The sequence below is a fragment of the Streptomyces sp. NPDC088387 genome (assembly GCF_044753385.1).
In the GTDB taxonomy this organism is placed as follows: domain Bacteria; phylum Actinomycetota; class Actinomycetes; order Streptomycetales; family Streptomycetaceae; genus Streptomyces.
Map to the genome: position 1 here is coordinate 1 of NZ_JBIVNC010000026.1, position 57,671 is coordinate 57,671.

The 57,671-nt window shown below is 70.9% G+C and carries 42 protein-coding genes (1 of these 42 running past the window's edge); 18 read left to right on the forward strand and 24 right to left on the reverse strand.

The window, feature by feature from the left end; genetic code table 11:
* Positions 1-45: 45 nt before the first annotated feature.
* The gene (locus tag ACIQAC_RS39530) at positions 46-1,068 is read left to right on the forward strand and encodes an aldo/keto reductase (RefSeq protein WP_402200475.1); all 1,023 of its coding nucleotides are present in this window, start codon (positions 46-48) and stop codon (positions 1,066-1,068) included.
* A 43-nt stretch (positions 1,069-1,111) separates the two neighbouring features.
* On the opposite strand, the gene ACIQAC_RS39535 is transcribed toward ACIQAC_RS39530, so the two are convergent.
* The 5 genes from ACIQAC_RS39535 to ACIQAC_RS39555 all read right to left on the reverse strand — a co-directional run bounded on the left by ACIQAC_RS39535 (position 1,112) and on the right by ACIQAC_RS39555 (position 8,719).
* On the reverse strand, positions 1,112-2,926 hold the full coding sequence (locus ACIQAC_RS39535; protein ID WP_402200380.1) for a right-handed parallel beta-helix repeat-containing protein: 1,815 nt from the start codon (positions 2,924-2,926) through the stop codon (positions 1,112-1,114).
* Positions 2,923-5,364, reverse strand: a complete 2,442-nt coding sequence (locus tag ACIQAC_RS39540; protein ID WP_402200383.1) for a glycosyl hydrolase family 95 catalytic domain-containing protein — start codon at positions 5,362-5,364, stop codon at positions 2,923-2,925. The genes ACIQAC_RS39535 and ACIQAC_RS39540 overlap by 4 nt, the downstream gene beginning before the upstream one ends.
* 34 nt (positions 5,365-5,398) lie before the next feature.
* Positions 5,399-6,751 (reverse strand): ABC transporter substrate-binding protein, encoded by a 1,353-nt coding sequence (locus tag ACIQAC_RS39545; protein ID WP_402200386.1) that lies wholly within the window; start codon positions 6,749-6,751, stop codon positions 5,399-5,401.
* Between the two features lie 92 nt (positions 6,752-6,843).
* Positions 6,844-7,776, reverse strand: a complete 933-nt coding sequence (locus ACIQAC_RS39550) for a carbohydrate ABC transporter permease (protein ID WP_402200387.1) — start codon at positions 7,774-7,776, stop codon at positions 6,844-6,846.
* Positions 7,777-7,786: 10 nt separating this feature from the next.
* Positions 7,787-8,719: a carbohydrate ABC transporter permease gene (locus ACIQAC_RS39555; RefSeq protein WP_402200390.1), complete on the reverse strand. Its 933-nt coding sequence runs from the start codon at positions 8,717-8,719 to the stop codon at positions 7,787-7,789.
* 173 nt (positions 8,720-8,892) lie between these two features.
* Here ACIQAC_RS39555 and ACIQAC_RS39560 point away from each other — a divergent pair, with 173 nt between their 5' ends.
* The 8 genes from ACIQAC_RS39560 (at position 8,893) to ACIQAC_RS39595 (ending at position 26,161) form a co-directional block, all read left to right on the forward strand.
* Positions 8,893-10,125, forward strand: a complete 1,233-nt coding sequence (locus ACIQAC_RS39560) for an ROK family transcriptional regulator (protein ID WP_402200391.1) — start codon at positions 8,893-8,895, stop codon at positions 10,123-10,125.
* Between the two features lie 187 nt (positions 10,126-10,312).
* Positions 10,313-12,334 (forward strand): NAD-binding lipoprotein, encoded by a 2,022-nt coding sequence (locus ACIQAC_RS39565; RefSeq protein WP_402200394.1) that lies wholly within the window; start codon positions 10,313-10,315, stop codon positions 12,332-12,334.
* Positions 12,335-12,679: 345 nt separating this feature from the next.
* Positions 12,680-13,546 (forward strand): DUF4132 domain-containing protein, encoded by an 867-nt coding sequence (locus tag ACIQAC_RS39570; RefSeq protein WP_402200397.1) that lies wholly within the window; start codon positions 12,680-12,682, stop codon positions 13,544-13,546.
* Positions 13,543-18,528, forward strand: coding sequence for a DNA-binding protein (locus ACIQAC_RS39575; RefSeq protein ID WP_402200399.1), 4,986 nt, complete (start codon positions 13,543-13,545; stop codon positions 18,526-18,528). Before ACIQAC_RS39570 ends, ACIQAC_RS39575 begins: the two co-directional genes overlap by 4 nt.
* Before the next feature lie 263 nt (positions 18,529-18,791).
* Complete coding sequence (locus ACIQAC_RS39580) at positions 18,792-19,952, forward strand: AAA family ATPase (protein WP_402200401.1); 1,161 nt, start codon at positions 18,792-18,794, stop codon at positions 19,950-19,952.
* Positions 19,953-19,990: 38 nt separating this feature from the next.
* Positions 19,991-23,584 (forward strand): DUF5682 family protein, encoded by a 3,594-nt coding sequence (locus tag ACIQAC_RS39585; RefSeq protein ID WP_402200477.1) that lies wholly within the window; start codon positions 19,991-19,993, stop codon positions 23,582-23,584.
* A complete protein-coding gene (locus ACIQAC_RS39590) occupies positions 23,581-25,590 on the forward strand; it encodes a hypothetical protein (protein ID WP_402200403.1) in 2,010 nt (669 codons plus the stop codon). Before ACIQAC_RS39585 ends, ACIQAC_RS39590 begins: the two co-directional genes overlap by 4 nt.
* Before the next feature lie 43 nt (positions 25,591-25,633).
* Complete coding sequence (locus ACIQAC_RS39595) at positions 25,634-26,161, forward strand: hypothetical protein (RefSeq protein WP_402200404.1); 528 nt, start codon at positions 25,634-25,636, stop codon at positions 26,159-26,161.
* Positions 26,162-26,312: 151 nt separating this feature from the next.
* On the opposite strand, the gene ACIQAC_RS39600 is transcribed toward ACIQAC_RS39595, so the two are convergent.
* Positions 26,313-26,849 carry a TetR-like C-terminal domain-containing protein gene (locus ACIQAC_RS39600; protein ID WP_402200406.1) on the reverse strand — a complete coding sequence of 179 codons (537 nt, stop codon included), beginning with the start codon at positions 26,847-26,849 and terminating at the stop codon, positions 26,313-26,315.
* Positions 26,850-27,053: 204 nt separating this feature from the next.
* Between ACIQAC_RS39600 and ACIQAC_RS39605 the strand changes: the two genes are divergently transcribed.
* A complete protein-coding gene (locus ACIQAC_RS39605) occupies positions 27,054-28,334 on the forward strand; it encodes an MFS transporter (protein WP_402200407.1) in 1,281 nt (426 codons plus the stop codon).
* Positions 28,335-28,398: 64 nt separating this feature from the next.
* Positions 28,399-29,196: an alpha/beta fold hydrolase gene (locus ACIQAC_RS39610; protein WP_402200409.1), complete on the forward strand. Its 798-nt coding sequence runs from the start codon at positions 28,399-28,401 to the stop codon at positions 29,194-29,196.
* Between the two features lie 104 nt (positions 29,197-29,300).
* Here the strand turns inward: ACIQAC_RS39610 and ACIQAC_RS39615 are convergent, their stop codons facing one another.
* Positions 29,301-30,164 carry an NAD(P)H-binding protein gene (locus ACIQAC_RS39615; protein WP_402200411.1) on the reverse strand — a complete coding sequence of 288 codons (864 nt, stop codon included), beginning with the start codon at positions 30,162-30,164 and terminating at the stop codon, positions 29,301-29,303.
* Positions 30,165-30,236: 72 nt separating this feature from the next.
* On the opposite strand from ACIQAC_RS39615, the gene ACIQAC_RS39620 reads away from it, so the two are divergent.
* Positions 30,237-30,680, forward strand: a complete 444-nt coding sequence (locus ACIQAC_RS39620; RefSeq protein ID WP_402200413.1) for a winged helix-turn-helix transcriptional regulator — start codon at positions 30,237-30,239, stop codon at positions 30,678-30,680.
* A 57-nt stretch (positions 30,681-30,737) separates the two neighbouring features.
* On the opposite strand, the gene ACIQAC_RS39625 is transcribed toward ACIQAC_RS39620, so the two are convergent.
* From ACIQAC_RS39625 to ACIQAC_RS39650, 6 genes are all read right to left on the reverse strand, one after another.
* Positions 30,738-31,652, reverse strand: coding sequence for a carbohydrate ABC transporter permease (locus tag ACIQAC_RS39625; protein ID WP_402200415.1), 915 nt, complete (start codon positions 31,650-31,652; stop codon positions 30,738-30,740).
* Positions 31,649-32,581, reverse strand: coding sequence for a carbohydrate ABC transporter permease (locus ACIQAC_RS39630; protein WP_402200416.1), 933 nt, complete (start codon positions 32,579-32,581; stop codon positions 31,649-31,651). The genes ACIQAC_RS39625 and ACIQAC_RS39630 overlap by 4 nt, the downstream gene beginning before the upstream one ends.
* Positions 32,578-33,966 (reverse strand): ABC transporter substrate-binding protein, encoded by a 1,389-nt coding sequence (locus ACIQAC_RS39635; RefSeq protein ID WP_402200418.1) that lies wholly within the window; start codon positions 33,964-33,966, stop codon positions 32,578-32,580. The genes ACIQAC_RS39630 and ACIQAC_RS39635 overlap by 4 nt, the downstream gene beginning before the upstream one ends.
* A gap of 120 nt (positions 33,967-34,086) precedes the next feature.
* Positions 34,087-35,184 (reverse strand): enolase C-terminal domain-like protein, encoded by a 1,098-nt coding sequence (locus tag ACIQAC_RS39640; protein ID WP_402200420.1) that lies wholly within the window; start codon positions 35,182-35,184, stop codon positions 34,087-34,089.
* 81 nt (positions 35,185-35,265) lie between these two features.
* On the reverse strand, positions 35,266-38,556 hold the full coding sequence (locus ACIQAC_RS39645; RefSeq protein ID WP_402200421.1) for a discoidin domain-containing protein: 3,291 nt from the start codon (positions 38,554-38,556) through the stop codon (positions 35,266-35,268).
* Between the two features lie 270 nt (positions 38,557-38,826).
* Positions 38,827-39,657, reverse strand: a complete 831-nt coding sequence (locus ACIQAC_RS39650) for a FadR/GntR family transcriptional regulator (RefSeq protein ID WP_402200422.1) — start codon at positions 39,655-39,657, stop codon at positions 38,827-38,829.
* 252 nt (positions 39,658-39,909) lie between these two features.
* Between ACIQAC_RS39650 and ACIQAC_RS39655 the strand changes: the two genes are divergently transcribed.
* Positions 39,910-40,233: an L-rhamnose mutarotase gene (locus ACIQAC_RS39655; RefSeq protein WP_402200424.1), complete on the forward strand. Its 324-nt coding sequence runs from the start codon at positions 39,910-39,912 to the stop codon at positions 40,231-40,233.
* A 71-nt stretch (positions 40,234-40,304) separates the two neighbouring features.
* On the opposite strand, the gene ACIQAC_RS39660 is transcribed toward ACIQAC_RS39655, so the two are convergent.
* The 3 genes from ACIQAC_RS39660 to ACIQAC_RS39670 form a co-directional block, all read right to left on the reverse strand.
* A complete protein-coding gene (locus ACIQAC_RS39660; RefSeq protein WP_402200425.1) occupies positions 40,305-40,721 on the reverse strand; it encodes a universal stress protein in 417 nt (138 codons plus the stop codon).
* 1 nt (position 40,722) lies between these two features.
* On the reverse strand, positions 40,723-42,234 hold the full coding sequence (locus ACIQAC_RS39665; protein ID WP_402200427.1) for an APC family permease: 1,512 nt from the start codon (positions 42,232-42,234) through the stop codon (positions 40,723-40,725).
* Between the two features lie 206 nt (positions 42,235-42,440).
* The gene (locus tag ACIQAC_RS39670) at positions 42,441-43,661 is read right to left on the reverse strand and encodes a saccharopine dehydrogenase family protein (protein WP_402200428.1); all 1,221 of its coding nucleotides are present in this window, start codon (positions 43,659-43,661) and stop codon (positions 42,441-42,443) included.
* A 311-nt stretch (positions 43,662-43,972) separates the two neighbouring features.
* On the opposite strand from ACIQAC_RS39670, the gene ACIQAC_RS39675 reads away from it, so the two are divergent.
* From ACIQAC_RS39675 to ACIQAC_RS39685, 3 genes are all read left to right on the forward strand, one after another.
* Positions 43,973-45,607 carry an alpha/beta hydrolase gene (locus ACIQAC_RS39675; RefSeq protein WP_402200430.1) on the forward strand — a complete coding sequence of 545 codons (1,635 nt, stop codon included), beginning with the start codon at positions 43,973-43,975 and terminating at the stop codon, positions 45,605-45,607.
* Positions 45,608-45,794: 187 nt separating this feature from the next.
* Positions 45,795-47,852, forward strand: a complete 2,058-nt coding sequence (locus ACIQAC_RS39680) for a TerD family protein (RefSeq protein ID WP_402200431.1) — start codon at positions 45,795-45,797, stop codon at positions 47,850-47,852.
* 204 nt (positions 47,853-48,056) lie between these two features.
* A complete protein-coding gene (locus ACIQAC_RS39685; RefSeq protein ID WP_402200433.1) occupies positions 48,057-49,166 on the forward strand; it encodes an acyltransferase family protein in 1,110 nt (369 codons plus the stop codon).
* Positions 49,167-49,203: 37 nt separating this feature from the next.
* Here ACIQAC_RS39685 and ACIQAC_RS39690 read toward each other — a convergent pair whose 3' ends face one another.
* From ACIQAC_RS39690 to ACIQAC_RS39720, 7 genes are all read right to left on the reverse strand, one after another.
* On the reverse strand, positions 49,204-50,241 hold the full coding sequence (locus tag ACIQAC_RS39690; RefSeq protein ID WP_402200435.1) for an alpha/beta hydrolase: 1,038 nt from the start codon (positions 50,239-50,241) through the stop codon (positions 49,204-49,206).
* Positions 50,242-50,345: 104 nt separating this feature from the next.
* Positions 50,346-51,113, reverse strand: coding sequence for an ABC transporter permease subunit (locus ACIQAC_RS39695; protein ID WP_402200436.1), 768 nt, complete (start codon positions 51,111-51,113; stop codon positions 50,346-50,348).
* On the reverse strand, positions 51,110-52,027 hold the full coding sequence (locus ACIQAC_RS39700) for an ABC transporter ATP-binding protein (protein WP_402200438.1): 918 nt from the start codon (positions 52,025-52,027) through the stop codon (positions 51,110-51,112). Before ACIQAC_RS39700 ends, ACIQAC_RS39695 begins: the two co-directional genes overlap by 4 nt.
* A gap of 150 nt (positions 52,028-52,177) precedes the next feature.
* Complete coding sequence (locus tag ACIQAC_RS39705; RefSeq protein ID WP_402200440.1) at positions 52,178-52,846, reverse strand: response regulator; 669 nt, start codon at positions 52,844-52,846, stop codon at positions 52,178-52,180.
* Positions 52,843-54,024 carry a sensor histidine kinase gene (locus ACIQAC_RS39710; RefSeq protein WP_402200442.1) on the reverse strand — a complete coding sequence of 394 codons (1,182 nt, stop codon included), beginning with the start codon at positions 54,022-54,024 and terminating at the stop codon, positions 52,843-52,845. Before ACIQAC_RS39710 ends, ACIQAC_RS39705 begins: the two co-directional genes overlap by 4 nt.
* 81 nt (positions 54,025-54,105) lie before the next feature.
* The gene (locus ACIQAC_RS39715) at positions 54,106-54,684 is read right to left on the reverse strand and encodes a dienelactone hydrolase family protein (RefSeq protein ID WP_402200443.1); all 579 of its coding nucleotides are present in this window, start codon (positions 54,682-54,684) and stop codon (positions 54,106-54,108) included.
* A 129-nt stretch (positions 54,685-54,813) separates the two neighbouring features.
* On the reverse strand, positions 54,814-55,470 hold the full coding sequence (locus tag ACIQAC_RS39720) for a TetR/AcrR family transcriptional regulator (RefSeq protein ID WP_402200445.1): 657 nt from the start codon (positions 55,468-55,470) through the stop codon (positions 54,814-54,816).
* A gap of 181 nt (positions 55,471-55,651) precedes the next feature.
* Between ACIQAC_RS39720 and ACIQAC_RS39725 the strand changes: the two genes are divergently transcribed.
* On the forward strand, positions 55,652-56,908 hold the full coding sequence (locus ACIQAC_RS39725) for a prolyl oligopeptidase family serine peptidase (RefSeq protein ID WP_402200446.1): 1,257 nt from the start codon (positions 55,652-55,654) through the stop codon (positions 56,906-56,908).
* A 76-nt stretch (positions 56,909-56,984) separates the two neighbouring features.
* On the opposite strand, the gene ACIQAC_RS39730 is transcribed toward ACIQAC_RS39725, so the two are convergent.
* Positions 56,985-57,338 (reverse strand): ArsR/SmtB family transcription factor, encoded by a 354-nt coding sequence (locus ACIQAC_RS39730; protein ID WP_402200448.1) that lies wholly within the window; start codon positions 57,336-57,338, stop codon positions 56,985-56,987.
* A gap of 54 nt (positions 57,339-57,392) precedes the next feature.
* On the opposite strand from ACIQAC_RS39730, the gene ACIQAC_RS39735 reads away from it, so the two are divergent.
* Positions 57,393-57,671 carry the beginning of an SDR family NAD(P)-dependent oxidoreductase gene (locus ACIQAC_RS39735; RefSeq protein WP_402200449.1) on the forward strand. The gene runs 522 nt beyond the window's last position, so the window shows 279 of its 801 coding nt (coding positions 1-279); the start codon lies at positions 57,393-57,395; its stop codon lies beyond the right edge, outside the window.

A 57,671-nucleotide genomic window follows, 5' to 3' on the forward strand; every position in this document is an offset into this window, starting at 1 on the left:
TCATCCGACAGCGTCAACTCGGCCATCGGCCGCCCCGTACGTGCCATGCGGCAAGCCTACACATATGAACAGAATTCCCGACTCAGAACACTAGGACAGGGCCTCGAAGTCTCGGCACTCGGGCTCGGCTGTATGGGTATGAGTTTCTTCTACGGTCAGCCACAGGACACAGCCGAGATGGCGAAGCTGCTGCGGGCGGCCGTCGACCGCGGCGTGACGTTCTTCGACACCGCCGAGGTCTACGGACCGTTCACCAATGAGGAGCTGGTCGGTCAGGCGCTGGCACCGGTCCGCGACCAGGTGGTGATCGCCACCAAGTTCGGAATCCGGCACGGCGAGCACGGACCGACCCCGATGTCCGGGGTCGACAGCAGGCCCGAGCAGATCCGCCGGGTGACCGAGGCCTCGCTCAAGCGTCTTCGCACCGAAAGCATCGACCTGCTCTACCAACACCGCGTCGACCCCGACGTGCCCATTGAGGACGTGGCCGGCACGGTCAGGGAGCTGATCGCCGAGGGCAAGGTGAAGCACTTCGGCCTGTCCGAGGCCGGTGCCGCGACAATTCGTCGCGCCCACGCCGTGCAGCCGGTAACGGCACTTCAGAGTGAGTACTCGCTCTGGATGCGCGAGCACGAAACCGAGGTCATTCCGACCTTGGAGAAACTGGGTATCGGTCTTGTGCCCTTCAGCCCGCTCGGCAAGGGATTTCTGACTGGAAAGATCGATTCCAGTACATCGCTGGCCGACAACGACCTCCGCCGCCTGCTTCCGCGCTTCAGCCCCGAGGCACGGGTGGCCAACCAGGCACTGGTCGACCTGCTGAAGCAGATCGCCGACGACAAAGGAGCCACGCCAGCCCAGATCGCCCTCGCCTGGGTACTGGCACAGAAGCCGTGGTTCGTGCCGATCCCCGGCACCACCAAGCCGCACCGCCTGGAAGAGAACCTGGGCGCACTCGACGTAGAACTGACCACCGCCGACCTGCGCCGGATCGAAGAGGCCGCGGCCGGCATCCGCATCCTGGGCGATCGTCTCCCCGAGCAGTTGCAGTCACGCTTCGACCGCTGAAAGCCCGTTCCGACCCGGCCGACGTCCGGGCTGATCCCCACTCCTAGGAAGTGACCCGGACCGGGCTGCCGAGCCCCGTGCCGACCAGCGCGCCCGGGCAGTGGTCGAGCCGGACGGAGAGGACGCCGGTGTCCGTGGTGTTGTCGACGACGACGAGGTCGTCGACGCTCGTCGCGTCGACGATCCAGTTGCCGGGCTCCCCGCCCCCGGTCGCGCCGTCGCCCCCGGTCGCCCCGTCGCCGTCGTGCGGCCACGGGGCGCAGCGCAGGGCCTGGTTGTCGACCACGCGGATGTTGCGGTGCACGGACGGGCCGGCCGCGGGAAACTGTGCGGGGCTGATCAGGACCGCGGGGCCGCCCAGTTGCTCGAAGCGATTGCGGCGGATGGTGCAGTTCGTGACCGGACCCGACTCCCAGTAGCTGCCGGCCTCCGACGTGATCAGGATCCCGGCCATACCGAGTCCGGTGAACACACAGTCCTCGATGAGGATCGGCCTGCGTGTCGAGACGAGCGCTCCGCGGGTCGGCAGGTTCCGGAAGGTCGAGCGCCGTACGGTGACGGCCGGCGTGCGGGTGATGTTCTCCACGGCCAGTTCGCCGGGAGCCGCCGAGGCGACGGCGTCGGGCAACGGTCCGCACCGGATACGCATACGGGTGAGGTCGTGCTCGTGGTCCCGCCCGCTCGGTCCCTCGACGCCCAGCACCGCCACGTCGGTCGCCACCACGGAACCGTCCTCGACGCGCATGATCTCGCACCGCTCACCGACCGCGAACTGCGGGAAACCGGCGGTCTCGGGATGGGGGTAACTCAGCTCCAGTGCGTCCCCGTCGACGCGGTCGACCCGCAGATAGAGGCCGTGCACGTTGATCGCGTCGTCGTGCGCGCCGTCGAACGTGCAGTCCTCGACGAGGACCTGCCCGCGCAGCCCGGACGCCTGCACGAAGTCCGCGAACGCGGCCGTGGTCCGGCCCGTGCCCTCGCGTGTGGCGAAGACGCAGTTCTGCACCACGAGGTCGCCCCCGCTCTGAGCCAGCAGTCCGAAACCGTGCAGGTAGCCGAAGCGCACCTCACGGAACCGGGCGTACTCGCTCTCCAGGACGAAGGCGCCCGGATGGTCGCGGTCGGTGTTCCGGAGCTGGTAGACCAGCCCCTCGTCGGCGGGGAGCGGCGCGTCCGCGCCGTAGTCGATGCGCAGGCCGTCAGCGGTCGGCGTGATGCGTTCGACGTTGTCGAAGAGCGGGCATTCGGTGCGCCAGGTGCGGTTGAGGCGGGGGTCGAGCACCTGGCAGTACTCCAGGGCCCCTTCACCGGTCCACGCCGGGCGACCGGACCCGGGGTCGGTCTCACCCCGCCAGGCGACGGTACGTCCGTGCGGGCGCACATCGGTCCCCGGCGGTACCGAGAGCACGCGGAACGGCCTGCCCCCGTCGGTTCCGGCCTCCCGTACCGTCAGCTCGACGACCGTCGGCTGGACCATGTCCACCGTGAAGTCGTGCAGTTCGGCCCGTCCGCAGTCGATGACCGCGATCGTCGTCTGGCGGCCGTGGTACTCGAAGAGGGCTCCTCCCCCGTCGATCTCGACGTCGTCGAACCCCTCCAGCAGGATGCCGATGGCCTTCTCGCGGTAGCGGGGGTCGGCGCCGACGGTGTTCGAGACGTACAACTCACGGCGTACGGCCGACGACGACCACAGCGCATACGTTCCGGGCGCGAAGCGAAGGGTGACAGGGCCACCCTTCGCGTGTGCCGCGGCTATCGCCTGCTGAATTGCGGGTGTCGAGTCGTGTTGGCCACTGGGGTCCGCGCCGTGGGCGATCACCTCGACGACGTGCCGGGGTGTTGTGATGGATGCGGTCATCGGCGGGTTGTTCTCCTCACGAGTTGCCGACCGTCGAGAGTGACTGGTCCATGAATCAGGTCCACGGTGACGCCGACGCCGTGCGCGACGACGGTGACCGGACCCTGCGCCTGCTCGCCCTGCGGAGTGAGTGTCGCCGTGACGAGCGCCGGGCGGCCGTGTTCGTCGGCGTCCCACGTGATGTCGACCCGTATGCCGGGCCGGGCCACAAATCCGCGGACCGCTCCGCGCGCCCAGGCCGCGGGGACGGCCGGCAGCAGCTCCACACAGCCGGCGTGACTCTGGAGGAGCGCTTCGGCGACCCCCGCGACATAGCCGAGATTGCCGTCGATCTGGAACGGCGGATGAGCGGCGAACAGGTTGGGGTACAGGCCCGCGCGCTGGCCGACCCGCTCGGGTGGCGCGGGGCGCAGCATCAACCGGACGAGTTCGGCCACGCGCTCCGGTTGCCCGAGGCGGGCGCGCAGTGCGATGCGCCAGGCGAGCGACCAGCCGGTCGACTCGTCCCCGCGGGCGTCGATCGACGCACTGGCCCCCGGGTGGAGGTCCGCCGGGAGGCCCGGCCCTGGGTAGAGGGCCCAGAGGTGGCTGAGGTGGCGGTGGTGGGGCTCGGCCGGGGTGGGGTCGGCGCGCCACTCGGCGATCAGGCCGTCCCGGCCGATCCGAGGTCCGGGGATGGACGGACGGGCCCGGCGTACGCGCCGGAGGAGTTCATCGTCCTGCTCGTCGTCGGACGCGAACTCCACCATCGTGTCGAACAGGGCCGCGACGAGCGCGAGGTCCATGGTGGACGACTCACCCACCGCGCTCGCCCCACCGTCGGGGGTGTGGAAGTGGTTCTCCGGTGATGTGGACGGGCTGGTGCCGAGCGTGCCGTCGCCCACGGGAGCGAGCCGGTGCAGCGCGAACTCGGCCGCGCCGCGCAGCAACGGCCGTACACGGGCGAGTAGTTCGTGGTGGCCGAACCGCGCCAGTTCGGCCAGTTCGAGGCAGAGCCACACCCCGGCCATCGGCCAGAACGACCAGGCCGGATCGGCGGTACCCGTGCCGACCGGTGGTGTGTACGCCCAGGCGTCGGTGTTGTGGTGCGCGACCCAGCCGGGTGAGGCGTACAGGTCGCGTGCGGTGGCCGCACCTGTCCCGGCGAGAGCCTCGACGAGTTCGAGCAGCGGGACCGCGCATTCGGCGAGGTCGGTGACGCCGGCGGCCCAGTGGTTCATCTCGGTGTTGATGTTCAGCGTGTAGCCCGAGCTCCAGGGAGCGCGCAGTTCGGTGTTCCACAGGCCCTGCAAGGTGGCGGGCAGGCCGCCGGGTCGTGAACCGGCGAGCAGCAGGTAACGGCCGTAGTGGAAGAGCAGTGCGGGGAGCCCGGGGTCGTCGACGAGTACGTCGCCCTGTGCGGCTGCCGCGACACGGTGCCAGGTGGCCGCCGGGCGTCCCCCGTCGCGCGTCCCGGTGGCGCCGGGCGCGCCCTCGATCCGCAGGTCGACGCGATCGTAGCGAGGGGTGTGGTCGGCGTGATGGCGTTCGCGGAGCGCGGGGATGCCCCGGCTCAGTGCGGTGTCGGCCGTCTCCGCCGCCGTGTCCAGTGTCCGCTCCGGGAGGAACGGTCGCGCTATCCCGCCGAAGGTCGTGGCGGTCGCGAGGACGAGGTCGAGCCGGGTCGCCGACCGTACGACCAGTCCTTTGGCACCGCCCGACGCCGGAGCGGTCGCGTTGTGGGTGAGCCTCATGTGGACGGCCCCGCGCATCGCCGCGTCCGGCGACTCGGACCACACCACGGGATGCTCCGGCTCGTGCGGCGGTGGTACGTCGGACGGCATCCGGAAGCGGAGTTCGGCCCGGTCCTCCCCCATGTCACGCCGTAGGACGGCGAGTTGGGTCGTCAGGTCGACGGTGATGTCCAAGGGCGCGTCGGCCTCGACCGAGACGACGAGCACGGAGTCGGGGGCCGAGACGAAGACCCGTCGGCTGACATTGACGCCACCGAGGCGGAACCGGGTCTCGGCCTCCGCGTGCCGCAGGTCCAGGACACGCCGGTAGGTGTCGTCCCCGGGTGGGCGCACGCCGGACGTACCGGACGTGTCACCCTCGGCCGGAGCCAGGCTGAGCAGAAGGTCCGCGAAGGGCAGATAGGACTGTGCCCATCCGGCCTGCACCCGCTGCACCTCCCGGGTGGCGGCCGCGTACTCGCCACGAGCCAGGTGGCGGCGGGCCCGCCGTACGGCGTCCGGTGCCTCGGCCGGCGGCCGGGGGGCGCTTGCGGGGCCGCCCGACCACGCTGTTCCGTCGTTGAGCGAGATCAGCTCCCGCGCGGTGCCGCCGTGCACGAGGCCGCCCAGGCGTCCGTTGCCCAGGGGTGCCGCCTCCAGCCAGCTCCGCGCGGGTGCGTCGAAGAGCACCCGGTGAAGGTCGCCGTCGGTACGGGTCACCTCCATCGTGTGTCTCCCCTGTGTTCTCGCTCGACGGACCTCACTTCTGGCCGATGGTCTGCTCGCTCTTCTTCTCCAGTTGCGCGAACACGTCGTCGCCGACTTGGTGCTCCCAGTACTGCTGGAAGACGGGGACGGTCGCGGTCTGGAGTCCGGCGCCGTTGGAGTAGTTGGCTCCGGCGCTCAGTCCGTGCTCCAGGTAGCTGCTGAACGCGGAGATGTCCATGCCCTTCGCGGCGACCTGCTTCGCCGTCGAGTCGAACACGGCCGGAATCCCGGAGAAGAAGGCCGGGTTGGCCTTGGCGGCCGCCTTCTGGCAGGAGTCCGACGTCATGTAGGTCAGCCACTTGTACGCGACGTCCTGGTGCTTGGAGCCCTGCCACATGAACTGGAGGTCACCGCCGCCCTGGACGAGGCGGTTGCCGGTGGCGCTGTCCTTGACCAGGGGTGCGACGCCGACGTTCACCTTGGAGTTGCCGGCGAACGTGGCCACGTCCCACGACCCCTGGATCATCATCGCGATCCGGCCGCTGGTGAGCTGGTCCTCGACACTCGTGTTGGTACCGAACTCACCGATCTTCGGGGCGTATCCGTCGTCGGAGAGGGAGCGCAGGTACTTCATCGTCCTGCTGAAACGGGGATCCGAGTACGGGATCTTGGTGGGGTACGGGAACTTGTCGCCGGCCTGCCAGCCGAGTGCGCCGGCGAAGGAGCTGAACGTCTGTGAGCCGTTGGGGTCCTGCGGAGCCATGAGCTGCATGCCGTAGGTCCTGATGTTCTTGGCGTCGAAGCCGGGCTTGTCCCCGTGGACGCCCTTCTCGTCGACGGTGAGTGCCCTGACGACCTTGCCGAAGGTGCCGCCGTCGGTGGGGTTCCAGGTCAGGTCCTGCATCTGGGCCTCGGTGACACCGGCCTTGGCGAGCAGGTCCTTGTTGTAGTAGATGCCGGTGGCGTTCCAGTCCACGGTCAGGCCGTAGGTCTTACCGTCGGCGCCCGTGACGGGGTCGATGCCCTTGGCGAAGCTGTTGGAGTACTTGTTCTTCTCCAGCAGCGGACCCAGTTCGGCGATCTGGTGCTGGGCGATGTAGGTGGGGTAGTACTGGCCGGAGGCCTGGAACACGTCCGGCGCGTTGCCGGCGGTGAAGTTGGCCGTCAGCTTGGTGAAGTAGTCCGGCACGTTGTAGCGGGAGATCTTCACGGTGTAGCCGGGGTTGGCCTGCTCGAAGCCCGGAACGCAGGCGCCCATGGCGGTGACCATGTTCGGGTCCCAGTTCCAGTAGTTGATGATGGTCTTGCCGTCGGCGGACTTCGCGTCGTCGGACGAACAGCCCGTGAGGGCCGTGGTGGCGGCGAGGGCCACCACGGTCATGGTGATCAGCGGCTTTCTCTGCATTCCGTTACTCCTCGTTGAGTGGGATCCGCGCACGGGCGTGGCCCAAGGACTGCTGTGAGGCACTGCCAGGAAGGACTGCGACGCCGGCGGCTCTACCGGAAGCCGGTGAAGCCGATCGAGTTGACGATGCGTCGGCCGAAGACGACGAACACCAGGAGCATCGGCAGCGCCGCGACGAGCGTCGCCGCCATGAGCCCGCCCCAGTCGGGGGTGACGGTGGGGGCGTTCTGCCGGAACGAGGCGAGTCCCACGGTGAGGGGCTCGGTGCTCTTGTCGTTGGTGACGAGCAGCGGCCAGAAGTACTCGTTCCAGGTGTTGATGAACGTCAGGATCGTGAGTGTCGCGATCGGTGCCGTGGTCATCGGAATGGTCACGGTGAACAGGGCCCTGATCGGCCCCGCCCCGTCGATCCGTGCAGCGTCGTCGATCTCGTTGGGGAGGCCGAGCATGAACTGCCGGAGGAAGAAGATGTTGAACGCCGAGAAGAGGGCGCCCGGCAGGATCAGACCGGCGTAGGTGTTCAGCAGGCCGAGGTCCTTGATGAGGACGAAGTTCGGCAGCATGCTCATGATGCCCGGGACCATCAGCGCGACCAGGAACAGCGAGAACACCAGGTTGCGGCCCCGCCAGTGCAGCCGTGCGAAGGCGTAGGCCGCGGTCGTCGAGAAGAAGATGACGAACGCCGTCATGAGTGCGGCGTAGACCGTGGAGTTGCGCAGGTAGAGCAGAAGGTCACCGGAGTCCAGGGCGCTCACCGTGCCCGTGGCGTTGCCGTGCACGAGGCCGAGGACGCGTCCGAAGCCGTCGAGGGTGAGACCGACCGGCGACAGTGACTGCGGGTCCTGCGAGAGGGCGTCGTTGGACGACAGCGCGGTGCGCAGGATCCAGTAGAACGGGAAGATGGTGACGGCGAGTACGGCCGCTATGTAGAGCCACGCGAGGATACGGCCGACCGGGACGCGGGCCCGTCGGGTGGCGGCGTCAGTTGTGCCCGATGCCCGCTGAATCGAGGTGAGTGGTGACACGGCGCTGTCCTCAATTCGTGTCGGACTCGTTGGCGCGGGTCAGGCGCAGCTGGACGAAGGTGACGGCGATGAGCATCACGAACAGGGCGAGTGACATCGCGGAGGCGTAGCCGAAGTTGTACTGGCTGAACGCCGAGTCGTAGATGTACATCTGGAGCACGTTGCTGGCGTTGGCGGGACCGCCCTGTGTCGCCACCTGCACGATGTCGAAGACCTGCATGGAGCTGATGACGGTCAGGATGACGACCATCGCCAGGATCGGCCGCAGCAGGGGCACCGTGATGTGCCGGAACATCCGTATCTCGGAGGCGCCGTCCAGGCGGGCGGCCTCGTAGACCTCGGCGGGGATCGTCTGTAGTCCCGCGAAGATCAGAACCGCGTTGTACCCCATCGACTTCCATACGCTGATCAGCGCGACGGAGGGGATCGCGAGCCCGCTCGAACCGAGGAACTCGACGCGGTGTCCGGTCAGGGACTTGATGGCGACGTTCACGATGCCCAGTTGTGGGTCGAGCATCCAGGACCAGATGACGGCGGCGACGACCCCCGAGATGAGAAAGGGGAGGATGACCAGCCCGCGGACGACCGTCGAACTCGTCAGCCGGTGGAGCACCACCGCCGTCACGAGCGAGAGCAGGATGCCGATGGCCACGCTCAGGGCGACGAAGTACACGGTCACCCGGAGCGAGTGCCAGAACGTCGTGTCGTCCAGCATCTGCCGGAAGTTCGCGAGCCCGGTCCACTGGGCGGGCGAGAGGATGTGATACGTCGTGAAGCTGAAGTAGATCCCCCTCAGCGTGGGGTACACGGCGAAGAACAGGAACCCGATGAACGCCGGCGCGATGAGGATCCAGGCCGCGGTCGCGTGACCACGGTGGGCCGGGTGCCGTCGCCGTGACTTCGACACCCGGGCCGGGAGACGTGGGGGAGCGTGTACGGACACCGCCCCTCCCTTCGGTATTTTCAACAGAGCTATTATTTAATCGGACAGTAGGGGGTCCATTCAGGCCAGTCAAGATCTTGGCTGGTAAGGGAATGTGCGTAACACGAGCCACCGCGGCGCACGGGCCGAGCGGTACGGTGATCGTCCAGCGCGGAGCGAGGGGAAAAGCGCAGATGAGTGGTACCGGGGTGAACCTTGGCACGCTCGCCGAGTTCAACGTGGCCGTTGTGCTCGACGCGATCCGTCGCCGCCCCGCGGGTGTGGCCCGTACCGAGATCTCCGCGCTAACGGCGCTCAGCGGGATGACCGTGTCCAACGTCTGCCGACGGCTCATCGACGCGGGGCTCATCACCGAGCAGGCCGCACCGGCCCGCGGGCGCGGCAAGCCTCCGAAGATCCTCACGCTCAATCCGGACGGCGGGTTCGCGGTCGGGGTGCACATCGATCCGGCCGTGGTCACCTATGTGCTGATCGATCTCGCGGGGCGGGTGCGCGAGCGGATCCGCTCGGCGACGCCGACCGTGCAGGACCCCGCGAAGGTGGTCCAGGAGATGAAGACGATGCTCGACGCCCTCCTGCTCACCGCGGGCGTCGACCGCACGAAGGTCCTCGGTATCGGTGTGGCGTCACCGGGCCCCATCGATCCGGACACGGGCGTGGTGCTCAATCCCCCGATGCTGCCGGGCTGGCACCAGGTGGAACTGCGCACGGCACTCCACCTCGCCACCGGCCTGCCGGTCCTCATCGAGAAGGACGCCACCGCGGCCGTCGTCTCGGAACTGTGGTTCAGCGAGGCGGGCAGACTCCGCACCTTCGCCTTCCTGTACTACGGCACGGGCTTCGCGACCGGAATCGCCGTCGACGGCACGGCCGTGCGCGGAGTCAGCTCCAACGCGGGCGACACCGCCCACATCCCGGTCGACCCCGACGGCCCCACCTGCTACTGCGGCAGACGCGGCTGCATCGGTCTGGTCGCGGCGCCCCGGACCCTCGTCGCGCAGGCCGTACAGCAAGGGGTCCTGACGGAGAGTCAGGCGGGCGACACCACGGATGTGCTGCAAGTGGGCGCCGCCTTCGGCCTGTTGGCGGATGCGGCCGACGCCGGCGACGCGCGGGCGGCGGAGATCCTCACCGCCGCCGCACGGCTGATCGCGCAGGCTCTCGTCATCGTCATCGACCTCCTCGACATCGAGGAAATCGTGTTCGGCGGCCCCTTCTGGTCCCGGCTCGCCCCGTTCGCCCTCACCACACTGCCCGAGACGGTGCGCTCCGACCGTGGGCTCGTGGTGCCCCACGGCATTCGCTTCAGCGAGTCGGCGATACCCGGCGACGTGACCGCTGTGGGTGCCGCCGCCCTTGTCCTGGACGACGCCTTCTCGCCGCGGCCGGAAGCGCTGCGTATCTGAACGGAGGGCGCCGACTGGGGAGTTCGCGCCATCCGATTTCCAACACCACGTTTCCATAAAGGGGTGTTTAGCGCCGCCACCGCTGCCCGATGGGATGAATACGCCGGTGGAACGGCGTGTCGCCCAACTCCCGTTCTGCACTCTTCGACTCGTGGTGCTGCCGTACGGGAGAGATCAGGGGGCGGATGTGGAACGGCGACAGGGGACGCCTGGTTTACGCGACCGCGCGCGTTACCTCTTCGACAGAACGCTGGCGCACAGCTCAAGAGCCCTGCTCGGCTGGGTCGCCGTGTGCTGTCTCGCGGTGGTGGTACCGCTGAGCGCGTTGCTGGTGTGGACCGATCCGGACGCCCCGCACTCGATGTCGGGCCGGATCAGGGCGGTGTGGCGCACCAGCGCGGAGACCCTGCGGCTGGGCGGTGCGACGGGCGCGCCCATGAAGATGCTGCTGTCCGTGGTGCTGGGACTGATCGCCCTGCTGTGTGTGTCGACGGTCGTGGGGGTCATCACCACCGGGCTGGGCGAGCGGCTGGCGGAGCTCCAGCGGGGCCGCTCCAGGGTCCTGGAACGCGACCACGCGGTGGTACTCGGATGGTCCGACCAAGTCTTCACCGTGGTCGGCGAGTTGATCGCGAGCCGGGCCGGACGGGCCGGGGGCGTGGTGGCCGTGCTCGCCCGCCGGGACCCGGCCGACATGCACGCGGCCCTCGTCACCACACTCGGGCACACCGGTGGTGTGCGGATCGTGTGCCGTTCGGGGGCACCGTCGGATCCCGAGGCGCTCGCGCTGGTCTCTCCCCGCGAGGCGTCCTCGGTGCTGGTCCTGCCCACCGACGAGGCGGACACGGACGCCGCCGTGGTGCGGGTGCTCCTGGCCCTGCGCACGTTGCTCGGCACGCGGAGCGGACCGCCGGTGGTGGCCGCCGTGCGCGACGCCCGCCATCTCCCCGCCGCGCGGCTGGCCGCCGGTCCGCACGGCACCGTCCTGGAGAGCGACCGGGCCACGGCACGGCTGCTCGTCCAGTCCGCCCGACGGCCCGGTCTGGCCACCGCGTTGCGTGACCTGCTGGACTTCTCCGGAGCCGAGTTCCACGTGCTCGACGTACCGGACGTCACGGGCCGGACCTTCGAGGAGGTGGCCCTGTCCTTCGAGGAGTCCTGTGCGGTGGGCATCCAGCGGTCGGACGGCCGGCTGCTGCTCACCCCGGCACCCGGGACCGCCGTAGCACCCGGGGACCTGCTGGTGACCGTCGCCCACGACAACCGGCCCGTCGCGCCCGCCGACTGCCGTACACACGTGGACGACGAGACCGTCGTGTCCGGCGGCGTGCGGCCCGAAGGACCTTCCCGGATCCTCCTGTTGGGGTGGAACCGCCGGGCACCGCTCGTGGTGGACGTCCTGCGCCGGACCGCACGGCCGGGATCCACGCTGGACGTCGTCACCGGCCCGGACGCCCGCGCCGCGGTGACCCAGGTGCCCCGCACCGACGACTCCGGGCACCTGTCCGTCGTACACCACGTCGGTGATCCGGCCGACCTCTCCACCCTCCGCTCCCTCGATGTCGTCGGCTACGACAGGGTCGTCGTCCTGGGCGCCGATCAGCAGACCGGCGTCGAACGGCCCGACGACGCGACCCTGTTGACCCTGCTGAACCTGAGGTCGCTGGAGGACGAGTCCGGGAGTACACCCCCTGTGGTGGCGGAGCTGAGCGACCACCGCAGCCGTGCGCTGGCCCTGCTGAGTCCGGCCTGGGACACGGTCGTGCACGGGGAGCTGACCGCGCTGCTGATGACGCAGATCTCCCAGAACCCGGCGCTGGCCGCCGTGTTCGAGGAGATCTTCGCCACCCGCGGCGGAGCGCTGACGCTGCGGCCGGCCGCCGACTACGTGCTTCCCGGCCACGAGACGTCCTTCGCCACCGTCGTGGCGGCGGGACTGCGGCACCAGGAGTGCGCGATCGGCTACCGCGCACACGATCCCCGGGCGCAGCGTCTCGGCGACGGCATCCGCCTGTGCCCCCGCAAGTCGGAACGACGGGTGTGGAAGGCCGAGGACGAGATTCTCGTACTGACGGCCGGGCATGGCATCACGACCCATGTGGAGTCACCCTCGCTCCCCGGCGCCCGGCACGAGCACACGCAGCACACGCATCCGTCGGATTCCGGGGCCGAGGAAGGCGGCTCGTCGACGGGCCTTCCGCAGGTCTGACACGACGGGAGCCGAGCACGCGCGGACCGGCCCGCCCACGCCGGCCTGCTCGTCGTACGGCCGTGGGACGGTCGTTGGACGGCCATGGGAAGGTCGTTGGACGGCCAGTGGCCGGAACCAGTCCCCCGACGCAGCGCCCCGCCGGCCTCGGCGCCCGGCGGGGAAGCGTGGGCCGGAATACCCGGGGGACCGCTCCCACCGCTCGATTCCGGCGGTCCGTCCACAGCTTCCCCGGCCGATTGTCAGTGATCGCCGCTAACGTTCCGCTTGTCGTCGCACCGATGCCGGGAGTTCCCGGCTGAACTGTGCTTTCTTCTGGCTGTCTTGATGCGTGAGGCGGGGATCGTGGGTTGGCTGTCGGCGGGTGACGGGTATGAGGTCGCCCTGGTGGAGGGGCGGGTGGCGGCGCGTGCCACCTCGGGACGGGCGGCGGGACGGCAGTTGAAGTCCCTGCCGCGCGCGCTCAAGGACCACCCGGAGGTGGACCGGCTGCGGCGGTTCGCGGAATGGCTGGATCGGCATGCCGCGGGGTGTGTCGCGCAGGTGGACGCCTGGATGGTGTCGTCGCTGCCCGTGCCCACAGAGCTGCTGGCCCGCGTGTGGCCGGACGAGGCCTGGCAGTCGGCGCTGCGCGACCTTGCCGTGGTCGGCGACGACCCGGACGAGGTCGGCTTCCTGCGGGGCACCACGGAGGACGGCGAACTGCGGGTGGTGAACCTCGACGGCGAGACGGTACGGCTGTCCCCGCGCACGGTGACCCTGCCGCACCCGGTGCTGCTGCCGGACCTCGACGACATCCGTGAGTTCGCGGCGGAGCTGGGCATCATGCAGCGCGTCGAGCAGATCCACCGGGCGACGTGGACGCGCCCCGCCGACCTCGACCCGAAGGCCTCCGAGATACGCGAGTTCGCCGGCGGCTCCTTCCGCTCGCGTTTCGCCCTCGCCGCGCGCGCCAGTTCGCTGGGCTACCGCGTCTCGGGCGGCTACGCGACGGCCCGGGTGCGCGACGGCGGACGCACCGTCGAGGCCTCCGTGTGGATCGGGGAGCCGTACTGGGAGGACTCGGTGGAGACCGGTGCCCTCTCCTGGCAGGACCAGGACGGCCGGGCCCTGCCGCTGCGCGAGGTGGGCCCGGTGGCCTGGTCGGAGGGGATGCGGATGGCCGCGGCGCTCTACGCCGGGCGTGACATCGAGGAGGGCAAGAACGCATGAGCGGGGGGAATCAGGTGGGGGCGCGGGAGGGCACGCAGGTGTCGTACGAGGACATGCTCGCGGCGGGCGCGGTACTGCCGGCGGACACACGGGACGCGGGCGAGCGGGCGGTTCCGCTGACGGCGCGCGGCTACCGCCACCCGGGGCTCGACGACCGTGTGGTGGTGCGGCTGGTGGCCGGCGAGCTGGGCGCGGCGGAAGACCTCGCCGCCGGATTCCTCGGCCTTGAGCCGGACGGCGAACCGGCCGTGGTGGGGCTGGGGATGCGCCAGTCGCTGGGCTTCCCGGAGTGGGTGCTGGTGCACCACCCCGAGGACGGGCATCACGCGCTCGGTGTGGTGCCGGACCTGGAGCGGGCGGCCCGGCAGGCGAAGTCCCGGCCCAAGACGGCCATGGACGCCTATGTGGAGCTCGGCGCGCGGCTGGCGGCCTCCGTCCCGCACTTCCTGCCGACCTTCTACGAGCAGGCGGGCCGGGTCTTCCTCGCCGAGGAGAACGCCACGTACGCGGCCCAGTTGTTCACCCGGGCCCGTAAGGCCGAGGCGGAGCACGGGCTGGTCATCGAGGAGGACCGGCTCGACGCGGTGTTCCTGGAGTTCGCGCTGGCCGGCGCGCTACCGGTGAAGGTGCTGTCCGCGTACGGCAGGGAACTGGCCGCGCGGGTGCCGGCCGAGGAGGCGCTGCGGCGCTTCACCCGGCTGTGTCTGCGCCGCACGGCGGGCGGTCTGCCGCCGTCCGCGCAGATGGCGGGCGATCTGCGCAAGCTGGCCCGGGCCGCGGGCCGGGACGCCGACCTCGCCGAGCAGGAGTACCTGTCCGAGCTGCTCGCTCTGCCGGCCACCCTGCGGGCCGCGGCCGGCTGGTGGAAGGGCCACCGGACCGCGCTGGTGGCGCTGGCCGCCCGGCAGCCGCGGGTGCGCGGCACCCTGCTGGACATGATCCCGGCGAGCTACGACGACGAGATGCCCGCGCTGTGGCTCCAGGTGCTGAACGACTCCGGTGCCACGGCCGGTCTGTGGGACGCGTCGCTGCCGGAGGAGGAGCGGCCGCGCGACGGTACGGCGGGCTGGCTGGACCGCTTCCTGACCTTCCGTGAGCGGGCCCGGTCCTGGCGTGGCTCGACCCGGATGCCCGAGCTGTACCCGCTCGTGGAGCGGGCCGTGGACCGCCTGCGGGACGAACTCCGGGCGTCCGGCGGCGCGTTGCGGATCACGCACGACATCGACCTGATCGACCTGCTGCTGTCCCTGGACGTCCCGGTGGCCGCCCCGGAGCGGGACGACGCCCTGCCGCTGACGCAGTGGGCACAGGGCGAGGGACACCGGGACCTGCTGTTCCTCGGCGCCGACGCCCGGTTCCACAACGCCTTCCTGAAGGGCGCCGACCATTTCAGCGCCCATGACCAGGCGCTGGACGCCATCCGTCTGCTGGCCGTGTCCCCCGGCGGCCGTCCGCTGCTGGCCCGGTGGGTCGCCGCGGTGGTCAGGCGTTTCACCGTGGTCGGTCTGCCGCAGTTGCCGGACGCGCTGGCCCGGCTGAAGTGGCTGCCCGCCGAGGCGCTGGCGCTCGCCGAGGACGAGGTGCGCGAGGCCGTCGCCACCGACCTCGCCCCCGTGCTGGTACGCACGCTGCGGGCCGGTCTCTTCGACGAACTGGGCTGGCCCGCCTGGGAGGAGGCGGCGGCCGACCTCGTGCCGAAGGCACAGGTGGAGGATCTGGTCGTCGCCGACGCCTGGCCCCATCTGGTGGTCGCCGGCGCGGCCCAGGCCCGGGTGATCGGCGCCGAGGGCACCCTGCTCACCCATGATCTGCGCATCCCCGCCAACGACCACCACGGCGACCCCGGCTTCCACCACGTGGACGGCGAACTCCTCGTCTACTGGAACAGCCGCAACGGCCTGCGCGGCTACTGGCACGGCCGGGCCGACCGCGTCGAGGCGCTGGAGAGCGAACACGGCACCCGTGGCACCGAGATGGACTGGTACAAGGGCGACCTCCCGATCACCCTGCCGCTGCCGGGCGGGGGCCGGACCACCGGCCGTGGAGTCGTGCACCCCGGCGACACCACCGTGCCCGAGGAGCGGGCGCTCCTCTTCGACGGCTCCTCCTACTGGGTGTGGAACGCGGACTCCGAGGACCGCGAGGCGCATGGCTGGTACGAGTACGACCCGGCGACCGGTGACCGCGGCCGTATGAGCCGGCCCGCGTTCCTCGCCGACACGCTGCGGGACGCCCCGGAGGGCAGTACCTTCGCGGGCGGCCGGCTGCGCCCCTCCCCCACGTCCGGTGCCGCTCCCGCCTCCGCGCCCGTGGACGGGCTCGTGGGCCTGCGCAGGCTGACGCTCCCGGACGGTTCCACTCGTGTCGAGGATCTCGCGGGGCACACCCTCACGCTCCCGGCCGACGCCGGACTTCCGTACACGCTGGTGATGTTCCCCGGCGCAGAGCGGCCCACCGCGGTCGTGCGCAACAACTGGCAGCTCGACCTAGTGGACGCGGACGGCGTGGTCACCGCCTGGGGCAAGACCGACCGCACGGCGGGCGTCTTCGGCGAGGGCACCCTGCTGCTGCCGCCGGTGCAGTACTGGGAGTGCCTGACCCCGCGCGACCCGGAAGGCTCCGCGGGGCTGCGGAGTATCGACCGCGACACCGCCGCGGCCCTGCTGGCGGCCGCCGGCGACAAGGACGCCGAGGCGCTGCCGGCCGCGATACGCGCGCTGCTGCCCGTCACCCACCCCGCCCTGCTCAAGGGCATCGCCGGGGTCGTGCGCTACGCGGCGGGCCAGCAGAGTGTCCTGGACGCGGCGGCGACGCGGCTGACCCAGGCCATGGACGGCGGACTGGTGGACGAGGGCCCGGCCGGTCCGGCGGACAGTCTGCTGCGCGACGCGATGAGCGGTCTCGGTGCGTCGAGCGGCTACTGGTGGAGCCGCGACGACCGGGCCGACACCGTCTTCCGCGCCCTGCGGGTGCTGACCCGTGCCGCCGAGGCCACCGACACGGCAGCGGACCTGCCCGCCGGACGACTTCACCTCGACGGCCCCGAACTGCCCTCCGGCCAACCGGCGTTGACCACGGTCATCGCCCACGCGTCGGCCCTCGCCTACCGGGCCGCCGCCGGCACCACCACCGACGAGCACCGCGAGGCACTACGGCAACTCCTCGCCGGGTTGGACCGGTTGGGCCTGGGCGGGTCCACCGGGGCCGACCACTGGCGCGCGGTGAGCCTGCACGTGGACGCCCACCTGCTGCGCGTCGGGACGGGTGACTGGCGGGAGGGCTCCTGGAGCGGGCTGCTGCCGCTGGCGGACGGCGCCTTCCTCGCGGTGACCGGACACACGTCCTTGGGCGACGACGGCTGCGACTTCGCTGGTCTCTTCCACGATCCCACGGGTCGGTTCGCGGCGCCGGAGCCCTACAAGATGCTGGCGTGCGACCCGATCGGCCAGGGCGGCCGAGGTGAACGGGGTGGCCAGAGCGGCCGAGGCAGCCGCGGCGGCCAGGACGGGCAGGGCGAACGGCCGGTCCCGCTGGGGGACTTCCTCGCGGCGCTCGCCGAGCACGGTCCCGCGCCGTGGTTCCCGCAGGCCGCCGAGGAGTTCGCGCGCCTGACCGGCACCACCGAGACCATGGCCCGGCTCGTCGTCGCCGGGCTGCCCGGAGTCGACGCCTACGAGCGGATGTTCCTCACCACCGAGGCCCGTAACGCCATCGGGGTGAAGGCCGCCCCCGCGGCGGTCGCCAAGGACGAACTGCGGGGCATCGACGCCGCCGTGCGCGCCGCCGTCGTGGCCGCGCTGCTGCCCGCCGATCCGGCGCAGCTGTGGACCGAGGGCCCGGACGTGGCCGCGGGTGCCGCCGTCTGGAACGCGCGGCTCGGCAGGCGTCCCGCACTGCCCGAGGAACTGCTCGGCGACGCCGTCCGCGCCCTCAAGCGCTCGGCGTGGAGCGTACGGGAAGCCCTGCCCGCGCTGCTGGACCCGACGGGTGCTCCGCAGCTCAGCCGGGATCTGCGCTGGGAGGTCAACGGCGACCGGGTACGGCCCGTCGGCGACGACACGGCCGGGTTCACCACCGACACCCTGGTCGGCACGGTGGCGCTCGCGGCCTGGCTCGCCCACCGGCTGCCCGCGGGCGACCCGATCCGCGCCGCGCTGCCGCCCGCGCTCACCGCGGTGCGGTCACGGCTGGCTGCGCCGGGCCTCATGCTCGACCTCGGCCGCTACATCAGCCTCCCCGCGTTCCGGAAGGCGGCGGGTGCGCCGACCGAGACCGGCCCGGGCTTCGAGCGCTACGGCGCCGTGGTCCTCGCCACCCATGACGACCAGCCCGCCCCGGGCATCCGCGTCGACCTCCTCGACGAGACCGGCCAGGACCCGCATCTGCCCGCCACGCGGGTCGACGACCACCCGTACGCGGCCGAGGTCGCCCTGCGGTTGGTGCGCGACCCCCGTTTCGCGGCCCTGCTCGCCGACCCCGGTGAGCCGATCGTGGGCGAGCGGGGCAAGGACGGCACCTGGTGGCCGCAGGACCCGGGCCGCTCCGTACCCGACCTGGTCACCGCGGCGGCCAAGGAGTACGGCCTCGGCGAGGACGCGGCGACGCTGTATCTGATGCTGCTCGCCATGCCCGACCCGACCGACCGCTCCACCGCCAGGTGGACGGGGTGGAAGCCGGCCCGTCTCAAGGCGGCCCGTGCCGAACTGGCCGCCACCGACCTCGTCGTCGGCGCCACCCGGACCAGGGCGGGCCGCTCCTTGTTCCTGCCCGGCGGCTGGGCCGAACAGCCGGCGCCACGGGTCCCGTTGGAGCGCTGGAAGCTGCCGCTGTTCGACGTGGTCCACGGCGAACACGCGTCGTTCGGCCTGATCGTGCCGACGGAACCGGTCGCCGACCTCTACCGCAGGGCCTGGCAGCGGGTCCTCGACGGGGACGCGCCGCGGTTCGAGGAGCTGAAGGTACGGCGGGGCCGCCGCCGCTGAGGGGACGGTCTCGGAGGGGGCATCGGACAACACCGGTGCCCCCGCCCCGGCCCCCACTCCCTGACCCCGGCTTCCGGCTCTCCCCGATACCGACCTCCGGCTCCCGGCTTCCGATGCCGACTCCTGGCACCTGGCACCTGGCACCTGGCACCCGGCACCCGGCACCCGGCACCCGGCGCCACCCTCACCACTCCCCCGCGTCGGTGATCAAACCGATCCTCGACGCCGACCAGACCGACCCAGCAAGGACATCAAGGACATCCATGCCCGAGACCAACACGGCGACGGCCCTTCCGCCCCGGCAGTCGCTGCCCGCCGAAGAGCACCACGCCACCGAACTCGCCTTCCTCGCCGCCCATGACGAGGGCCCGCGTCCCCCCGGCTGGCTGCTGACACCCCGAGCCGTCATCACCTTCATCTGCGGCAGCGCGGGCGACGCCCTGAAGCTGTCCAAGCCCCACGAGACCCTGCCCCGCGAACTCGTCATCACCCCCAAGTTCATCGGCGAACGCGCCCTGGTGGAAAGGTGTGTGGTGACCCTCGCGGGCGAACGTGGCCTGCTGCTGGTGGGTGAGCCGGGTACGGCCAAGTCGATGCTCTCGGAGCTGCTGTCGGCGGCGGTCTGCGGCACCAGCGCACTGACCGTGCAGGGCACCGCGGGCACCACCGAGGATGCCCTGCGCTACGGCTGGAACTACGCACTCCTGCTCGCCCAGGGACCCACTCCCCAGGCCCTGGTGGACTCCCCCGTCCTCAGTGCGATGCGCTCCGGAAAGGTGGCGCGGGTCGAGGAGATCACCCGCTGTCTGCCCGAGGTGCAGGACGCGCTCGTGTCGATCCTCTCCGACCGCCGGATGAGTGTGCCGGAGCTGTCCGGCACGGACGACGCGCAGGTCGCCGCGGCCCCCGGGTTCACCGTCATCGCCACCGCCAACCTGCGCGACCGCGGTGTGTCGGAGATGTCCGCCGCGCTCAAGCGCCGCTTCAACTTCGAGACGGTGCACCCGATCTCGGACGTCGAGGCCGAGACCGCGCTCGTCAGGCGGCAGGCGGTCACGGCCGTCGAGCGGGCGGGCGCGGCCTTCGACGTGGACGACGCGGTGCTCGACGTCCTGGTGACCGTCTTCCGGGATCTGCGGGCCGGGCGTTCGGCGGAGGGCTGGGACGTGGAGCGCCCCGGCACGGTGATGTCCACCGCGGAGGCGGTGCAGGTCGCCGTCTCCCTCGGAGTGGCCGCCGCGTATCTGCCCGCCGGGGACAGCCTCGACCTGGTCCCCGGTCATCTCCTGGGTGTGGTCCGCAAGGACGACCCCAGCGACCACGCTCGCCTGCTGGGTTACTGGGACGGGCCGGTGCGCCGCCGCGCCGAGGACGGTTCGGCGACCTGGCGCCGCCTGTGGGATCTGCGGGAGAACCTTCGGTGACGCTCGCTCAGGACCCGTATGTGACGCAGGACCCGGGTGTGCCGGTCTCGGAGGACCCGCGGGTGGCGCTCGACGCCCTCGCCGACTCCACGGTGCCGTATCTGCTGGGTGTACGGCACCACAGCCCCGCGCTGGCCGCGGCCGTACCGGCCCTGCTGGACGCGGCGGGCGCCGAGGTGGTGTGCGTGGAGCTGCCCGCCGACTTCCAGCCGTGGCTGGCCCATCTCGGCGCGCCCGGCACCATCGCGCCGGTCGCGCTGGCGGGCGCCGGACAGGGCGGGCGGCTCGGCTTCTACCCGTTCGCCGACTTCTCGCCCGAACTCGCCGCCGTCCGCTGGGCGCGGGAGCGGGGTGTGGAGGTCCTCTGCTGCGATCTGCCGATGGGCGACACGCGCTGGGGCACCGAGGACGCCGATACGGCCGGTGAACCTCGCGAGGCGGCCACCGGGGTCGTCGGCCGGCCCGCTCCCACGTCCTTCGCGCAGGCGCTCACCGCCGCCGGGACCGGCCGTGACGGGGACGACCTGTGGGACCGCAGTGTGGAGGTGCGGGCCCCGGGGTGCGCCCCCGAGGCGCTGCGCCGGGCCGCGCTGGGCGTCGGCTGGGCGCTGCGTCAGGACGCCGCGTCGTCCGGCGGTGTGTCCGCCGTGGACCTGGCGCGTGAGGCACACATGCGGGGCACGATCGCCGTCGCGGCGGCCGGTGGACGCCGGGTGGCGGCGGTGATCGGCGCCTTCCACGCCCCGGCGCTGGCCGACGGAGCGGCGCGGTACGGGATGCCGGGCGACTCCACGACCGTAGAGCCGGCGGCGGGGAGTACGGAATCGGCGGGAGCGGCACTGGCGACGGACCCCTCTCCGATCGTCACCTCCCTCGTCCCGTACGCGTTCGATCTGCTCGACTCCCGGTCCGGCTATCCGGCGGGTATCCGCGATCCGCGCTGGCAGCAGGCGGTGTTCGGCGCCGGGGGTGACCCGGATCTGCTGCACGACGCGGCGGCCAGGGCGATCACGGGGGTGTGCCGGGAGCTGCGGGAGGCCGGGCACACGGCGGGGACGGGCGAGGCGCGTGAGACGCTGCGCGTGGCCTGCGACCTGGCCCGGTTGCGCGGGCTCCCGGCACCTGGCCGAAGCGAGGTCCTCGAAGCCCTGACGGCCGTGATGGGTCAGGGCGAACCGCTCGGCCGGGGCCGGGCCCTGGCACGCGCCCTGGAAGTGGTCCTCGTGGGCACCGAGCGCGGCCGGGTCGCGCCGGGCACACCGCGTTCCGGCCTCGGCCCGTCCGTCGAGGCCGAACTCGCCGCGCTGCGGCTGCCGGGCCCGGACGATCCCGCGCCGCGCGAGCTTCGTCTCGACCCGCTGCGTTCGGCCCTCGACCACCGCCGCGAGATCCTCCTGCGCCGGCTGGAGGTGTGCGGGGTGGGATACGGCGAGCCGGTGGCGGTGGCCGGTACGGGTGACGCCGCCGCGCTCTCCTCGCGGTGGCGGCTCGCGTGGGTGCCCTCCGTGCCGGTCCGGCTGGACCTGGCCGGGGTGCGCGGTGTGACCCCCGCGCTGGCGGCGGAGGGCACGCTGCGGGAGACCTTCCGCAGGGAGGCGGCGGACGGCGGCCCCACCTGCGCCCTCGTCCTGACCGGGCTTCGGGACGCCGCGCGCTGCGATCTGCCCACGCTGGTCGCCCAGCGGCTGGCCGAGGCCGCCGAGGTACTGCCCGCGTCCGCGACGGTCCCCGAGATCCTCACCGGACTCGATCTGCTGGAGGCGCTGCTCCGGGGGCATCTGCCCGGCACAACACCCGCGGGCAGACAGACGGCGGGTGCGCTCGCCGCCGACCTGCTGGAGTCGGCGGTACGTTCGCTGCCCGGGCTGGCCGGCAGCGACGACCCGGAGGAGGCCGCCGCGCTGGTCGCCCTGGCCTCACGCGCCGGTGAACTCCGCCTGGGGCTGCGGATGGACGAGGCCCTGACCGGTCTCGCGGACACCGCCTCCCCGCTCATGCAGGGTGCCGCCCTCGCGTGCCGCGTGCTGTTCGACCTGGAGGGCGCCGAGACGCTCGGGGCGAGGGCCGCCGGGTGGATCGACACGGCCACCGGGCCCGACGCACGGCGTGCGCTGGCGCGCCGGCTCACCGGGCTGCTGACCGGGGCCGCGCCGCTGCTCCAGTCGGCGCCGACCGCGCTCGACCCGCTGCTCGACCGGATCGACTCGCTCGACGACCGGGGTTTCCTGGACCGGCTGCCCGCGCTGCGCGGTGGCTTCGACACACTCACCCCGGCAGGCCGCGACCGGCTGCTGCACACGGTGACGGAACGGCTGGGCGACCGTCTCGACCTCGCGCTGGGCGCTTCCCCGCAGATGCTGGCCCTGTGGACGGCGGCGGACGAGGCCGGCCGTTCGGCGGCGGACGCCCTACGGCCAACACCCCGGCCGACCGCGCCACCGGCTCCCGACGCCACCCCCGCTCCGATCCCGCGCACGTCCGCGGCCGACGCGCCCCAGGACGGCGTACCGCGCCTGCTGTCCGTGACGGACCGGTGGCGGCTGCTGCTCGGCAGGGAACACGAGCAACTGCCCCCGAACGCCCGCCGTTACGCGCACGCGCTCGACGAGCTGTACGGCAGGGGCCGCGGGGAGGGCTCCTCGGACCTGGGCCAGGAGGGCGGTCGCGGTGGCGGACAGGAAGGCTCCTTTCCGACGGCTCGCGAGTGGGCCGAGGAACTCCAGGCACTGTTCGGCGCGGAGGTGCGCGAGGAGGTTCTGGCACGCGCGGCCGACCTGGGGCGCAACGACGTGCTGGCCGAGCTCGACCCCGACGCGGTCCGTCCGTCGGTCGATCTGCTGACGTCCGTGCTGTCTCTGGCCGGTGGGATGCCGGAGCAGCAACTCGCCCGGCTGCGCCCGCTGGTACGCCGCCTGGTCGACGAACTCGCCAAGGAGCTCGCCACCCGGATGCGTCCGGCGCTGACCGGTCTCGCCACTCCGCGCCCGACCCGGCGTCCGGGAGGCCGGATCGACCTGCCGCGCACCCTGCGGGCCAACCTCGTCCACGCCCGCAAGCAGGCCGACGGCAGCACCCTGGTGGTCCCGGAACGGCCGGTGTTCAGCACCCGCTCCCGCAAGGAGGCGGACTGGCGGCTGGTCCTGGTGGTCGACGTCTCCGGATCCATGGAGGCCTCCGTGATCTGGTCGGCGCTGACCGCGGCCGTGCTCGGCGGAGTGCCCACGCTCAGCACGCACTTCCTGGCGTTCTCGACGGACGTGATCGATCTGACGGACCGGGTCGACGACCCGTTGTCGCTGCTGCTGGAGGTGCGTGTGGGCGGCGGCACCCATATCGCGGCCGGACTGGCCCACGCCCGCTCCCTGGTGACCGTGCCCAGCCGGACCCTTGTGGTCGTGGTGAGCGACTTCGAGGAGGGTTACCCGCTCGGCGGGCTCCTCGGCGAGGTACGGGCCCTGGCGGGTTCGGGGGTGCATCTGATGGGCTGCGCCGCGCTGGACGACAGCGGCAGCCCGCGCTACTCCGTGCCCGTCGCCCAGCAGTTGGTCGCGGCCGGTATGCCCGTCGCCGCCCTCAGTCCTCTCGCCCTCGCCCGCTGGGTGGGCGATCGCCTCCGCGGAGAGTCCCGATGAGCCCCGAACTGCCCCCGGTCGCACCCGAGGTGACCGCTGCCGCCGTGGCGGGTCTGACGTCCCGGCTGAGCAAGAAGCTGGACGCCGCCGTGGAGACGTACGCGGCCGTGCCCGTCGTTGTGGAGGGCACCGAGCTGCGGGTCCGGTGCGGTGAGGACGCGGAGGTCGTTCTCACCGTGGGTCCTTCCGGAGCGGTCACGGAGGCCGAACAGGCAGTGTGCAGCTGCCTGTTGGCACCCAGATGCCTCCACCGGGCCGCCCTACTGAGCGCGTGCCCGGTGGCCGACCCGGACACGGGTGCGGGGGCCGACCCTGGCACGGTGACTGTCGGGGCCGCGGTGGCCGACGGGGCAGCGGTGGCCGACGGGGACGCCGTACCAGAACCGCAGGCACCGCCCGGCAGGCAGGCGGCGACCGGGACGGCGGGGGCTTCGCCGACGGCCACGCCAGGACCTGACACCGTCGGCACCTCGTCGCGTACGGAGCTCACGGACGCACAACTGGTCGCCGCCCGCGCCCTGTGGGCCGCCGCGGCGGCGGTGCTGGCGGCCGGGGTGCCCGCGGCGGGAGCGGTGGCGCAGGCGGAGTTGCTGCGGGCCTCGCACTCGGCGCGGCTGGCCGGGCTGCACCGCGCGGAGGGCGCGGCTCTGAGGGTGGTCAGGGGACTGCGGGGCGCCCGCTCCCGCCACGACGGCCACCGGCTGGCCGACCTGGTGGACAACCTGCGCGAACTCCTCCTGACCACAGCCCTGTTGACCACCGAGGTACCCGACCCGGCATGGATCGGGTCGGCCCGCCGTACCTACCGCCCGGAGGGCGCGCTGCGCGTCCACGGGGTGTGCCGGGAGCCGGTGATCTCGGCCACCGGGTTCGGCGGGGTGGTCACACATGTCGTCTCCGACGACGGCCGGTGGTTCAGCGTCCCGGACGTCAAGCCGGGTGGTGCGGGCCGGGCGCGCGGTGCCGCGAAGGCCACCGTGGCGCTGGGCTCGGGCACTCTCGATCACGCCCAGCTCTCGCGCGGCGGGCTGCTGATCTCGGGGGCGACCCTGTCGTCGGACGGCCGTCTCGGAGCGGGCAAGGGGGTCCGGGCGACCCCGGTCGCGGGCCGGTCATGGACGTCGGGTCCCTTGGCGGCCCTGTTCGCCCGACCGCTCGCCGAGTCCGTGGGCGACCGGCTCGGGAACACTCCGGTGAGCGACCCGGAGTTGGCGGGCCAGTCGACCGGCGAGCTGATCGGCTGCGATCTGGTCATCGTCGGAGCGCTCAACGACCACGTACTCGCAAGGGAGTTGCCGCCCGCCCGGCCGGACCGGAGTGGCCGGGCGCACGAGGACGACCGGTCCGACGGGAGCGGTCTGCTGATCCGGTTGCTGCCGGCCCATGGCCACCCCGACCTGGCACACACCGCGAACCTGCGCCGGCTGGCGTCCCGTCCCGGTCTGCGGCTGCGCGTCGTCGGCCGTGCGGATCCCGACCGCGCGGCGACACTCCGACCCCTGGCCGTAGGCCCGTTGCCGGACGACAGCGCCACGACCCTGCGCCTGCCGGAGGAGTGGCTGGGCCACGCCGACCTGGGCTACGACCGCCTCGAAGGCGTCCATCTGCCGCCCGCCGAGGCGCTGTCGGAGACGGCCGGGCTGCTGCTCGTTCCGCCGGACCCGGTGGCGGAGGCGCCGTTGTGGCGGCTGCGGCGGCTGGTCGAGGTCGCCGTGTCGGGAGGCCGCCGTGCCGTCGCCCAGCCCGCGCGCGACGGCGACCGGGCCGGGATCGCCGCGGCTCTGCGCCGGGCCGGATTCCGTACGGCGGCGGACCTGTTGACCGAGCTGACCACGGAGGCGGACCGGCGGAGCCGCGATGTCTTCGGCCGCACCGAGGAGGCCGACCCGAACGGATACGCACGAGCCTGGCTCGCGGCGGCCGTCTACCTCGCCGGCACCGAACGGGCCCTGGTCCGGGCGACATGGCAGCCGTCGGACAGCGCGGGAGGTGCTCCCGCGGCATAAGGCACATACACTGCTCCGCTCCCGCTGACTGGAGGTCGTCCGAGTGTTCGGCGCACGCGCACTTGCCGGTACCACGTTGGCGCTGGTGGTCCTCGCCCTGTCCGGCTGCTCAACCCCCTGGGGCTGCACCGACACGACCGCGGAGCGCGGTGAGGCCGGAGTCAGGGTGCGGGTCGAGAACACGTACAGGCAGGTTCTCGACGTGAGCGCCGAGGTGGTCGACTGGCGCCTTGAACCCCACCCGCAGGTGCCCGCCGAGGGTGACCAGGTCCACTTCCGCTTCCGCTTCGACGGCGCCGACGACATGTCCGGCCCCGCACTGGACGTCTGCGCGGTCGACGGGGAGCGGGTGGCGCTGGGGTGCCGGACGGTCTACTCGTACGAGGCGTTCGGCCCGGGCGGCAGCGACACGGGCGACCAGTGGCTCGCCGTCGAGCACCCCGGGCGGGTCGCCGAAGTACTGCTGATCCCCAACGACCAGTCATACGACGGCCGCACCTGCGACCAGGACGCCAAGGACGGCGGCGGGCCGCACCCTCCGAAACCGGCCGCCGTGGGTGACCGCCTGTAAACGCCCGTACCGCTCACCCGTCACCCCGGGAGACCGGTCTCGTCGCCGCCGGCGCCGGGTGGGGCGTCTACAACGCCACGAGGTTCGCGCTGGAGGGCCTCTCGGCCGACCGCCGTACGGGACGGACTCGAAGCGTGGGAGCCGGTGTCCCTCACGGCCGACTTTCCGCAGTCGTAGCGGTAGCCGCAGCGGTGGCCGTGGCCGTGGCCGTCGGCAGGAGGTGCGACACAAGGCCGTGGGCCCAAGCCGAGGTGAGGGGCTCGTTGGTGAAGACGGCCCGGTAGTACAGCGGGGCGAGTACGGCGTCCGTGGTCCGCTCCAGAGCCGGGGGCTCGTGCCCCCTGGCCTGCTCGCGTTCGAGGATGGCTTCGAGTTGCTGCTGGCGTTCGCCGCGGCAGGCGGCGGCGCCCTGTTCTCCGCCTATGCCGATGGTGGCGCGCACCAGGGCGAGGGTGTCCGGGTCGCAGAGATCTTTTGCCAGGTCGGACGCGTACCGCTCCAGGTCGCCACGGAGGGTTCCGGTGTCCGGCACCACGATGTCGCCGGTGAAGCGGCTCGTCGCGACGTCGGCGAGCAGTTCACCGATGGAGCCCCAGCGGCGGTAGACCGTGGTGGCGTGCACGCCGGCGCGCGAAGCCACGACCGGGATGGTCAGTTCACCGGCTTCGTCGGTGAGTAGGTCCTTCACGGCCTGATGGACGGCCGCCCGCACCCGGGCAGAACGGCCGCCTGGCCGGCTTTCGGTGCGGCGGGGGGATGTCGTGGCAGGCATACGGCCAGTATCGCACTGATCACTGCCTTTGTATCGCATCGATCGCTGCGTTTGTGTTACCGTCGAGCCGCTAACGCAATGATCACTGCGAGGCGGCTGCCTCAGGAGGTGAGTCCCGCTGTGTCCAGTCTGGAATTCGCGGGCCCCGAGAAGGGCCTGAAGACCACGCCCACGTCCGCCGACACATCGCCCCGCGGGCCGGGCAAGGGCGCCTTCGCGGCCGTGGCCGCGGTGTTCATCCTCTTTCTGGCCGCGTCCAGTGCCCCGTCCCCGCTGTATGTGATCTATCAGGAGCAGTGGCATTTCGCGGCGTGGACACTGACCGTCGTCTTCGCGCTGTACGTCTTCGGCCTGCTGGCCTCGCTGCTGACCGTGGGAGCGCTGTCGGACCATCTCGGCCGTCGACCGGTCCTTGCTGCCGCGATCGCTCTGGAAGTGGTCGCGCTGGTCCTCTTTCTGGTCGCGGGGAACGTGTATGTCCTGTCCGCCGCCCGCGTGTTGCAGGGCGTGGCGACCGGGGCGGCGACAACGACCCTGAGCGCCATGCTTGTTGACCTTGAGCCGGTGCGCGGGCGGGCCGGGGTCGTCACCTCCATCGCACCGCTGAGCGGACTCGCGGCCGGCGCACTGGGCAGTGGCACGCTCGTCGAACTCGCGCCGTCACCAACACGGTTGGTCTACGCGGTGCTGCTCGCCGGAATGACGGCCGCGGCGGTCGTGGTCGCGCGGGCACCCGAGACCTCGCCGCGTCGCCCGGGTGCCGTTGCCTCCTTGCGCCCGCGGGTCGCGATGCCGGCCCATCTGCGCGCAGACCTTGCGCCTCTAGTGCCTGCGGGCATTGCGGCTTGGGCGCTCGCCGGCATGTACCTCTCCCTCGGCCCGTCCGTCGCCGCCCAGTTGCTGGGGCTGCACAGCCATCTGATCGGCGGCGTCGTCGTGACGCTCCTGGCGGGCACCGGAGCGGTCTCCATCACCCTGCTCCGCTCCCGGCCTGCCTCGGCCTTGTTGGCCCCGTCGGCCGCACTGCTCGGGATCGGCACGCTGATCTCACTCACCGGGGTGGCACAGGACCTCGCCTGGCTTGCCGCGGTCGGCACGGTCGTCTCCGGCATCGGCTTCGGCGCCTCGGTGCTGGCCGGCTTCGGGACCCTGGCGCGCGTCGCCAAGCCACATGAGCGCGGCGCCGTGTTCGCCCTGGCGAACGTCATCAACTACCTGGGTAACAGCGTTCCCGCCGTGCTCGGGGGAATCGCCGTCACCACCGTCGGACTGAGGACGGCATCGGGGATCTACGCGATCGCCATCGTGGTGATCACTTTCTCGGCCCTGGCACTGCGTCTGAACCAGGTACGCGGAGAGCGCCGCGCATGCGCATCCGCGCAGGTCGCCCCATGCGGTTGAGCCGCCCAGCAATATCCACACGCCAACCAACAAGGCCTTTCACCACCTCTGACAAGGAGAGACCATGAAGACCAGGGAAAAGAAGCACCTTGAGGCCCAGCGGGACGACCGCACGACCATCAGATACACGGTCAGTGGCCCGGCCTCGGGAACAACGCTGGCGCTCATCCATGGATGGGGCGTGGATCGGACGGACTTCGACGAGATCACCGATCACCTTCCTGACGACGTTCGGGTCATCGCCGTTGACCTCGCTGAGCACGGCGAGTCGCGGTCGACGCGAAACGTCTGGACGATCGAGGAGTTCGGTCGCGACGTAGCCGCCGTCCTGGAAGCGGAGTCGGTGGAGTCGGCCGTCGTCGCCGGGCACTCCCTCGGCGGGGCGGTTGCCGTGGAGGTCGGCCGGCAGTTGCCCCACACGGTGTCGCACATCGTGGCCCTCGACGCCCTGCACTACCTGGGCCTGTTTCCCAAGCAGAGTGCGGAGCAGATCGAGGCGATGGAGAATCTCTTCCGCCAGGACTTCGAAGGAGGGGTACGGGGGCTGGTTGAGGGAGGTTCGCCCGCCGGAACCGACGAGGCCCTCAAGGAGGCCTACTTCAAGAAGATGGTCGCGGTACGGCAACCTGCCGGCCTGCACTCCATCTGCGGCCTGGCCCGCTGGGACATGGACGCGGCCCTGAGCGAGACGAAGCAGCCGATCACCGTCTTCGCAGTACGGGCCCTCACGGACCGGGAAGCGATCGAACGCTACGGCGACCGCGTAGACATCGTCCTCATCGACCTCGGCAGCCACCACTTCCAGGTGGAGGCCCCCGAAGGCACGGCGCGCCTTCTGACTGGCGTGTTGGGCTCCAAGTAGGCACTGGGTAGGGCCCCCTACCGCGCTCGAAGGACTTCTCACCGCCTGGCTCTCACAGGTGGAGAATCCGCGGCCGTCCCCCAGTAAGTGACGTAGTCCGGAGGTCAGTCGACCAGCGCTTCACGGTGTGCCGTGAAGTAGTCGGCGATCGACGTGGCCGGCCGGCCCGTGAGCCGTTGGACCGTGTGAGTCGTGATGTCGTACCAGCCGTCGCGTTTGGCGACGCCGGCCGCGGTCCAGGCGTGCGCGAAGTGTTCGGGGACTCCCTGTTCCAGGAGCCGCCGGGGGTGTTCGGCGTCGGAGACCTCCTCGTGCCGGACGCGACGACCGGTGGCCTCGGTCAGCGCGTCGGCGATGTCCTCGTCGGTGACCGCCGTGGGGCCGGTGACTTCGAGGATCTCTCCCCGGCTGCCGCCCTCGGCCAGGACGGCGGCGGCCACCGCGGCACTGTCGTCACGGGTGAGGTGACCGATGCGTCCGTCCCGGCTGTTGCTGGGCAGGACTCCGGTGGCCACGGCTCGGGGGGCCACTCCGACCAGGGTCAGCATCTCGGCCCACACGTTGAAGCGCAGCACGGTGAAGGGCAGTCCCGAGTCCGCCAGCAGGCGTTCGGTGGTCCCGTAGTCGGGGACCAGCGGGTTGGGATGGCCCGGATCCCCGGCGCGCGTAATGGAGGTGAAGACGACATGGCCCACACCCGCCTTCGCGGCGGCCTCGATCGCACGGGTGTGCTTGGGCAGCCGGTCGTCGGTGCCAATGCTGATGACGAGCAGCCGGTCGACGCCGTCGAGGGAGCGGACCAGCGCGTCCGGTTCGTCGAAGTCGGCGTGCCGGGTCCGCACACCCAGGTCGGCGACGGCGGCCGGGGTGCGGGTCAGTGCCAGGACGTCGGCGGCGTCGGCGCGTTGGACAAGGTGACGGATGGTCAGGCGGCCCAGATTCCCCGAGGCTCCGCTTACTGCGATCACAAAAGGCTCCTCTGCTGTGTGCGTAGCCTGAGGATCAGTGATGGCCTACAGGTCCCGAAAGAAGGCACATTGATGTCACCCCTCCAGCCGCCCCACCAGCCGGGCCTCCAGTCACCCCGCCACCCGGCCTCCGTGGACGAAGCCGTTGACGTCACGGTGCCGGTGACGGTCGACGACCACGAGGCGTGTCCGGCAACGGCCTTGCTGCGGCGCATCGGTGACAAGTGGAGCCCGGTACTGCTGTCACTGCTGGCCCGGCGCACCCACGGCTTCAACGAGCTCGACCGGTCGGTCCAGGGCCTCAGCCGCCGCATGCTGGTCCGTACGCTGCGCTCGCTGGAACGCGACGGGCTGATCAGCCGGACCGTTCACCCGAGCACTCCGCCACGTACCGAGTACGCCCTGACCGACCTCGGCCGCTCCCTGCGGGACCTGCTGGTCACGCTCGGGCAGTGGGCCGTGGTCCACGAAGGCGAGCTGGAGACGGCGCGGGCCCGTTACGACGCCGCGTCCTGACCGGCCCGACGCGGCCCGACGCAGCCCGACGCGGCCCGACCGCGGCGCGGGACGTGCTCATTCCTTCGTCGCTCCGGCCAGCATGCCCGACACCAACGTGCGTTGGGAGAACAGGAAGAGCACCAGCACGGGCAGGATGGCGACGATGATCGCGAGTGCCAGTTCCGGGATGGTGATGTTGAGGCCGGCGCCGGCCACGGGGTTGAACGACGGGGTGGACGTGAGGAGTTGGTTGAGGCCGACCTGGACCGGGAACTGCTCGCTGTTCGGCAGTACGAGATAGGGCAGGAAGAAGTTGTTCCAGTTGCCGACGAAGCTGAAGAAGGCGACCAGTCCGATCACCGGCTTGGCGAGCGGCAGCGCGATTCGGGTGAAGAGCTGCCACTCGTTGCAGCCGTCGATCCGCGCGGCCGACAGCAGGTCACGGGGCAGGCTGCTGCCGAAGTAGATGTACACGAGGTACACGCCGAACGGGTAGAACGAGAAGGGCAGGATCACGGACCAGACGGTCCCGATCAGGTGGAAGCGGTTCAGCTCCAGGAAGACGGGCAGCACCAGCGTGGCCTGCGGCATGATCATGGTGACGAGGGTGATCACCAGCAGTGTCTTGCGGCCCTTGAACTTCGTCAGGGCGAGCGCGTAGCCGGCCGGCACACTGACCAGCAGGGTCAGGACGAGCGAACCGCCGGAGTAGACGGCGGAGTTGCGCAGCCAGGTGACCATCACGCCGTCCTGGAAGGCGAACAGGTGCCGCCAGGCCGTGCCGATCTGGCCGAAGGAGCCGAAGGACAGCGGGTTGTCCCGGACCACTTCGCCCGCGGTCTTGGAGGGCGCGAGCAGCAGCCACACCACCGGCAGGACGAAGAACACCAGCAGCAGGGCGAGCAGGACTCCTATGACCAGGAAGGAGAGGAGTCTGGAGGGGCGGGCACGGCGGCCTTGGAATGTCGAGGAGGCGATGGATTGCGTCATTTCTCATCCAACGTGAACAGGTTGGAGCGGGCGACCAGGAGGCCGGCCGCGATGAGCCCCACGATCAGGAGGACTACGGCGATCGCGGCGGCGCCGTTGAAGTCGCCCTGCTGGAAGGCGTAGACGTAGGCCAGCTGGTTGGGTGACCAGGTGGGGCTGACCCGGCCGAGGCTGGCGGTCTGGAGCAGCTGTGGTTCGACGAACAGCTGGGTGCCGGTCGCGAAGGCCATGATGGTCATGTAGACGATCCACTGCCGGATCATGGGGATCTGGATGTGCCAGGCGGTCCGCCAGGGGCCGGCGCCGTCCATCCGGGCGGCTTCCAGCACCTCGTCGGGGATGTTGTTCAGGGCGCCGTACATCACGACCATCCAGCCGCCCGCGCCCGTCCAGAACGCGATCAGCATCAGGATGAGGGGCAGGTTGCCGGGTGAGAGCACGGCGGCGAAGGTGTGCAGGCCCATGCTCTCCAGCAGCCAGGACACCGGGCTGACGTCCGGATCCAGCATGAACAGCCACACCAGGACGCTCGCCACACCGGCCAGCGCGCCGGGGATGTAGTACAGGAACCGGAACAGCGCCGACGTACCCGGCCGGACCCGGCCGCGCAGCACCACGGCGACCAGGACGACCAGAACCACCAGGGTGACCAGCCACAGGGCGAGATAGACCAGCATGTGCGTGAAGGCCGGTACGAAGCGGTAGTCCTGGACGACCTTCACGAACTGGTTGAGGCCCGTGAACTGGCCCTGGTCGTTGGTGAACGCCAGGTAGAACGAGTAGCCGGTCGGGAAGACCCCGAACGCGACGAGCAGTACCGCGTATCCGGCGACGAAGAGATAGCCGGCCGTGCTGCGGCGCCCGCGCCGCGGCGGGGTGCCGCGGCGCGGGGCGGAGACAGTCGCACGCTCGGTCTCCAGCAGCGTCACTGGGTGACCACCTTGTATCCCTGGGCCTTTGCCTCGTTGGCGATCTCGTTCTGCCAGGCGGGCAGGGTCGCGGTGAGGCTCTTGCCGGCGGTCAGGGCGGGCAGGACGACGCTGGACCAGGCGGTGGCGTCGGAGAAGCGGGTGTTGGACCAGCCCGTCCACACCGCCTGGGCCGCCTGCTGGAACGGTCCGCTCACGTCGTTGGCGAAGTAGTCACTGTTGGCCGGGTTGGCCAGCCACGCCTCTGCCGCCTTGGTGTACGCGGGGTACGTGGGCGCGGTCGCCTGGTTGGCGTCGGACGTGGTGAGCCAGGTGACCAGGTCGGTGGAGGCCTTGAGGTTGGCGCTGTGCGAGGACACCATCCACACACCGCCGCCCACATTGCCGGTGGCGACCGTCGAGTCGCCCTGCCATGTCAGCGGGGGCGCCGCGGCGATCTGCTTGGCCGGGGTCTTGAAGGCGGTCTTGAACAGGTACTGGCCGTACCAGGACGGCCCGTACGCCATGAGGACCTTGTTGCCGCTCTCCTTGGCGAAGCCCTGGCTGAAGAAGCCCTTGGTGGTGACGGCCTTGGCGTCGATCAGGCCGTCAAGGAGCTTCGCGGTGCGGGTGCAGTTGGGGTCCTGGAGGTCGGTGCGCAGGGTGTCGGGCTTCGCCAGGTCGAAGGCCGGGCACTGGCCGGACCAGAAGTAGGACTCGTGGGAGTTGGTGTCACCGACCGAGCCGACGAGGTAGCCGGGGTGGTCCTTGGCGACCTGCTTGCCGAGGGCCTCGTACTCCTCCCAGGTCTTGGGGACCGTGTAGCCCCACTTGTCCATGAGGGGCTTGTTGTACCAGAGGACGACCTGGGCGATGTCGTTGCGCAGGCAGTAGGTGTGACCGTCGAACTGGCACGGTGTCAGGGAGCCCTTGGCGAACCCGTCGAGGGTGCTCTGCGGGACCAGGTCGGCGTCCAGGGGGGCGGCGAAGGGCTGCGCGCCGGGCTTGGTGGCCCGGGACGCCCAGGTGACGTCGGTGGGTGAGCCGAAGACGACGTCGGGCCAGCCGCTGCCGGTCCGGTCGAACAGCTGCACCTTCGACTGGAGATACGTGGAGCCGTCGGCGCCGCCGTCGTACGTGACGATCTTCAGCTTCGCGTCCGGGTGCGCCTTCTGGTAGGCCTCCACGGACGGCAGCCGGGTCGAGTCCGCCCACACCGTGATCTCGGAGCCGCTCTTCTGCTCGGCCGGCTTGAAGGCGGGCGCACTCGAGGAGGCGGACTGCGGGGTGGTGTCCGCGCTGGCGCACCCGGCCAGTGCGGCCGCGGTGGCCAGGGAGAGAGCGGCGGCCGTGGTGCGCACGACCGCGCGGCGGCGGGAAACTCTCGGAGATCCGGAAGACCTCATCGTCTTGCCTTTCTGTTCATGCCTTGCTCTGTGCCCGCGAGGTGGGATTCCGCGCGGCTCGGGTGGTGCGCCGGGTGGGGGCGGCGGCGGTGGCCGTCGACGGAGACGGCCACCGTGCGGTCAGCGCGGTTGTTCGACGAACGGCAGCAGCGCGTCGCCGTAGCCGAAGTCGAGGGGAAGCGCGATGCCCGGTCCGGTGGGGGCGTGGACCAGACCCTGGTCGTCCACGTGACGTTCGCGCACCACGTGCGTGGCGGTCACCAGGGACTCGTAGTAGGTGGTGTTGGAGATGGCCATGCACAGGTGGTGGTTGGGGATGTCCGAGCCGTGGATCTCGGCCCGCAGCCGGTAGGCGTCGGCCAGGTGTGCGGTGCGCATGGCTCCGGTGATGCCGCCCCGCAGGGTGGTGCCGGCACGTACCCCGAAGGTCGCGGCGCCGGCCCGGATGAAGTCCGCGGAGTTCATGTGGGCCCCGTCGGAGGTCTCGCCCACCAGCAGGGGGATGTCCACCGCTTCGGCGAGCTTCTGGTACGCGGAGATGCTGAACTCGCGCATCGGCTCCTCGTACCAGAGGTAGTCGGCCTCGGAGAGTGCCCTGCCCAGCCGGATCGCGTCGGGCAGGTCGAAGCCCGCCGACCCGTCGTACATGAGCGGGACGTCCGGACCGACGTGGTCGCGCAGCGCCAGGCAGAGGGCAGCGTCACGTCTCGCGTCGCCCCAGGCGTGCAGTTTGATGCCGTGGTAGCCGAGGGCCAGGCACTGGTCGGCGACGTCGAGGAACTCCTCGGTGGAGGAGAACGTCGACGTGGAGGCGTAGGCGGGGATCGCCTCGCGGAAGCCGCCGAGCAGCCGCCAGACCGGTTCGCCGTGGTAGCGGCCCGCCAGGTCCCACAGCGCGATGTCGATGAGACCCAGTGCGGGGAGCGGGAGTTCGTGGATCCGGTCGAGCTCCCACACCCGGTGCCACAGCCACTCCCGCTGGAAGGGGTCCGCGCCGAGCAGTTCGTCCCTGAAGACTCGCTCCACCAGGTCGTGGAGGGTGGCGAACGCTCCCGGGCGGGCGAACAGGGCCACACCTTCCACGCCGTCGTCGGTGCCGATGTGCAGTACGGCGCCGTCACCGGCCGGGGCGCTGCCGCTCAGGCCCTCCCGCCACCGGAAGGGCGGGCTGGCCGCCGGAACGTCGATCCGGTGTACTTCGACATGGGTGATCTTCATCCTGGCTTTCGTCTCTGTGTGGGCGGAACCGGCGGGCGCCGGCGGGTGCTGAGGCCGCCGGCGCCGGCCGTGCGGGGGGGCTCAGAAGCCGCCGTAGACGCCGATCTCGTAGATGCTGCCGCCGTTCCAGCTGGACCCGGTGACGGTGAGTCGCAGGTAGCGGGCGGTGACGGACTCGTCGGCAAGTGAGTAGTTCGTCTGGGCGGTGGTGTTGGCGTCCGTGTGGTCCTCGAACGTCGACCAGGTCTGGCCGTCGGTCGAGTACTCCAGCCGGTAGCGGTAGCCGCTGGACTTCTCGAAGGTGGTGACCACACCGGTGACGCCGGTGTCCTTGCCGAGGTCGACCTGGATCCAGGACGGGTCGGGCAGACCGAGTCCCTGCGCCCAGCGGGTCGACAGGTCACCGTCGAACGCCTTGGCGGGTACGTTGCCCTCCGAGTCGGAGGACGCGGTGGCCGGCTTGTTCAGCGCCAGGCTCTTGTCGCCCGGGGTGGTGACGACGGCCGCCGTGCTGGGTTCCGAGGCGTTCAGGGCCGCGTCGCGGGCCACCACGGTGAACGAGTACTCGGTGTCCGCGGTCAGTCCGGAGACGCGCAGTGTGGTGTCACCGGTGACGGCGATGCGCTTGCCGTCCTGCTGGACGACGTAGCTGGTGACGCCGGTGTCGTCGGTCGCCGCGGGCCAGCTCAGGTCCACGACGGTGGGCAGCAGCGGCTCGACCGTGGCCTTGCCGGGGCTGCTCGGGGCGGTGTGGTCCGTGGCGGGGGCGGCGGGGGTGCCGTAGACCTGGAAGTCGTAGATGCTGCCGCCGTTGCCGCTGGAGCCGGTCACGGTGAGCCGGACGAAGCGGCCCGTCACGGGGTCCGGGGTGTGCACGTAGTCGGTCTGGGCCGTGGTGTCGGCGGCGGTGCGGTCCGCGAGTGTCGTCCAGTGGACCTCGTCCGGGGAGACCTCGATGCGGTACTTGTATCCGCTGCGCTTCTCGAAGGTGGTGATGGTGCCGTCGATGTCGTACGAGGCGCCGAGGTCGACCTGGATCCAGGACGGGTCGGGCAGACCCAGGCCCTGGGCCCAGCGGGTCGACAGGTCGCCGTCCGCCACCTTGGCGGGGACGTTGCCCTCCGAGTCGGAGGACGCGGTGACCGGCTTGTTCAGCGCGAGGTCCGTGCCGTCGGGCATGGTGAGGCGCAGAGTGCGGCTCGCTCCCGACTCGTTGCCGGCCGCGTCACGCGCGCTGACCTTGAAGGAGTAGGTCCGCCCGGCGGTCAGGCCGGGGATGCGTACGGACGTCCCGCTGGAGGCGTTGACGAGCTTGCCGTCCTGGAACACCGAGTAGCCGGTGACCGCCTTGTTGTCCGTGGACGCGGGCCAGCTGAGGTCGGCGACGGTCGGGAAGTCGGTGACCGCGGTCGGGGTGCCGGGGACGGTGGGCGCCTGGCGGTCGGTGACCGGGGTGCCGGGGTCGAGGTGACGGTAGGGCTTCTGAAGGCCCGCGTTGTTCACGATGGAGGCGGGCAACTGGTCGCAGGCGCCGACGGTGACGTTGTCCGTGACCGTGTTGTTCTTGCTGAGGTACTGGACGCTGAAGCCGGGGTTGGTGGTGAAGTTGCCCTGCGCCTTGTTCTCCTCGGCGTGGTTCATCAGCAGCCACTGGAAGGCGACGTCGCAGAAGGCGTTGCCGGTGTTCGTCCAGTGCCGGCTGCCCTCGTCGTGGTAGACGGCGCCATAGGCGTGTTCCGGTACTCCGTGGATGTAGTTGCCGGAGACGGTGCCACCCGGGTTGTTGCTGAGGGTGTAGACGCCGCCGCCGTCGGCCTGCGACTTCATGATGTCGCTGATCTCGTTGTCACTGACCACGTTGTCACGGCTGATGGTCGGCTTGTCGGACACCGGGATACCGGCGTTGTTCGGGTAGGCGGAGTTGCCGCCCTGGTCGGTCAGACCCCAGCCCCAGCCGACGGAGATACCGCTGTAGGGCAGGTCGTGGACCTTGTTGTGGGTGATCACCGTGGAGTCGGTGTAACCGGCCAGGATGCCGAGGGAGCCGTTGTACTGGTCGGCGACCTTGGTGACGACGTTGTTGGAGACCCGGGTGTCCTTGGTGATGTCCCGCGGATCGTCGGGGTGCGCGTCACCCCACTCCACACCGCCGATCTGGATACCGGTCGCGGCGATCTGGCGGAAGACGTTGCCGGTGATGTCGGTGCCCTGGGTGCCGGTGTTCAGGTTGAGACCGACCGCGCCGAGGTGGGTGAAGGTGTTGCCCTCGAAGTCGACGTTGCGCCCGTGGCTGACATTGACCGCGCCCGGGGTCTTCTTCCAGTTCAGCCGGGTGGAGTCGAAGTCGGGGTTGTCCTTGCCGACCATCCGGAAACCGGCCTGGCCCTCGATGTGCCCGTCGGGTGAACTGGGCGCGAGCCAGGTGGAGTGGGAGAAGGTGAGGCCCTCGAAGGAGATGTTCTTGACGGGCTTCGTGCGGGTGCCGTTCAGGTCGACCAGGTCCTGGACTACGGGGACGGTCACGTCCGCGGTCGCCATGCTCTGGCCGGACTCGGGCATGTAGTAGATCTCGCCCGCGCCCTTGTCCAGGTACCACTCCCCCGGACTGTCCAGCAGCTCGCGGGCGTTCTCCAGCCACGTCGGGTTCTGGATCTCCTGGCCGCTCTGGAGGTGCGCGTTGCGCCAGCACGGCTGCTGCATGGTCATCTGCCCGGCCGCGATGGACTCGACGGGGCAGCGCATCAGCTTCCAGCCCCAGCTGCTGACCACTTCCAGATCCGCGGGGCGCTTGTACGCGTTGAGGCTGGAGTCGGTGAAGGTGTAGCCGGTGGCGTTCTTCGCGAAGCCGGAGGGGTTCTTGCCACTGCGGGCGCGGGTCTTCAGGTCGCCGTTCACATACAGCTGGCGGGTGTCGATGCCGCTGAGCCTGGCCTTGTAGACCTTCCCGTCGGCGTCGGCCTTCGTCCACCCGGTGACCTGCTTGCCACCGCTGATCACCGGGTTCGCGCCGGGCGCGGCCTCGTACACGATCCGCTGACCGTCACGGCCCGAGTCCTGCGCGGTCAGCGTGAAAGTACTGCTGATGCGGTACGTGCCCGACTTGAGCCGGACATGGATGTCACCGCGGACCTTGGACTTGGCGTCGCGCACGAAGTCCCGTGCGTACTCAAGGGTCTTGAAGGGGTGAGCGGAGGTTCCGCGCCCGCTGTCCCTGCCGGTCGGGGAGACGTAGACAACAAGGTCGGAGTCGGTGGGCGCGGCCTGGGCCGTCACCGCGGTCAGTGGCGCCGACACAACGGCCACGGACACGGCGGCTATCAGGGTTCTCCGCAGGGGTACGGCTCTGCCCCTGCGAGCAGACGGAAGAGACATGGGTATCCAATCGCCTGGGATGGTGGCCCGGGGCGCCGGTCGTCCACCGGCGCCCCGGACTGTCGGGCGGCGTCGTGCCACCGTCGGGCAACGACATGTCGCGGTCAGGGAGCGACATGTCGCCGTGGGGACGCGACGTATCGCCGTCCGGGAGCGACGTGCCGCTGTCTGGGAGCGACGTGTCGCTGTAAGGGGGCGTCCACGCCCCCGTCGGAAGGCGTCACGCCCACGTGGGGCGGTGAGCGCCGGGCGGTGAGCGCGGGGCCGTTTCTAGGAGGCCGAGCTGTGCGGCGGGGACTCCGCCTCGCCACCGCCGGCCGGCGCCCCGGGAGCGGGGCGGTCGCCGAGGTTGAACAGCCGGTCACGGATCTTGCGTTCGAACTGGCTCTGCGTGGTGGCGATGTGTTCCACCATCAACCGCCCCGCCAGCTCGGCCTCCCCCGCGGAGACCGCCTCGGCGATGGCGAGATGCTGGCGGGCGGCGACCTCCAGCGATCCGGGTGCGTCCCCGTGGAAGAGCAGCACGTCGGACTGGGACGCGAGGCGCCGTACACCCGCGACACTCGAACGCAGGAACACGTTGTGCGAGGCCGCGCCCACCGCGTCGTGGAACGCCTCGTCGGCGCGCGCGAAGGCATGGCCGTCGTACCGCAGTGCCGCTTCCAGCGACACCTTCGCGCTCTCCCGGATGGTCCGGACCTCGATGGGTGTGGCGAGAGTGGCGGCACGACGGGCCGTCTCCGCCTCGATCACCGACCGGTAGTCGAGGAGCATCAGTACGTCTTCCATGCTCGTCGGCCGGAACTGGAGCAACTGGTCGTCGACCAGACCGCCGCCGCCCTCCGCGACGAAGATGCCCGCGCCGCGCCGCACGCTGAGCCGGCCGATCGCGGCCAGGACCTTCACGGCCTCGCGCGTGACATTGCGGGTCGCGCCCAGGATCTCGGCGAGGCCCTGCTCGGTCGGAAGCCTGTCGCCGGGACGGAGTCCCCGCTCGGCGATGTGGTCCAGCAGCTGCTCGGCCACCAGTTCGTACCCCGGCCGGTAAGGACGTGACGCCTCGTCGTCTCCCTCGTCGGAGACGCGTGACGATTCGGCCACGGTGTGCCCCTCTCTTGCCGCATCGGATTAATCCGATTCATCGATGGGCGTCACTATGACATCCGCGTTACGGGAAGGAAAGATGTTGGAGCAGACTGATTTTCACCGCCCCCAAAGCGCCCATCGGCCGCTCTATAAGGACATATCACCCCGACTCTTGCGCGGGATGAATGACATCCTTACTCTCCTGGGCGTCGGATGAAGCAGATCCTTCGATGAAGCAGATCCATCGCGGAGGGAAGGGTGAATGACGTGAAACGCTATGCCGCCGTGATCAGGCTGCGCCCCGAGAAGGAGGCCGAGTACCGGGAGTTGCACGCCGAGGCGTGGCCGGCCGTACTGGCGGCGCTCAAGCGGGCGAGGATCGCCAACTACTCGATCTTCCTGCGGGACGGGCTGCTGTTCAGCTACCTCGAGTACCTGGGAGACGACTACGCCGCCGACACCGCAGCGATCGCCGCCGATCCGGTGACGCAGCAGTGGTGGGCACTCACCGACCCCTGTCAGCAGCCGCTGGACAGCGTGGCCGAGGGCGAGTGGTGGGCGGACGCGGAAGAGGTCTTCCATCTGGACTGATCGCTCGACGCCGGACCCGGGCTACGGGCGGCCACGACGGCGAACTCCGCTCCAACGCGCGGCAGATGGTGTCAGGCCCCGGGTGGGACGCAGAGAACGGGCACGTTCGACATGTGCAGCAGCTTGTGCGGTGTCGACCCAAGGATCGCGCCCCGCATCGGACTCTCGCCCCAGCTGCCCACCACGATGACCCGAGCCTCGTGACGGGTCGCGGCGTCGATCAGGGCCTGGGCCGGCTTCTCGTCGAGCACCTCGACGACGGCCGGCACACCCGCGCGGCCCGCCTCCGCCACCGCGTGTTCGAGCCCGCTGCGGCCGGCCTCGCGGATCGCGTCGTAGTGGGGCCGGTACTCCTCGCCCAACTGCCCCGGCGCCGACGCCCCGTAGACCAGCACAAGCCGCTCGTCGAACGCGGTGGCCACCTCGATCGCGATGCGCAACGCGCGGGCGGCGCCCGGGGATTCGTCGTATCCCAGCACGACTGACATCTCAGGACTCCTCGCTCCGGCCGTGGACCATGGCCGGGTCGGCCACCCCGGGCCGCTCCCGCCAGTACGCGGGCGCCCACAGCCGCCGCACGATCATGACGACCACTCCGGTGGCGGCGATACCGATGCCGATCACGAGCGGGGGTCCGAGGCCGAACCAGGAGTCGCCGCTGTAGGAGTTCGCCGGATCGGACATGTCGGTGACCGACCTGACCAGCAGCCATGCCAGCAGTCCCGCGCCGACCAGCGGACCGAGGCCGATCAGCAGGAAGTTGTGGACGCTCTCCAGGAGATGGCGCCGGTAGTAGACCGCGCAGGCGACGCCCGTCAGTGCGTAGTAGAAGGCGATCAGCAGGGAGAGTGCGGTGAGTGAGTCGAAGAGGGCGTTGGTGCTGATCTGGTTGACCACGAGGTACCAGGCGATGGCGATGCCGGCGACCCACCACGTACTCACGTCGGGGGTGCGGAAGCGCGGGCTGATGTGGCCGTAGTGCGCGGGCAGCGCCTGCCGGCGGGCCATCGACAGTGCCGTGCGTGACGCCGGGATGATCGTGGTCTGGGTGGAGGCGATGGCGGAGGTGGAGACGGCCAGCAGCAGCACCCAGTCCCAGCCGCCCAGTACGTCGCCGGCGAGCTGCGCGAAGACGAACTCCTCCTCCCCCGCGTTGTCCGCGAGGAACGCCGGTCCGGCGTAGGCCACGACGGCGAAGCCCACGGACACATAGGTCACCAGCAGGATGACCGTCGACCAGAGGCCCGCCTTCCCGGGGGCGGTCGCCGAGTCCTTGACCTCTTCGGTGAGGTTGACCGCCGACTCCCAGCCCCAGTAGATGAAGACACCCAGGAGCAACCCGCTCGTCAGCGCAGCCCCGCCGGCGCCGAACGGGTTCAGCCAGCTGAGGGCCGGATCGACGGAGTCGTACTTGCTGGTGCCGGCGTAGGCGCTGTACAGCGCCACGCCCACGAAGATCAGCAGACAGGCGACCTGCGCCAGGATGAGGACGTTCTGCACCTTGGCCGACAGCTCGGTGCCGATGACACACACGGCTGTCATCACCAGGATCAGCAGCACGGTGAGCAGTTGGCGTACGAAGGTGTTGTCGACCCAGCCGTCGAGGCCGACGGCGAGCAGGACGAAGGTCACTCCCACGTCGGCGAGCGAGCCGACGACCAGGACTCCGGTCATGGCGATGGCCCAGCCGCCGAGCCAGCCGGCCCAGGGGCCCATCGCGCGGGTGACCCACGAGAAGGTCGTCCCGCAGTCCTGGTCGACCTTGTTGAGGTAGTAGAACGCCGACGCGATCAGCAGCATGGGCACGAACGACGCGAACATCACGCCGGGCGCGTAGATCCCGACGAGGGCGACTACCGGGCCGATGACGGCCGCGAGGGAGTACGCGGGAGACGTGGAGTTGAGGCCGATGACGAGGGCGTCCACGAACCCGATCGCGTTGGCCTTGAGTCCCGTGGGTCTGTCGGTGGGCGCGGTGTTCCCGGCGTTCTCGACGGCCATGTTTCCTCGCTCCGGTCGGGCCCGGAGGACCGGGCAGCACCGAGAGGCGTGTGCCTTTCATCGTAGGGAGCCCTGGCCTGACATGCACGCCCTGCGACGGCGGGATTCCGACGGGTCCGGTCACCGCACGCCCGTACGGCTGTCACCGCACGCCGTACCGCTGCCACCGCACGCCGTACGGCTGTCACTGCTCGCCCACACCACTGTCACTGCTCGCGCATGCCCCATGGCGCCTGGTAGTCGACGAGCAGGTCGAGGAAGGGCTGGGGCGGCAGCGCCTCGGGGCCCAGGACGCCCCGGCCCCGCCAGGCGCCGGACGCGACGAGTTCGAGGGCGGCCACGGGGTTGACCGCGGTCTGCCACACCACCGCCTGGGAGCCGTACTCCCGCATAGACCACTGGTTGTCGACCACCTGGTAGAGGTACACCTCCCGGGGCCGGCCGTCCTTGGTCCCCTTCACCCACGTGCCCGCGCACGTTTTGCCGTGCATACGGTCGCCGAGGCTCGCCGGGTCGGGCAGACAGGCGGCGACGACGTCCCGCGGCGACACCGCGACTCCGCCCTCTGCGCCGGGCACGGTCACCGGGTCCGTACGGTCGAGGCCCAGCTTGTGCAGGGTCCGCAGGACGCCGATGAACTCGTCGCCGAGGCCGTACTTGAAGGTGACCCGCCGGGCCTTCAGCCAGCGTGGGACCAGCAGCACCTCCTCGTGCTCGACGTTGACGCACTCCACCGGGCCGATGCCCTCCGGGAAGTCGAAGACCTCGGGCTCGCTGAAGGGTTCGGTGGTGAACCAGCCCCGCCCCTCCTCGTAGACGACGGGCGGATTCAGACACTCCTCAATGGTCGTCCAGATACTGAAGGAGGGGGCGAAGTCGTATCCGTCGACCACGAGGTTCGCTCCGTCGCGGACGCCGATCTCCTCGATCTCGTCGAAGAGGGTGTCGGCGGCGTGGCGGGCGAAGACGTCCGAGAGGCCCGGTTCCACACCCATGCCCACCAGGGCGAGCCGGTCCGCCTCCGCCCACTGCGCCGCCCGCTCGAACTGGGCGTCCCCCAGCTTCACTCCGCACTCCTCGTACGGGCGGGTGGAATGCGGCCGGGACAGGGACATCGCCATGTCGAGATAGTGGGCGCGCTCGGCGAGGGCGGCCTCGAACAGGGGCAGCACAAAGCGCGGATCGGTGGCGTTGAGGAGGACGTCACAGCGGTGTTCGGCGAGGGCCGCCCGTACTCCGGACCGGTCCGAGGCGTCGAGCCGTACGGCGGTGAATCTGCGTTCGCCGGGACCGAGCGCGGCGACGGCCGACTCCGCCCTCGTCCGGTCATAGTCGGCGACGACCATGTGCTCGAAGAACGAGCGGCGGGCCGCGATCCTCGTGATCGCCGTGCCGACGCCACCTGCTCCGACCATGAGGATGCGCATGCCGCGGCCCTCCTGCTCCGTCGAACGTCCGCTGAAAGTCCGTTGCCCGTCAGCCGCGTGTCCGTGTCCGTGTCCGTGTCCCCCGATGATGGCGCTTGGTCGCCGATCCGGCACCCGGGACGTCCCCGGCGGCCCCCGTCCGAGGCCCTGGCCGAAAGCGGCCTTCAACCTACAACTCGGGTACGACGCGCGCCCGTTGCCTCCTCCCTGAGAGGTACACAGGGACAGCCCGGCCGAGGGATCCGCTCGCCCGGCCCGTCCTCAAGGATCTTTCCGTCTGTACAGAACCTGTGAGCGGAAGGATCGATAACGTGCGCAGACGACGTCTCGCGCCCCTGTTGGCCGTGACCGTGACGGCAACGCTAGCTCCCGCGCTCGCCTCCTCCCCGGCCGTCGCGGTACCGGCCGCCACCACCGCCTCGGCCGCCACCACGTCGGCGGTGTCGTCCCCCACCACCCGGAGCGCGCTGAACCGGTACGTCCAGCAGAAGCCGCGCTGGAAGCGGTGCTCGGCCGACTCCCCGGCGGAGTTCGAATGCGCCACGATCAAGGTCCCGCTGGACTACCGGAAGCCCGGCGGCAAACGGCTCGACATGGCCATATCCCGGATCAGGAGCACGGCCCCCGGCAAACGGCACGGTGTCCTGCTCTCCAACCCCGGCGGTCCGGGCGGCCCGGGGCTCGACATGCCGCTCGGCCTGCGGGAGAGCCTCCCCGAGTCCCTGCGACAGAAGTACGACCTCATCGGATTCGACCCGCGCGGTGTGGGACAGAGCAGCCCGGTCACCTGCGACCTGACCCCGGACGAGCAGGTCTGGCTGCGCCCGTACAAGGCGGAGACGTTCGACAAGGACGTCGCCTGGGCGCGTGGTGTCGCCGACAAGTGCGAGGCGAACGCGGGTGACACGCTCGCGCACATCACGACACGCAACACGGCCCGTGACATGGATCTGCTCCGGGCCATCCTCGGCGAGCGGAAGATCTCGTACTTCGGCTACTCGTACGGCACCTATCTGGGCGCCGTGTACACCCAGCTCTTCCCGGGCCGGGCCGACCGGTTCGTGCTGGACAGCGCGGTCGATCCGGAGCGGGCCTGGCGGGGGATGATCCAGTGGTGGGCGGAGGGCGCCGAGCCCGCGTTCGACCGGTGGACGGAGTGGGCCGCCGCGCACGCGGAGACATACGACCTGGGTGACACCCCGAAGGAGGTCGAGGCGCTCTTCTGGGACCTGGTCGCGCAGGCCGACGAGGACCCCATCGACCTCGGTGGGTACCCGATCACGGGGGACGAGATCCGCAGCGCCGCCCGCCAGTTGGTCTTCTCACCGGAGGTGGCCAGCCAGGCGATCGCGGAGCTGAAGGCGGCCGCGGACGGCCGGCCGGCGTCGGCGGAGAAGCTCGCGCCGTTCACCACGGCCCGTGCCGGGGCCACGGAGGTCCCCTCCGACAACATGCCGGCGAGCTTCTGGGCCGTGCTGTGCGGCGACAACTCGGCCGCGTGGTCCCGTGATCCGGAGAGCTACCGGCAGGACGCCGTCAACGACAAGGCGCGCTACCCGCTCTTCGGCGACATCGCGTCCAGCATCAAGCCCTGTGCGTTCTGGGACGACTCCGTCGAACCGGCGACCACCGTACGCAACAAGGTTCCTTCGCTGGTCGTCCAGAACGAGTGGGACTCCCAGACCCCGCTCCCCAGCGGCCAGGCCCTGCACGCCGATCTCAAGGGCTCCCGCATGCTCACCGTCCACGGGGGCGAGGGCCACGGCGTCTACCCCAGCGGCAACGCCTGCACGGACGGCACGGTCACCGGCTACCTGCTCACCGGCAGGCTCCCGTCGAAGGACGTGACCTGCGAGGCCACCACCGCGTCCAACGAGGAGGCCCGAAAGAACCCGAACACAGCCCCGGGCGCCCCCTTCCCGAACAACACCCCGGACCGCTTCTGACCCCACCGACCGGGACCCCCTCACGGGGGTCCCGCCCCATCGATTCTCGCGAACAGCTACAGCTCGCCTCCGCTGAGTAATAAAGTCCAGCCAGGCATTGAATGTGTGGTGCGTCACATTGTGCCGCCCGGTGGATGGGGAGAAACCGGCGGTCCACAACTGGCGTGCGCTACAGGGGGGTGGGGCTGTGTACAAACTGATCAAGGGTGCCAACGTCGGTCTGGCGAGCCTGAGTGAGAGCGTCGACTCCGTGATGGTGAGTCTGGACTGGACGAGTCCCTCGGGGGAGGGCGACGCGGATGTCTCGGTTCTCCTGCTGGACACCAACGGCAAGGTCCGCAGCGACGCCGACTTCTACTTCTACAACAACCCGGTCGCCGCGGACGGAAGTGTGCAGCTCCTGGGCAAGACGCCCACGGCGAGCGGCAACAAGGACCGGATCAGCTTCGACCTGAGTGTGGTCCCCGGCGCCGTCGACCGGATCGTGGTGGCGGCGAGCCGTTACGACGGAGCCCACTTCGGCGAACTGGGCGACCTGCAACTGACGTTGGCCGACGGCTCCGGCGAGAACCTGCTCCGCTTCGCGATCGAGGACGCCGACTCGGTGAGCGCGTTCATCTTCGGTGAGCTGTACCGCCGCGGCGGGGAGTGGAAGATCCGGGCCGTGGGGCAGGGCTACGACGCCGGACTGGCGGGTCTGGCGACAGACTTCGGCGTCGACATCGAGGACGACGCGGCGGCCGAGGAAGCAGCGGACGGCTCTGCGGGTGAGGACCGGACCGACAGCGCGCTTCAGGCTCCGCCGCAGGCCACGCTCGACGCCGTCCCGACACCGCGGCAGCCCGAAGCGGGCGCGGGCCCGGATACGCATACAGACGCGGACGCGGATGCCAAGTCGAGGAAGGCCGCCGCGCGGCCCCGTACCGCCAAGAAGAAGGTCACCCTGCCCAAGGTGGTCAAGAAGTCCCTGGCGGAGAACGAGTCCTGGAAGGAGGCGCGGCTGTTCCCGGTCTCCGCGCTGAAGAGCGACCGGGACCGGGAGACGCGGGCGACGTCGGTGCTGCTGTCCGTGATGGCGCAGATCCCGGAGTTCGGCAGAAGGCTCATCGCCGCGTTCGGAGCACCGGCGGGCCGGATGGAGACGTTCGCCGAGGTGTCGCTGCCGCACGGGGAGTCCCCGCGCCGCCCGGACGGAGTGATCCGCGTCGAACGGGCCGGCAAGCTCTGGACGGCTTTGGTCGAGACCAAGACCAACGGGAACGCCCTCAAGGCCGAACAGGTGCAGGCGTACGTGGACATCGCCGCCCGCCGTGGCTACGAGGCCGTCATCACCCTCTCGAACGACGTCGCGCTGGAGGGCAGTCCGCTGGTCGACGTCAGGATCGATGGGCGGCGCAAGCACAAGGTGGCGCTGTGGCATCTGTCCTGGGCCGAAGTGGCCCACCAGGCCCAGATGCTCATCCGGCACGAGGGTGTGGGCAACATGGCGCACGCCTGGCTGCTCCAGGAGCTGCTGCGTTACCTCCAGCACGAGAACTCCGGATGCCACGGCTTCCAGAACATGGGCGCGGCCTGGGTCCCGGTTCGCAACGGCATCGACGACGAGACCCTGTGCCAGGGAGATCCCCGGATCCTGGACGTGGTGGAGAGCTGGGAGCGGCTCATCCGCCAGGTCTGTCTCGGACTGGGTGGCGAACTCGGCCAGCGCGTGCTGCCTGTTCAGCGCTCCAAGCGCGGAACCGACCCCGCGACCCGCCGTTCCCGCCTGGCGGACCAGCTCTGCTCCGACGGAAGACTTCAGGCGGAGCTGCGTATCGAGGGCACACCGGGTGTTCTCGGGATCACCGCCGACCTGCGTACCAGCAAGTTGCGCACCTCCATCGAGATCCCGGCGCCCGAGTTGGGCTATCCCCTGTCCTGGGCGAAGAGGCTGGTCCGACGGCTCGACGAGGCGCCCGCCGACCTGCACATCGAGACACTGGTCGAGGGTGAGACCGGCGGACCGCGGGGCACCCTGGAACGGCTGCGGCCGGAGCCGGCGGACATGCTGCCGAAGAACGGCACGCAGATCACCGGCTTCCGACTGTCCCTCTTCAAGGGCATGGGCAGCGGTCGCGGCAGCGCCGAGTCGGGCTTCATCAGCAGCGTCGACGCCGCCGTGAACCGGTTCTACGGCGTGGTGGTGGCCCCCCTCGACCGTCCGTCCCGCCGGACCCCGTCGGCGGAAAAGGTCACCACGGGCTGAGGCGACCCGCCCCGGGCACCACCCCGTACCCCGGCCGGCCCTGTCGTGTGGTGAACGCGACAGTTTGTGTCATCTCCGCGTGGCGGGGCAGACGCGGCAGTCATGAGTATCTCCCAGCCGAGCAGAGTCGACGAGGACGAGGTCACGGGGTCGGGGCCGGGGTCGGGGCCGGGGTCGGGGCCTGGCCCCGGGCAGGGTCCGCGGGTGGCGCGGCGTGGGCGGGTGGCCGGGCTCGACGGGTTGCGGACGGTCGCGGTGGCGTTGGTGATCGTCTATCACGTGGAGCCCGAGTGGGTGCCCGGTGGCTCGGTCGCGGTGGACGTCTTCTTCACGATCAGCGGCTTCGTGATCACCCGGCTGCTGGTGGCCGAGTACAGCCGTACCGGTCGGGTCGGTCTGTGGTCGTTCTACCGGCGGCGGTGGCTGCGGCTGGGGCCCGCCCTCCTGGTGATGTGCGCGGTCACGGCGCTGCTGTCCGTGGCGTTCGCGCTGCCCCTGTTCGACGGGGCGTGGAAGGCGGCGGCGCTGGCCGCGGGCTCGGTGGTCAACCTCGTACGGGCCGGGGAGTCCGGCCCCTACTCCGACCTCACCGCTCCGCTCAGTCACACCTGGTCGCTGGGGGTGGAGGAGCAGTTCTATCTCGCGTGGCCGATTCTGCTGCTGGTCCTGCTGCGGCACGCGTCGGCGCGTGCCGTCGTGGGGTGGGTCGCGGTGCTGTGTGTGCTTCCGGTGCTGTGGCGGTTCGCGCTGTGGGATCCCACGGCGGCGCACCGTATCTACAACGGCCCCGACACGCGCGCGGACCAGCTCCTCGTAGGAGCCCTGCTGGCCGTGGTGCTGGCCGGGCTGCGTTCCGGTGATCCTCGGCTGGAGCGGCTGCGCCGGTGGGCGGGGTGGTTGTGTGTGCCCGCGCTCGGGTGTCTCGGGCTGATCGCCTGGCAGGTGCCGATCACCGAACCGAGTGCGTGGAACCCCGTCTGGTACACCGTCGGGATGCTGGTCGCCGCCGTGCTGTCGGCCGTGGTGGTGGCCGCGCTGGATCTGTGCCCGGGGGCGTGGCCCTCACGGCTGCTGTCGCTGTCGGCCCTGGCGTGGGCCGGACGCAACCTCAGCTACGGCATGTATCTGTGGCACTACCCCCTGATCCGGCTGCTCGCCGACCTCGGAGTGGACGGCGCCTGGCGGCTCCCCGCGGGCCTCGCGGCGACGATCGCCGCGGCCCTTCTCTCGTACGCCGTCGTCGAGCGGCCCCTGCTACGACGTGACCGGCCCGTCGTGCGCCGGCCGGAGCCGGCTGTCGTCACGGTGGGCTGACCCCGCCCCGCGGGTCGGGACCTCCCCCGTCGACGGCTCACCGCCGTAGGGACTTCAGCAGCATCGGCAGTGAGCGGTGGAACTCGCGTGCCCAGTACGCCGGTGAGTGGGTGCCCGCGTAGAAGTGGGTCGTGACCGGGGCGCCGAGGGCGGAGAGGCGGGCGGCCACGGCTCGGGACTCGCGTTCCATGAGGGTCTCCGTCGGGGAGATCGCGTCCTCGGGGAACGGTTCGGCCGGGTCCTCAAGGCCGGGGATGTCCGGGTCGGCCGGTGTGCCGGGTGGGTCCAGGACGCCGGCCGTGCCGTCGCCGCTGGAGAGGTGGACGGGGGTGCCACGCAGCCGGGCGGCGAGGTAATAGGGGTCGTGGGCCTGCCAGTTGGCGCGCTGCTCGACCGGGTCGCCCCACAGGGACGTCCAGTCGAGGCCGAGGTAGGTCATGCCGGCCCGGACGGCGTGCGGGTGGCGCAGGGGGTGCACGAAGCCGCTGTAACTCGCCACCGCCCGGAACAGCCCCGGGTGCCGGCCCGCGTACGACAGGGCTCCGAACCCGCCCTGCGACTCCCCCGCGGCCGCACGACGGGTACCGGCCCCGTAACCGCGTTCCAGCAGCGGCAGCATCTCCCTGAGGTGGAAGGTCTCCACGGCGGGCGGGCCGCCCCGGCCGTTGTTGAACCAGTCCGTGTAGAAGCCGAAGAGCGGCATCTCGGGCATCACGACCAGGACGTCGCGCAGCTGACGCAGGTCCTGGATGCCGGAGTCGTAGTCCTCGGTCCAGGCCTTGTGGTTGCCGTCGCCGCCGACGAGCAGATAGAGCGTGGGCCAGGTCCTACCGGGCTTTCTGTCCGCCCAGCCGTCGGGGGTCAGCAGACGGACCTTGGCGGTCCGGCCGAGTGCGGGCGAGTCGAGGGTGAGGTCGACCAGCCGGTCGCCCACCTTCTCCTCGGCGACGACCCGGGCGCCCTGGGGCGCGGCGGAGGCGGCCGCGTCGGTGTGGGACACCGCCAGCCACAGCAGGAGGTCGGCGATCACCAGGACGAGGAGCAGACGTAGCCGTGCGGGGCTCCACCAGGACATGGCGCGGTCTCCTTTCCGTACGAGTCTCCGTACGCGAATCTGTACGTGGTTCCGTACGCGGTTCCGTACGAAGGTGTGTACGGGGGTGTGTACGTACGCGGCCGTCATGCGTCTCGCCCGCGCAGCGTCTGTGCCGCGAGCAGCAGCAGTACGGCCGTGCCGGCGGCGACCACGAGCAGCGACGGCCAGCCGCCGAGACTGCCGACCGTCTGCGCGGTGGCGTCGGAGGTCTGGGTGAGTTTCTGGAGCGCGGCCGTCGGCGAGAACCCGGCGATCCAGCGCTGGGCGCCGCCGAAGAGCGGGCCGAGGAGGGACGGCAGGAGAAGCACCCCCACGACCGCGGTGACGGCGCCCGCGGAGTGGCGGACGAGGGTGCCGGCCGCGAGACCCAGCAGCGCGGCGATCGCGAAGGATGCGGCGATGCCGAACAGCGCGGGCCACGGCTCCCCTTCGGCGTACCTGCCGTCCTCCAGCAGCGCGCCGCCGACCAGGTGGGCGAGCGCGCAGGAGAGCAGGGACAGGGCGTACGTCACTCCCGCGATCAGTGTCGCCTTCGCGGCCAGCACGGTTGCGCGCCGCGGGGTGGCGGCGAAGGTGGTGCGGATGGTGCCGGTGCCGTACTCGCCGGTGATGAGGAGAGCGCCTGTCACGGCGGCCAGGATCTGGGCGACGACGGCGAGGGAGAGGCTGCCGCCGAGCACCGTGTCGTCGGGTCGCAGACTCTCCGTGGCCGCGACGAAGACCGCGCCCAGGACGGGTACGGCGGCGGTCGCGAAGGTCGTCCACACCAGGGAGCGCACACTGCGGAACTTGATCCACTCGTGGGCGAGGGCCTGCCGGTACCCGGCCCGCGCGGTGGTGAGTGCCGTCATCGGGCGGCCTCCTGTCGTGTCCGGTACTCGGCCGAGTCCTGGGACAGGGCCGTGTAGACCTCCTCCAACGAGGAGCGGGTCGGGGTGAGTTCGTGCAGGGCGAGGCCGTGGTCACGGGCCAGGTCGCCGATGGCGCCGGCGTCGAGACCGTCCACACGCCAGCCGCCCCGCGCGTCAAGCCGTACGGTCGCGCCGCCGGCCCGCAGCAGATCGCGGAGCCGCTCCGGCTCCGGGGAGCGGACGAGCGTATGGGCGCGGGAGTTGGTCTCGATGAAGTCGCGGACCGTGGTGTCGGCCAGGAGTCTGCCGCGGCCGATCACCACCAGATGGTCGGCGGTGAGCTCCATCTCGCTCATCAGATGGCTGGAGAGGAAGACCGTACGGCCTTGCCCGGCAAGGGACTTGAGGAGGGTGCGGATCCAGCGGATACCCTCGGTGTCCAGGCCGTTGACCGGTTCGTCCAGCAGCAGCACCTCCGGGTCACCGAGCAACGCGCCCGCGATACCGAGCCGTTGGGCCATACCGAGCGAGAACGCCTTCACCCGCTGTCCTGCGACCTCGGTGAGTCCGGTCATCTCCAGGACGTCCGGCACCCGGTGGCGGGGAAGGTTGTTGCTCGCCGCGAGGCCGGTCAGATGGTCACGGGCGGTACGTCCGCCGTGCACGCCCTTGGCATCCAGCAGCGAACCGACCGTCCGCAGGGGCGCGGGCAGTTGGGCGTAAGGGCGGCCCGCCACCAGGACACTGCCGGAGGTCGGCGCGTCCAGGCCGAGGACCATGCGCATAGTGGTGGATTTCCCGGCCCCGTTGGGCCCGAGAAATCCGGTCACCCGCCCGGGCCGCACGCTGAACGTCAGCCGATCGACGACGGTCCGGTCGCCATAACGTTTGGTGAGGTCATGTGCTTCGATCATGCGAACGACGTTAGAAAGCGGGCGTGTTCCTGGCATCCGCCGCCGGGAGTCGGGGGGTACTCCCGCCGGAGTAGCCGGGGCGGGCGCGCGGGGCGGGCGCGCGGGGCCGGTACGCGGGGTGGTTACGCGGCGTGGTTACGCGGGCCTACGTCACCGGTCCCCCGCCCGCACCAATCCCGTCTCGTAGGCCAGGACCACCAGTTGGGCGCGGTCTCGGGCGGCCAGTTTGGTCATGGCTCGGCTTACGTGGGTCTTGGCGGTGAGGGGGCTCATGAGTAGTTCGTGGCCGATCTCCGTGTTGCTGAGTCCGGCCGCGACGAGGGCCATGACCTCGCGCTCGCGGTCGGTGAGGGCGGCTAGCCGTCCGGCGCCGGCCACCTCCGGGGTCTTGAGCCGGGCGAACTCCTCGACCACCGCGCGGGTGACGGCCGGCGCGAGGAGGCTCTGTCCGGCGGCGACCGTGCGGATGGCGGCGCGCAGTTCGTCGGGCTCGATGTCCTTCAGCAGGAACCCGGCCGCGCCGTACCGCAGTGCTTCGAACACGTAGGCGTCCACCTGGTAGGTGGTGAGGACGACGACCCGTACGCCGTCCAGCGTGGCGTCCGCGGCGATCCGGCGGATGGCCTCGATGCCGTCGACGCCGGGCATCCGGATGTCCATGAGGACGACGTCCGGCCGGGTCAGCCGGACGGCCTCGACAGCCTGTGCGCCGTCGGCGGCCTCGGCGACCACGACCAGGTCGGTGGTGAGGTCCAGCAGGGCGCGGAACCCCGCGCGGACGACGGTCTGGTCGTCGGCGAGCACCACCCGTACGGTCACCGTCGTCCCCCGCTCTCGCCGGCCGGAAGCACCGTCCGTACCCGGAAGCCGCCGCCGGGTACCGCCCCGTACTCGATGGTCCCCCCGGCCGCTGCGGCCCGCTCCCGCATGCCGAGCAGTCCGAAGCCGCCCTCCTTCGGTGGCGCCGCCGGCGGGCCGTCGTCGACGACCTCCAGTGTCAGGCTGCCCTCCGCGCGGACGACCGACACCGCCGCGTGCCGGGCGCCGGAGTGCTTGACGACGTTCGTCAGCGCCTCCTGGACGATGCGGTACGCGGCCAGCCCCACCAGCGGCGACAGCCCGTCCGGCGCTCCCTCCTGCCGGAGGGTGACCGTCACCTTCCCGCCCGTGAACCGGTCGACCAGCTCGGGCAGGCGCTCGATCCCCGGCGGTGGTTCGACCGGATCGCCGTCGCCCTCCCGCAGCACACCGACGGTGGCCCGCAGCTCCCGTACCGCCTCCTTGCCCGAGTCCCGCACCTGCCGCATCGCCTGCCGGGCCATGTCGGGCCGCACGTCGAAGCTCTCCAGGGCCACGCCCGCCTGGACGGTCATCGCGGTGACGGTGTGGGCGACGATGTCATGCAGCTCGCGGGCGATCCGCACCCGCTCCGCGCGGACCCGGCGGGCCGCCTCCCGTTCGCGTTCCCGCTCCGCGCGGGCGGCCCGGTCGGCGTACTCGTGGAGCAACTCCCGGCGCGTGCGGACCGCTTCGCCCAGCAGCAGCGGCACCAGCGGCCACACCATCTCCAGCACCGGCAGCCCCTGCGGGTTCACCACGTCCTTGCCGACCCACAGCGCGACCGCTCCCGACGCGAGCGCGGCGACCAGCCCGGTCCACAGGGTGCGCCGCCGGTCGCCGTGCACGGCGACGGTGTACAGCGCCACGATCACCGGCAGGTTCAGCAGCTCCCCGATGTGCCCGTACAGCGCCCAGCCCGCACACGCCGCCCCGGTCACCACCGCGACCGGCACCGGCCACCGGCGCCGCCACAGCAGTGCCAGCAGCGACACGGCGAGCAGCAGCCAGGTGAGCCAGTCCGCCTGCCGGTAGTCCGGTTCGTTCACCGCCGCGTCCGGCCCGGTGAACAGCCCGACGACGCCCACCACCAGTACGTCCACGGCACCCGGCGGCAGCGCCCGCAGCCGCGCGGGCAGCCGGTCAAAGGTCGTCGTCACGCGTCCACCGTACGAGCGGGGATGCCTGGGCGCATACGACAGCGGGAGTACACCACCGAGGAGGTCGGGTCGCCGTCGTCCCTACTTGACGCGGTCGAGGAAGGCGAGCACCCGCTCGTGGACCAGTGCCGTCGCCTGTTCGTCGTACGTCGGCAGGCTGCTGTCGGTGAACAGGTGGCGGTCGCCGGGGTAGAGGAACAGTTCGGCGTCCGGCGCCGCCCCGACCAGCTCGCGGGCGGCGTCCACGTCCCCCTCCTCGGCGAAGAACGGATCCGCGTCCATGCCGTGGATCTGCACCGGGACGTCCTGGGGCCAGACGTCGCCGAACTCCGAGACCGGCACGCACGCTTCGAGCAGCAGCGCGCCCTTCGCGCCGGGGCGGGTCTGGGCCAGCCGCTGCGCCGGCATCACACCGAGCGAGAAGCCGACGTAGACGAGCTCGGCGGGCAGTGCCCCGGCGGCGGCGATGCCACGTTCGGCGACCGTGGCGAACCCGGCGGTCCGCGCGTAGCCGATGCCCTCCTCAAGGGTGTCGAAGACCCGCCCCTCGTACGAGTCCGGGACGTGGACGGTGTGTCCGGAGCGTCGCAGCAGCTCGGCGAACTCGCGAACACCGGTGGTCAGACCGTGTCCATGGTGGAAAACCAGCACCTCAGCCATGTCACTCCCCTCGTGCCGCGGTACCCGGGTGGCGCCGCGGCACGAGTATGGACCGTGGCACTGACATCGACGGGTCGTCCGCCGGGCGCCCGCTCCCGTTCACGGCGTCCGTCGTCCCGTGCACCGGCCTCAGGGTGCCGTCTCGCCGGGACAGCCGGCCGGCTCGTGACCTCGGAACACCGCGCCCGGGGGCAGGGGTGGCGACCCTGGCGGAGGTGTACGCATTCCGTCCAGCAGCAGTCGCAGATAGCGCCGCCACAGGTCGGGCTCTCCCGTGCGGTCGGTGATCGCCGCCACCATCAACTGGATCATCGGCAGGTCCACGGGCGTCACGTCGGCGCGCAGTGTGCCCTGTTCCCGGGCCCGGTCGACGAGCAGGTCGACCAAGGGCTTGATCCGCCGGAGGACGAGGGTGTGCCGCTGGGTGGCCTTGCCCGTGCCGAGCATGACCTCGCGCAACCCACGGTCGTGCGCCTGGAGTTCACACACCTTCTCCAGGCTGGACGCCAGCCCGTGCCACGGGTCGGGATCGGCGGCGGCCTCCCGGGCGAACTGTTCGACACGGTCGATCATGTCCTCGAAGACCGCGTCGGCCAGCTCCTCCTTGTTGGCGAAGTGCCGGTAGGCCGTCCCCACGCCGAGCCCCGCGCGGCGGGCCACGTCGTCGAGGGTCGCGGTCAGACCCCGGTCGCGGAACACCTCGCGGGCGGCGGCCAGCAGGCGGCGGCGGTTCCGTTCCGCATCGCGCCGCAGCGGCGGTCTGCCGGGTTCAGCGGGCTCCGCCATGCCAGTCCTGCCGCCTTCCTGTTCCTGGTGGGGGGCGGATCGTCCTGCCCCTCGCACTGCGTCCAGTGTAAGCGGAGAAGTCATCTCCGGTTGGTGTTATGGTGAGCCAAGGAAACGGAGATGTCATCTCCGGTTATGGCTTCGCGTTGGCGGGAGAAGAGACATGCACGGAGAGAGCGGGATGGTTCAGCGCGGTGCGCGGAGCGCACGAACGGGCTCATGGCGGGGCCGTGCCGCCCTCGCCGCCACCGTCGCCGCGTGGCTGAGCCTGACCGCGTGCTCGTCGGGCGGCGACGGCTCGGCGACCGGTGCGTCCGGCACCGCGTCCAGCGCCGATGCGGGCGCCGGCGCCAAGAAGGCCGCGTGCCCCACGGACTCGACGGCCGGCGGAACAGCCGGCGGATCGCCCAGCGCCTCACCCGCCGAGTCGGCCGCCGGCACACCGTCGGGCGCCCAGGGCGGCGGCGGCATCGGCGACCTCGCGGCCAAGACCATCAAGAAGTCGGACACCAGCACCAGTACCGTGATCGATCCCACCGGCGCGCAGATCACGTGCGCGACCTCCGGGATCACGACCACGAAGGACATCACGTACTCCTCGCCGGTCACGGACGGCAAGAAGAGCGACCTGAAGCTGGACATCCAGGTGCCCACGGCCACGTCGGGCAAGAAGCCGCTGGTCGTCTATGTGACCGGTGGCAGGTTCAGCACGGCGATCCGCACCGCCAACCTGAGTCAGCGCACCTATCTGGCGGACCAGGGTTATGTCGTGGCGAGTGTCCAGTACCGCACGGTCAACGAGGGCGCCACGTACAAGGAGGGTGTCGCCGACCTGAAGTCCGCGATCCGCTATCTGCGCGCCAACGCCGACACATACGGCATCGACGCCGGCAACGTCGCCGTGTGGGGTCAGTCGGCGGGTGGCTACCTGGCCGCCATGGCCGGCGTCACCAACGGGGACAAGTCCTTCGACGTCGGCGACAACCTGGACCAGAGCAGCGAAGTGCAGGGTGTCGTCGACGAGTTCGGGCCCGCGGACCTGTCCCGGATCGCGGCCGACTTCGACAGTGCCGCACAGAAGGCCAACTACACGGCGGGCGACGCCGTCGCCCAGTGGGTCTACGGCCCCGGCACGAAGAAGTCGGTCGCGGACCGCACCAGCGAGGTCGCCGCCGCCGACCCGAGCACACACATCAACTCCAGGACCGCACCGTTCGTGCTGCTCCACGGCAGCGCCGACAACCTGGTCTCCCCCAGCCAGACCCTGGACCTGCACACCGCACTGCGCGCCGAGGGAATCGACAGCACCCGTTACGTCCTCACCGACGCGGGCCACGGCGACCTGTCCTTCACCGGCGACACCGAGGCGAGTAAGCCGTGGTCGACGCAGGAGACGATGGGCCACATCGTCGACTTCCTGCACAAGCACCTCAAGTAGTCCGGCCACCGACGACCGGTCCGGCCATCAACGACGACCCGGCCGCCCTCCGCCCTCCGACCTCCGACCTCCGGCGTCAGGCGTCAGCGTCGTCGGCGGCGAGGCCCACATGGGCGCCGATGTCGTCGCGGTCCGCCGCTCCGAGGACGGCGTTCAGCAGGCCGGGGAAGCGGTCGTCCAGGTCGCCGCGGCGCAGCTCGACGTAGCACCGGGTGCCTTCCTGGCGGGTGCGGGTGACGCCGGCGGCGCGCAGCACCCGCAGATGGTGGCTGAGGGTGGACTTGGCCACCGGTACCCGCAGTTCGCCCCAGCCGTGTTCGCGGCCGTCGGAGAGTACGCGCACCAGGCCGACCCGGATGGGGTCGTTGAGGGCCCCCATCACTTCCATGAGGGTGATCTCGTCCGGCTCGGGGTGTCGCGCCTGCTTCATGATGACCATGCTACATTGTTCGATGTTCTACGAACGTCGAACATCGAGGTGGCAGTGAACGCACATCCCCCCGCCCACTCACCCGCACATCCCCCCACGCATCCCCCCGCGGACTTCACCGGCCGAGTCGTCATCGTCACCGGCGCCGGATCAGGTATCGGCCGGGCCACGGCACGCGCCTTCGCGGGCGCCGGCGCGCGGGTGCTGGTCGTGGGGCGCCGCAAGGACGCCCTGGACGAGACCGCCGCCGGGCATCCGGGAATCGCCGTTCATCCGGCAGACCTGAGGGCCCCCGGAGCGGCAGAGGAGACGGTCGAGGCCGCCACCGCCCGC

Coding starts and splice junctions, on each gene's coding strand:
- ACIQAC_RS39530 (WP_402200475.1), top strand. CDS start 46: ATGCGGCAAGCCTACACATATGAACAGAATTCCCGACTCAGAACACTA.
- ACIQAC_RS39535 (WP_402200380.1), bottom strand. CDS start 2,926: ATGACCGCATCCATCACAACACCCCGGCACGTCGTCGAGGTGATCGCC.
- ACIQAC_RS39540 (WP_402200383.1), bottom strand. CDS start 5,364: ATGGAGGTGACCCGTACCGACGGCGACCTTCACCGGGTGCTCTTCGAC.
- ACIQAC_RS39545 (WP_402200386.1), bottom strand. CDS start 6,751: ATGCAGAGAAAGCCGCTGATCACCATGACCGTGGTGGCCCTCGCCGCC.
- ACIQAC_RS39560 (WP_402200391.1), top strand. CDS start 8,893: ATGAGTGGTACCGGGGTGAACCTTGGCACGCTCGCCGAGTTCAACGTG.
- ACIQAC_RS39575 (WP_402200399.1), top strand. CDS start 13,543: ATGAGCGGGGGGAATCAGGTGGGGGCGCGGGAGGGCACGCAGGTGTCG.
- ACIQAC_RS39580 (WP_402200401.1), top strand. CDS start 18,792: ATGCCCGAGACCAACACGGCGACGGCCCTTCCGCCCCGGCAGTCGCTG.
- ACIQAC_RS39590 (WP_402200403.1), top strand. CDS start 23,581: ATGAGCCCCGAACTGCCCCCGGTCGCACCCGAGGTGACCGCTGCCGCC.
- ACIQAC_RS39610 (WP_402200409.1), top strand. CDS start 28,399: ATGAAGACCAGGGAAAAGAAGCACCTTGAGGCCCAGCGGGACGACCGC.
- ACIQAC_RS39620 (WP_402200413.1), top strand. CDS start 30,237: ATGTCACCCCTCCAGCCGCCCCACCAGCCGGGCCTCCAGTCACCCCGC.
- ACIQAC_RS39625 (WP_402200415.1), bottom strand. CDS start 31,652: ATGACGCAATCCATCGCCTCCTCGACATTCCAAGGCCGCCGTGCCCGC.
- ACIQAC_RS39635 (WP_402200418.1), bottom strand. CDS start 33,966: ATGAGGTCTTCCGGATCTCCGAGAGTTTCCCGCCGCCGCGCGGTCGTG.
- ACIQAC_RS39640 (WP_402200420.1), bottom strand. CDS start 35,184: ATGAAGATCACCCATGTCGAAGTACACCGGATCGACGTTCCGGCGGCC.
- ACIQAC_RS39645 (WP_402200421.1), bottom strand. CDS start 38,556: ATGTCTCTTCCGTCTGCTCGCAGGGGCAGAGCCGTACCCCTGCGGAGA.
- ACIQAC_RS39660 (WP_402200425.1), bottom strand. CDS start 40,721: ATGTCAGTCGTGCTGGGATACGACGAATCCCCGGGCGCCGCCCGCGCG.
- ACIQAC_RS39665 (WP_402200427.1), bottom strand. CDS start 42,234: ATGGCCGTCGAGAACGCCGGGAACACCGCGCCCACCGACAGACCCACG.
- ACIQAC_RS39670 (WP_402200428.1), bottom strand. CDS start 43,661: ATGCGCATCCTCATGGTCGGAGCAGGTGGCGTCGGCACGGCGATCACG.
- ACIQAC_RS39690 (WP_402200435.1), bottom strand. CDS start 50,241: ATGTCCTGGTGGAGCCCCGCACGGCTACGTCTGCTCCTCGTCCTGGTG.
- ACIQAC_RS39695 (WP_402200436.1), bottom strand. CDS start 51,113: ATGACGGCACTCACCACCGCGCGGGCCGGGTACCGGCAGGCCCTCGCC.
- ACIQAC_RS39700 (WP_402200438.1), bottom strand. CDS start 52,027: ATGATCGAAGCACATGACCTCACCAAACGTTATGGCGACCGGACCGTC.
- ACIQAC_RS39715 (WP_402200443.1), bottom strand. CDS start 54,684: ATGGCTGAGGTGCTGGTTTTCCACCATGGACACGGTCTGACCACCGGT.
- ACIQAC_RS39720 (WP_402200445.1), bottom strand. CDS start 55,470: ATGGCGGAGCCCGCTGAACCCGGCAGACCGCCGCTGCGGCGCGATGCG.
- ACIQAC_RS39725 (WP_402200446.1), top strand. CDS start 55,652: ATGGTTCAGCGCGGTGCGCGGAGCGCACGAACGGGCTCATGGCGGGGC.
- ACIQAC_RS39730 (WP_402200448.1), bottom strand. CDS start 57,338: ATGAAGCAGGCGCGACACCCCGAGCCGGACGAGATCACCCTCATGGAA.